The organism is Streptomyces sp. NPDC111606, assembly GCF_055656945.1.
This window is the reverse complement of sequence record NZ_JBVKBY010000001.1, coordinates 1,603,752-1,661,422: the sequence shown is the minus strand read 5'-3', so window position 1 is coordinate 1,661,422 and position 57,671 is coordinate 1,603,752. Positions and strand designations below refer to the sequence as shown.

The window sequence follows — 57,671 nt, the reverse complement described above, 5'->3', positions numbered from 1 at the left end:
GGCTGGGTCGCCCAGCTCGCCGCGCAGCGACTGACCACGCGCGACGAGCCGAGCCAGGCGTATCTGCCCTTCGACGGGGCGGCCGACGGGTATGTGCCGGGCGAGGGCGGCGCGCTGCTCGTCATGGAGTCCGAGGAGTCGGCGCGGTCGCGCGGTGCGCGGATCTACGGCGAGATCGCCGGGTACGCCGCGACGTTCGACCCCGCGCCGGGCACCGAGCGCCCGCCGGCCCTGCGCCGCGCGATCGAACTCGCCCTGGACGACGCGGGGTTGAACGCCGACCAGGTGGACGTGGTCTTCGCCGACGCGGCGGCCGACCCCGAGCTCGACCGCATCGAGACCGAGGCGATCACGGCGGTCTTCGGCCCCCGGGCCGTCCCGGTCACCGCCCCCAAGACGATGACGGGCCGCCTCTACTCGGGCGCGGCTCCCCTGGACCTGGCCACCGCCTTCCTCGCGATCCGCGACGGCATCATCCCCCCGACCGTCCACGTGACCCCGTCCCCCGACCACCCCCTCGACCTGGTGACCGACCGCCCACGCGAGACCGCACTACGCACCGCCCTGATCCTGGCCCGCGGCCATGGGGGCTTCAACTCGGCGGCGGTGGTGCGGGGGGTGGACTGACCGGCCCACACCTGTCGGCTGCCTGGGTCCGGCCTGGCATCTGGCCGACGGCCGACCGGCCACTGACCTCCGCGAACGGACCACCGGTCGAGAGGCTCCGGCTTCCGGGGCCACCGGGCTGTCGCCCACCGGCCTTCGGGGCCACCGCGCTTCCGGGGCCACCAGGCTTCCGGGGCCACCGGGCTGTCGCCCACCGGTCTGCGGACCATCGGGCTTCGGCCACCGACGGCCACCGACGACCAGCCATCGACCTCGGCCACCCGTCTCCGTGCGGGGGTTGCCGATCACTGGCAATCGGGCTCTAACCCCCGGTCGCTGAACGGCAATTACCGCCACCAGCTGCTGCCCCCAGGTCTCCGGGCCAACGGGCTTCGGCCACCACGACCACACCATCGACCTCGGCCACCCGTCTCCGTGCGGGGGTTGCCGATCACTGGCAACCGGGCCTCAACCCCCGGCCGCTGAACGGCAATCACCGCCACCAGGCTGCCGCCCCCAGGTCTCCGGACCACCGGCATCGGCCACCACGACCACGCCATCGACCGCGATCACCGGCCTCCGGGCAGGGGCTGCCGATCAAGGCCACCAGGCCTCGGCCCCCGGCCTTCGAACGGCGACCCCAACCACCCGGTCACCGCCCACCCACCAGCAGCCACCGGACCACCAGGCCACCCACCCGGGCCACCAAGCACGGACCACCAACACGTACCCGAAAGGAACCCCACGTGGAACCGCAGCAGTTCACCCTCGACGACCTCAAGCGCATCCTCATCGAGGGCGCCGGCGCCGAGGAGAGTGTCGATCTTGACGGCGACATCCTCGACGCGGACTTCGAGCACCTCGGCTACGAGTCGCTGGCGCTGCTCGAGACCGGCGGACGGATCGAGCGGGAGTACGGGATCGTCCTGGACGACGACGTCCTGTCGGAGAGCAACACGCCGCGCGCCCTGATCGATGCGGTCAACACCCAGTTGGGCGACGGAACCCAGGCCGCCGCCTGACGTCTCGTCGTACCCGACATTTCGCGATCTCGCCGCCGCCGGCGCATCCAGCATGTCAGCCGGCGGCGGCGCCCCCCCACAGTCCTCGTAGTGCGCCACCCAAGGGAGTTGGAAAAGCATGCCGCAGCACCAGACGCAGCGCGTCGCGCTGATCACCGGAGCCACCAGTGGCATAGGCCTGGCCGCCGCCCGGCAGCTGGGCGCCGCCGGGCACCGCGTGTTCATCGGGGCGCGTGACGCCGACAACGTGGCCGCGACGGTCAAGCAGCTCCAGGAGGAGGGCTTGGAGGCGGACGGCGCCGCCGTGGACGTCCGTTCGGCGGATGCCGTCCAGGCCTTCGTGCAGGCGGCCGTCGACCGCTTCGGAGCCGTCGACGTCCTCGTCAACAACGCCGGCCGCAGCGGTGGCGGAGTGACCGCCGACATCGCGGACGAGTTGTGGGACGACGTCATCGACACCAACCTCAACAGCGTCTTCCGGATGACCCGCGAGGTGCTCAACACCGGCGGCATGCGCGGCCGCAGCTGGGGCCGGGTCATCAACATCGCGTCCACCGCCGGCAAGCAGGGCGTCGTCCTCGGCGCCCCCTACTCCGCCTCCAAGCACGGAGTCGTCGGCTTCACCAAGGCCCTCGGCAACGAACTCGCCCCGACCGGCATCACCGTCAACGCCGTGTGCCCGGGCTACGTCGAGACCCCCATGGCCCAGCGCGTCCGCCAGGGCTACGCCGCCGCCTACGACACCTCCGAGGACGCGATCCTCGAGAAGTTCCAGGCCAAGATCCCGCTCGGCCGCTACTCCACGCCGGAGGAGGTCGCCGGGATGGTCGGCTACCTCGCCTCCGACACCGCCGCCTCCGTCACCGCTCAGGCGATCAACGTCTGCGGCGGCCTGGGCAACTTCTGATCCCGCCGGCTCCTGACGCCGACACCGACGCCCGCCTGCCGGACCAACACAGGAAGATGAGGACGAGGACGTGACCACGACGGAAGAGACAACCCGCGAGGTGGCGCACGAGATCACCGTCTCGGCCCCCGCCGACGCCGTCTACCGGCTGATCGCGGAGGTGGAGAACTGGCCCCGGATCTTCCCGCCCACCATCTACGTGGACCACCTGGAGAAGGGCGAGCGCGAGGAGCGCATCCGCATCTGGGCCACCGCCAACGGCGCCCCCAAGAGCTGGACCTCGCGCCGCACCCTGGACCCCGAGAACCGCCGGATCACCTTCCGCCAGGAGGTCTCCGCGCCCCCGGTCGCCGCGATGGGCGGCGCCTGGGTGATCGAGGAACTGCCGGGCGGCGACTCACTGGTACGCCTGCTGCACGACTACCGCGCCGTCGACGACGACCCCGAGGGCCTCGCCTGGATCGACGAGGCCGTCGACCGCAACTCCCGCTCGGAGCTGGCCGCGCTGAAGGAGAACGTCGAGCGGGCCCACGCCACCCGCGAGCTGACCTTCTCGTTCGAGGACACGGTGCTCATCGAGGGCGCCGCCAAGGACGTCTACGACTTCATCAACGAGGCCCACCTCTGGGTGGACCGGCTCCCGCACGTGGCCCGCGTCGGCTTCGAGGAGCCCACACCCGGCCTCCAGGTGCTGGAGATGGACACCAGGGCGAAGGACGGCTCGACGCACACCACCAAGTCGTACCGGGTGACCTTCCCGCACCGCGCGATCGCCTACAAGCAGGTCACCCTGCCGGCCCTGATGACGCTGCACACGGGCCTGTGGACGTTCGAGGAGTACCCGCGCGGGGTCGCCGCCACCTCGCAGCACACGGTCGTGCTCAACCCGGACAACATCGAGCGGATCCTCGGCGCCGACGCGACCGTCGAGGACGCCCGCGAGTACGTCCAGGGCGCCCTGAGCACCAACAGCCGCGCCACGCTGGGCCACGCCAGGGACCACGCGGAGAAGAGCCGCTGACCATGGCCGACGACACCTCCCGGGCCACGGCGGACCACACCTCCCGGGCCACGGGCGACGACCCCTCCCCGGCCACCCGGGTCATTGTGGTCGGCGCGGGCCCCGTCGGCCTCTTCCTCGCCGGCGAGCTCCGCCTCGGCGGCGCCGACGTGGTCGTACTGGAACGGCTGCGCACCCCCACCACTGAGTCCCGGGCCTCGACGCTGCACGCCCGCACGGCGGAACTCTTCGACTGCCGTGGGCTCCTGGACGCGCTCGGCGACCCGCCGCGGGAGCCGCGCGGCCACTTCGGCGGCGTACCGATGGACCTGACCATGCCCGGCCCGTACTCGGGCCAGTGGAAGGTGCCCCAGACCAGGACCGAGGAACTGCTCCAGGACTGGGCCGGCGCCCTCGGCGCCGACGTCCGGCGGGGCTGGGAGGTGCGCGAACTCGTCCAGGAGGACGGGTACGTGGAGGTCATGGCCGACACCCCGGACGGCGTACGCCTGCTGCGGGCGGCGTACGTCGTCGCCTGTGACGGCGAGGACAGCATCGTGCGGCGGCTGACCGGGGCGGCCTTCCCCGGCACCCCCGCCGGACGCGAACTGCTGCGCGCGGACATCGCCGGGATCGACATCCCGAACCGGCGTTTCGAGCGCCGGGAGCACGGGCTGGCCATCGCGGCCCGGATACCCGGCGGCGTCACGCGGGTGATGGTGCACGCCTTCGGACGGCCCGCCCGGCCGCGGACGGGACCGCCGGAATTCGCGGAGGTCGTGGACGTATGGCGAAGCGTCACCGGCGAGGACCTGAGCGGCGGACGTCCGGTGTGGCTCAACGCCTTCGGCGACGCCAACCAGCAGCTGGAGCGGTATCGGCACGGGCGGGTGCTGTTCGCCGGGGACGCCGCCCACCGTCAGATGCCGAGCGGCGGCCAGGCGCTCAACCTCGGCCTCCAGGACGCGGCCAACCTGGGCTGGAAGCTGGCCGCGGTGGCCTGCGGCCGGGTCCCGGCGGGGCTGCTCGACACCTACCACGACGAGCGGCACGCGGTCGGGAGCCGGGTGCTCGCCAACATCAGGGCCCAGGCGCTGCTGCTGCTCGGCGGGCCGGAGGTGGAAGCGGCGCGCACCCTGCTCGGCGAGCTCATCGCCGCGGGGCCCACGCGGGACCACCTCGCGTCGATGATCACCGGGCTCGACATCCGCTACCCCACGGGCGGCGGCACCCACCCCCTGCTCGGCGCCCGGCTCCCGCTCGGCACGCTGCCGACGCCGGACGGCCCGGTCGGCGTCGCCGAAGCACTGCGCGACGGACGCGGACTGCTGCTGGTCGCCGACTCCGCCCGGGCCGAGCTGCGCTGGCTCGGCAAGGTCTGGTCCGACCGTGTCACTCCGGTGGCGGTACGACCGGGTGCGGCGGAGCCGCTGCACGGGGCCGACGGGCTGCTGGTCCGTCCCGACGGCCATGTCGCCTGGGCGGGGGACGACCCGTGGGCGGCGTCGGCGGCGATCCGCCACTGGTTCGGACGGCCCGATCCCGGGCTGTGACCGGAAGACGCGACACCGGACACCACAGTATTGGCAATTCGGATGAAATCATCTCAATTCAGGTTCAGAGAGGGAAGCGCTGTGGACACGGATGTGACGGACGTGATCGTCGTCGGCGCCGGGCCGACCGGCCTCATGCTGGCCGGGGAGCTACGCCTGGGCGGCGCCCGGGTCGTCGTCGTGGAGAAGCTGGCACGGCCGACCGGGCAGTCCCGGGGGCTGGGGTTCACGGCCCGCGCGATGGAGGTGTTCGACCAGCGCGGGCTGCTGCCGCGGTTCGGCGCGCTGGAGAAGAGCCCGATGGGCCACTTCGGCGGGGTGCAGTTCGACTACACCGTCCTGGAGGACGCCCACTTCGGCGCGCGGGGCGTCCCGCAGTCGCAGACGGAGGCCGTCCTGGAGGAATGGGCGGCCGAACTGGGCGCGGACATACGGCGCGGCTGGGAACTGGCCAAGCTGGCCGAGGACGGCGACGGCGTCGAGATCGTGGCGGTCACGCCCGAGGGCGAACAGCGGGTGCGCGGGGCGTACCTGGTGGGCTGCGACGGCGGGCAGAGCGTCGTGCGCAAGGCGGCCGGGTTCGACTTCCCCGGGCTCGCGGCCACCCGCCGGATGTACCTGGCCGACGTCACCGGTTGCGAGATCCGGCCCCGCTTCCTGGGGGAGCGGCTGGACAACGGCATGGTGATGGCCGCGCCGCTGGCGCCGGGCGTCGACCGGATCATCGTGTGCGAGGACGGCACGCCGGCCGGGGACCGCCCGGAGGAGGTGGAGTTCGACGAGGTCGCGGCCGCCTGGGAGCGCATCACCGGCGAGTCGCTGGCCGGTGGCGGCGCCGACTGGGTCAGCTCCTTCACGGACGCCACCCGCCAGGTCTCCGCCTACCGCAGGGGCCGGGTGCTGCTCGCCGGGGACGCCGCGCACGTCCATCTCCCGGCCGGGGGACAGGGGCTCAGCACGGGCGTGCAGGACGCGGTCAACCTCGGCTGGAAGCTGGCCGCCGTGATCCGCGGGGAGCTGCCGGACGCCTTCCTCGACAGCTACCACGACGAACGGCACCCCGTCGGCGCCCGGCTGCTGATGAACACCCGTGCGCAGGGCATGATCTTCCTCGGCGGCGCCGAGGCCGACCCGGTGCGCAAGGTGTTCGGCGAGCTGATGGAGCTGGAGGACGTCCGCCGCCGACTGGCCGGCGTCGTCAGCCACCTCGACATCACCTACGACCTCGGCCCCGGCACTCACCCCCTCGTCGGCCGCCGCCTGCCCCCGCGCCCGCTCCACCTGGCAGACGGCACCCGGACCACCACGACCGCCCTGCTGCACCCGGCCCGCGGCGTCCTGCTCGACCTGACCGACGACGCCACCGTCCGCGAGGCCGCGGCCACCTGGGCCGACCGGATCACCGTCGTCACGGCCACCCCCGAGCACTTCGGCGTCTTCGCCGGCGCGACGGCCCTGCTGGTCCGCCCCGACGGCCATGTGGCCTGGGCGGCCGTAGGCGAGAGCACCGAAGCCTCCACGCGGCGCCGGCCGGCCACCGTCGGCGCCCCCGCCTCCGGCCCCGTGACCGCCGACGGCCGTGTCTCCGGTCCGGTGGCCGCGGACACTCCTGCCTCGGGCGTCGTGGCCGCGGACGTTCTTGCTTCCAGTCCCGTGGCCGCTCCCGCTTCCGGTCCTTCGCCCGCCGGCGGTCGCATCCCCGGCCCCACGGTTGCCGACAGCCCCGTCGCCGGCGCCTCTCGCGGCGCCGACGCCGAGGCCACGACACCCGAGGCCGACTGGCCGTTCGCCGACGACCCGACCGGCATCGAGGCCCTCGTCATCGCCCTGCACCACTGGTTCGGCACCCCGGAGGTGGCGTAGCACGATGGTCACGTCCCTGTCGGTCGGCCCGCGCGTGCGGCGGATCACGCTCGACGCCGCCGGGCACACCCTGTCGGCCCTGCTGAGCGCACCGCAGAGCACGCCGCCGCGTGCCACCGTGGTCGCGCTGCACGGGGCCGGGATGAGCGCGGGGTACTTCGACGGCGGGGCCCAACCGGACGCCTCCCTGTGCGCGTTGGGAGCGCATCTGGGGTACGCGGTCCTCGCCGTCGACCGGCCCGGCTACGGCGACTCCGCCGCCGGGCTCCCCGAAGGCCTGGACCTCGCCGGGCAGGCCCGCGTCCTGCGGGCCGCGCTCGACCACTTCGACGCCGAGTACGACATCGGCATCGGTACGTTCCTGCTGGCGCACTCCTTCGGCGGCAAACTCGCCCTCACCCTGGCCGCCGAAGCCCCGCCCGCCGAGCTGCTGGGCCTGGACATCTCCGGCTGCGGGCACCGCTACGCCCCGCGCTCCGCGGAACTGCTCACCGGCCCGGACCGGGCCCGCTGGAAGCACAACTGGGGCCGGCTCGGCCTCTATCCGCCCGCCACCTTCAAGCGCAGCGCCGCCTTCGTGAAACCCATCCCGGAACTGGAGCTGCGGGCCGCCTCCGACTGGCCGGACGTCTTCGACGCGCTCGCCCCGCGCGTACGCGTCCCCGTACGTCTGACCTTCGCCGAGCACGAACTGTGGTGGCGGCACGACGCCGACGCCCTCGACGACCTGCGGACGAGGCTGAGCGCCGCGCCGCGCGTGGTCGTCGACCGGCAGCCGGACGCCGGGCACAACATCAGCCTGGGCCGCACGGCCCGCGCCTACCACCTGCGCGCGCTGGCCTTCTTCGAGGAGTGCCTGTACTTCGAGGAAGGCCTGCCGGAGCGGGACGGTCCATGACCCCGGCCAGGACACCGCGCAAGACACCACGCGGGAAGCCGCGCAAGCACCGACGACCGCCCCGCCGACTGCTCGCCACCAGCCTGCGCTCCCTGACCGTACGCAACTTCCGTCTCTTCGCCGGCGGTCAGGTCGCGTCCGCCACCGGCACCTGGATGATGGTCGTCGCCCAGGACTGGCTCGTCCTCGAACTGACCGGCGACTCCGGCACGGCACTTGCCACGGTCACCGCGCTCCAGTTCACGCCGATGCTGCTGCTGACGCTCTACGGCGGCCGTATCGCCGACCGGTACGACAAGCGGGCCCTGCTGACCGGGGCCAACGTCGTCTCCGGCGTGCTGGCGCTGCTGCTCGGCCTGCTGGTCACCGGCGGCGCGGCCGAGCTGTGGCACGTCTACGTCTTCGCACTCGCCCTCGGCGTCGCGAACGCCGTGGAGGTCCCGGCCCGGCTGTCGTTCATCGCCGAACTCGTCGGACCCGACCTGGTACCCAACGCCTCCGCGCTCAGCGGCGCTTACTTCAACATCGCGCGGGTGCTGGGCCCGTCACTGGCCGGGCTGCTGATCGAGGCCGCCGGCACCGGCACCGTGATGCTCCTCAACGCGGCGAGCTATGCGGCGACCGTGGCCGGGCTGCGCGCCATGCGGCCCGGCGAACTGCACCGGCCGCACCGCCCGGCGGCGGGCCCGGCCCGGGTCACCGAAGGGCTGGCCCATCTGCGGTCCCGGCCCGACCTGGTGGCGACGCTGGCCCTGCTCGCGGCGGTGTCGCTGTTCGGCCTGAACCTCCAGCTGACCCTGCCGCTCATGGCCCGTACCGTCTTCCACACCGACGCCGCCGCCTTCGGCCTGCTCACCGCGGCGCTCGCCGCCGGATCGCTGCTGGCCGCCTTCACCGGCACCCTGCGCCGGGACCGCCCCCGGGCCCGCCTGGTCATCGGCTGGGCCTGCGCCTTCGGCGCCCTCGTGGCGGCCACCGGGTGGGCGCCGAACCTGGCGACGGCGCTGGTCCTGCTGGTACCGACCGGCTTCGCCTCCCTGTACTTCGCGCAAGCCGCCAACCACCGCGTCCAGTTGGGCAGCGACCCCGCCTACCGGGGCCGGGTCATGGCCCTCTACACCCTGATCCTGCAAGGCAGCGCCCCGCTCGGCGCGCTGTTCGTCGGCGCCGTCACCTCGCAGCTCGGCACCCGTTCCGCGCTGTGGGCGGGCGGCCTGCTCTCCCTGACGGCCGCCCTCGTCGCTGCGGTGGCCGACCGCAGCGACGCACGGGCCGCGGCCACCACCCCGGCCGACCGGCCCCGGGAACACCCGCACCCCACGGACCTCACAACCGACCCCGAAACCGGACCAGCAACCGCCGACGAGCCCACATCCGAACCCACGCCCGGCACCGGGAGCCGCCCATGAACCTCCCCCACATACCGAACACCCCACGCGGCACCCGGGAGTTGGGCCCGTCGGACCTGCACGTCTGGCTGCTGCCGCCCCCCGCCTCGCCCCGCGACGTACCGGACGGCGAACTCGACGAGCACGAGCGGCGCCGCGCCGCCGCCTACCGCAGGCAGAGCGACCGGCAGTTGTACGTCGCCGCCCACGTGGGCCTGCGCCGGGTGCTGTCGCTCTACACGGGCGTCGCACCCCGGAGCCTGCCCCTCGGCCGGGAGTGGTGCGAGGAGTGCGGGGAACGGCACGGCCGGCCGGTCCTGGTCGATCTGCCGGGCGCCCCCGAATTCTCGCTCTCGCACAGCCACGGCCTGGCGCTGGTCGCGGTGGCCCGCACCCGGGTCGGCGTCGACGTGCAGGCCCTGCCGTCGCCGGAGACCGTCGACGCCTGTCTGCCCCTGCTGCACCCGGCCGAGCGGCAGGAGATCACCCGGCTCCCCGCCGACCGGCGCCAGACGGCCTTCGCGCGGCTTTGGTCCCGCAAGGAGGCGTATCTGAAGGGCCTCGGCACCGGGCTCGCCCGCGCCGCCGACCTCGACTACCTCGGCGAGGCCGCCGAGTCCTGGCGCCCGACCGGCTGGACGGTGCGCAACATGCCCCTGTGCGACGGCCATGTCGGCGCCGCGGCGCTGGCCGGCGACAAGGACTGGCGGGCCGCCCTGCACCCGGTGCCCGCCGAGTGGCTCCACACCCGGGACGCCGACCTGCGGATCTCCGCCGTCCAGCCGGCCCTGCGCACAGTGCTGCGCGCCCACGACCCGTCCGCCGTCCGGACGCACGCCCTCATCGACACCAGGAACAGGAAGGAAAGGGCCCAGGCATCATGACCGTAACCGTCACCGACCCCCGAGCTCCCGAAGCTCCCGTGCTCGACACCGCCCCGGACGCCACCGAGGCGGACCGGCTCACGGAGCTGCGGACCATCAAGGAACGCGCCCGCAACGGCCCTGACCCCAAGGCCACCGAACGCCAGCACGCCAAGGGCAAGCTGACCGCCCGCGAACGCATCGAACTCCTCCTCGACCCCGGCTCGTTCACCGAGGTCGAGGCCCTGCGCCGGCACCGCGCCCAGGGCTTCGGCCTGGAGGCGAAGCGGCCGTACACCGACGGCGTCGTCACCGGCTGGGGCACGGTGGAGGGCCGCACGGTCTTCGTCTACGCCCATGACTTCCGCATCTTCGGCGGCGCCCTGGGCGAGGCCCACGCCCAGAAGATCCACAAGCTGATGGACATGGCCATCGCGGCGGGCGCGCCCCTGGTCTCCCTCAACGACGGCGCGGGCGCCCGCATCCAGGAGGGCGTCTCCGCGCTCGCCGGCTACGGCGGCATCTTCCAGCGCAACACCAAGGCGTCCGGCGTCATCCCGCAGATCAGCGTGATGCTCGGCCCGTGCGCGGGCGGCGCGGCCTACTCGCCCGCCCTCACCGACTTCGTCTTCGCCGTACGCGACATCTCCCAGATGTTCATCACCGGCCCGGACGTGGTCAAGGCGGTGACCGGCGAGGAGATCACCCAGAACGGCCTGGGCGGCGCCGACGTGCACGGGGGCATCTCCGGAGTGGCCCACTTCGTCTACGACGACGAGCGCACCTGCCTCGAAGAGGTCCGCTACCTCCTGTCGCTGCTCCCCTCCAACAACCGCGAACTGCCCCCCGCCCACCCCACCGACGACCCCGCGGACCGCCCCGGCGACACACTGCTCGACCTGGTCCCCGAGGACGGCAACCGCTCCTACGACATCCGCAAGGTGATCGAGGAACTCGTCGACGACGGCGACTACTTGGAAGTCCACGCCGCCTTCGCCGCCAACATCGTCTGCGCGTTGGCCCGTCTCGACGGCCACGTCGTGGGCATCGTCGCCAACCAGCCCGCCTCCATGGCCGGCGTGCTCGACATCCGGGCGAGCGAGAAGGGCGCGCGGTTCGTGCAGTTCTGCGACGCGTTCAACATCCCGCTGATCACCCTGGTGGACGTGCCCGGCTTCCTGCCCGGGGTCGACCAGGAGCACGAGGGCATCATCCGCCGCGGGGCGAAGCTCCTGTACGCGTACTGCAACGCCACCGTGCCCCGCGTCTCGGTCGTCCTGCGCAAGGCCTACGGCGGCGCCTACATCGTCATGGACTCCCGCTCCATCGGCGCCGACGTCGCCCTGGCCTGGCCCACCAACGAGATCGCCGTGATGGGCGCGGAGGGCGCGGCGAACGTCGTGTTCCGCCGGGAGATCGCGGCCGCCGACGACCCCGAGGCGATGCGCCGCCAGAAGATCGCGGAGTACAAGGACGAACTCGTCCACCCCTACTACGCGGCCGAGCGCGGCCTCGTCGACGACGTGATCGACCCCCGCGAGACCCGGCTGATCCTCAGCCGTGCCGTGGCGATGCTCGCCACCAAGTCCGCGGCCCTGCCCACCCGCAAGCACGGCAACCCGCCCCAGTAGGAGCCCACATGACCACGACCCGGACCCCGAGCACGCGCCCGTCGCCCTCCGACCTGCTCGCCGCCACGTCCTTCAAGGTCCTGCGCGGCGAGCCGAGTCCCGAGGAACTCGCGGCGTTCACAGCCGTCCTGACCCTGCGTCTGGCCACCCCTGACGCCCCCGCCCCGCAACGCCCCACCACGGCCCACTGGACCCGCCCGGAACGCCTGCGCACCTACGCATGCCCGCGGGCCTGGCACGGCTGAGGCACCAACTGGCCTTCCGTCGCTGTCCGTTGTCGCACGACAGCACGCCGTAGCCGGTATGGTTGCCCCCGTGACGCACCCGATGGGTGCGTCCTCCCTTCATTCCGGGCCCCACCTCGTCGGGGCCCGGCCCGACGAGAGCGGCTCCGGGACCGTGGCTGGCCGCCTCACGTCGAAGGGAGGACGCCCCCGGATGGGCGGTCACGAGGAGCAGAAACTGACTTTCGTCATGCGGCTGATCCGGCTTCTGCCGGAGCGAGCGGCGAGGCACGCGAGGAGGTGGGTGCTCTGGTGGTGCAGCAAGTAGCCGGATATCCCCACAACCACTGGGGACATCCGACAGGCTCTTGCCGAGCCGGGCCTCGCTCGAAGTTCCCGCTTCGGGCGGGGCCCACTTTCATTGGTGGTGCAGCAGGTAGCCGGATATCCCCACAAGGCCTGGGGACATCCGACGGGCTATTGCTGAACTCGGGCCACCGTCCGTCCATACGGCCGGGCGAGGGCCCTTCTGCACCCAAGTACAGCACAACGGCCCCCCACCCGGCAGCACGATCACCCACTGTTCACGCGACCGCGCGCCGAGCCACGGCCCCTGTCGCGAGGGCGATGAGCAGTGCCGCGGCCGCCGCCGTGACCGGCACGCCGTAGGCCGCCGCGGGGGAGAGGTGCTCCGCCAGCCAGCCGCCGGTCGCGCTGCCGCACGCGATGCCGCCGAGCAGCGCGGTCACCGCGAGGGTCATGCCCTCGTTGAGGCGGCCGTCCGGGGTGCGCCGCTGGACCAGAGCCATGTTGGTGATCATGGTTGGAGCCGTGGCCATGCCGGCGAACAGCAGCGCGACGCACAGCAGCGGGAGCGAGCCGGTGAGGGACGCGGCGAGCAGGGGCAGCGTCAGCAGCGCGGTCATCGCCGCTATGCACCACACGTAGCGGTACTCGGCGGGACCGGAGAGCCGCAGCCGCCCGTACAGCAGACCCGCCGCACAGGAACCCGCCGCCTGGAGCGCGAGCACCGCACCCGCCGCCGTCCGGTGGCCCTGGGCGTCCGCGAACGCGATCGTGACGACCTCCGTCGACCCGAACACCGCACCCATGGCGAGGCAGACGGCCAGCAGCGAGGGCATCCCGGGCGCGCGGAACAGCGAGGTGCCGGCCGCCCCGGCGGTGGGGGCCCAGGGCGGCGGTTCCGTCGACCGCTGGGCCGCGAACGCCAGCACGCCCGTCACCAGGAGCACCACCCCGACGAGCGTCCCCGCCTCCGGGAAGAACCTCCCGCACAGGAAGGCCGCGAGCACCGGGCCCAGCATGAAGCACAGCTCGTCCGCGGCCTGCTCGAAGGAGTTCGCGGTGTGCAGGGCCTCGGGATCGCCCTTGAGCAGGTGCGCCCAGCGGGCGCGGGACATGCCGCCGGTGTTGGGGGTCGTCGCGGTGGCGGCGTACGCGGCGAAGAGGGTCCAGGCAGGGGCGTCGTAGCGCACGCACAGCAAGAGCGCGAGGCTGCCCAGCGCCGCGCAGAGCGTGGCGGGTACGGCGACCCGGGCCTGGCCGTACCGGTCGACGAGCCGCGCCGTCCAGGGGGCGACCAGCGCCGTCGCCGCGAGGCCGGTCGCGGTGACGGCGCCGGCGAGGGCGTACGAGCCCCGGGCACCGGCGATCATCACGACCGCGCTCACGCTGAACATGCCCATGGGGAGGCGGGCGGCCAGATTGGCGAGGGTGAAGGCGCGGGTGCCGGGGTGGGCGAAGAGCCGGCGGTACGGGCGAGAGGGGTGACCGGCGGAGGGGGCCGGGGCGTTCGTGGCGGGCGATTGCGGCATGGCTCCACCGTCGCCCGCAGTGGATCAAGGGGTCCAACACCTGTTCGGGACAGATTCACGCACCTGTGTTGTGAGACGCGCGCGGGCTGTAGGTTCCCCGCATGCCCGCTGCCGCCTCCGCCCACCTCGATCCCCGCCTCCTGCGCGCCTTCCTCGCCGTGGCGGACGAGCTGCACTTCACGCGCGCCGCGGCCCGTCTGTACGTCGCCCAGCAGGCGCTGAGCCGGGACGTACGGCGGCTGGAGCGGGAGTTGGGCGCCGAACTGTTCGTGCGGACGACCCGGCACGTCACGCTGACGTCCGACGGCGAGCGGCTGGTGCCGCACGCCCGCCGTGCCCTCCAGGCCCAGGACGATCTGCTCGCCGCCTTCGGTCAGGCGCGGCCCCTGCTGGTGGACCTGAACTCTCCGGGCCTGGCCACCGGCCGCCGGGTCCTGCACCGGGCCCGGGAACTCGCGCCCGAGCACGAGCTGATGGCCCGCTACGAGAGCGGTCTGACGGGGGCGGCCGCGGAGCTGGTCGCGGGGCGGCTGGACGCGTCCTTCGGACGGTTCGCGGGACTGGACCCGGCGCTGCGGGCCGGCCTCGACCATCAGCCGGTCCGCTACGAGCCGATGGCGATCGTGCTGCCCGAGGACCATCCGCTGGCCGACCTCGAGCGGGTGCCGCTGGCCGCGCTGGCCGGCGAGACCGTGTACGCCGGTGCCGGCAACCCCCGTACCCCGGAGTGGACCGACCTCGCGCACCGGCTCTTCGACGGGCGGGGCATCGAGGTCGCCCCGCCCGCGCCGCTCGCCGTCGGCGACGAGGAGTTCCAGCGGATCATGGCCAAGCTGCGCCACCCCGTCCTCGCCGTGGTCGACTTCCCGGCGATGCCCGGGACCGTGCTGCGCCCCCTGACCGACCCCGTGCCCCTGTCGCCGGTGTCGCTGGTGTGGCGAAAGGGCCTGGCGCACCCCGCGTTCGACGCCCTGCGACACGCCGCGGCGCGGCTCGCGGCCGAGGAGGGGTGGTTGGAGCCGCCCGCCGGTGGATGGGTCTCGGACGTGGACTCGGCATCTTGGGCGTATACAACCAACGGCCCGACGTGAGCGTCTAAGGGGCTGGCGTGAGCGTCCGACGGCCCGAACGTGAGCGTCATCACTTGTACGCCAATGTCCCTTATTCGCCAATGTGCTGGGTCACATAACACTTTCCTCCGTGGAGAGTTTGTGAAGAGCGCTGGTAATTTGTAGGCGCGCTGGACTGTGAGGTCGGCATATACCGAATGCGAGGGGGAGGCAGTGGCGCTGAGGGGGCAGGGGGAGGAGCCTCAGGAGCGGGACGCCACCATGCAGCTGAAAGTGTCCGGTTTGTTTCCGGTGGACCAGACCGTTCAGTTGCGGGTGCCGTCACAACGCATATCCGATGGCGAAAGTGAATCTGCGATATCCGAAATATCCGCTTCCGCGGAGGCGGACTCATCGCAGCGAATACCCGGCGATGACACGCCCGACCAGCAGCATCGCCGCGGCAACCGGAACCGCCGCAAAGCCCCCAGCCCGCCCCTGGGCCCCCGCCTCGTAGCAGCGCTCCATCTGGCGCCCGTGCTGGCCCTCCTCGCCCCTTTGGCCGCTCGCCTCGCCCCCCTGGTCGCCCGCCTCGCGCCCTATGCCCGCCGGATGCGGCCGGAGTACCCCCGGCCGGGACGCGCCGGCTGGCGCCGGTGGCTGCCCTCCTGGCGGCAGTGGCTCGGCGGCGCACTCGCCGGCGTGGGCCTCAGCAGCCTCCTCCTCGCCGTCGCCTACGCGGCCACCGACATCCCGGACAACCTCAACTCGTACGCCACCCAGCAGGACAACGTGTACTTCTGGGCCGACGGGACGCCCATGGCCCGTACCGGCTGGGTGCAGCGGCAGGCGATGCCGCTGAAGGACATCCCGGACGACGTCCGCTGGGCGGTCCTCGCCGCGGAGAACGCGTCCTTCTACAGCGACCCCGGCATCTCCGTCCAGGGCATCACCCGCGCCCTGTTCCGCACGCTGGGCCAGGGTGACACCCAGGGCGGCTCGACCATCACCCAGCAGTACGTCAAGAACGTCTACCTGAACCAGGACCAGACCCTGCGCCGCAAGTTCACCGAGGCGATGATGGCCCTCAAGCTCGACAACCGGATGAGCAAGGACGAGATCCTCGAGAGCTACCTCAACACCAGCTGGTTCGGCCGGGGCACCTACGGCATCCAGCGCGCCGCCCAGGCCTACTACGGCAAGGACGTCAGCGAGCTCAACGCCTCCGAGGCCGCGTTCCTGGCCGCCCTGCTGAAGGGCGCCGGCCTGTACGACCCGACCCTCAGCGGCGCCAACCGCGCCCGGGCCGTGGAGCGCTGGTCCTGGACCCTCGACCGGATGGTCCAGATAGGCAAGCTCTCGCAGGCCGAGCGGGACACCTACAAGAAGTTCCCCGAGCCGCTGAAGCGCAACCCGCTGTACGACACCGGTGAGCAGAGCGACTACCTCGTCGAACTCGCCTCCCAGTACGCCAAGAAGGCCGCCGAGATCTCCGACAAGGACTTCGACCTCGGCGGCTACCAGATCTACACGACCTTCGACAAGCGACGGGTGGACCAGCTCACCGAGGCTGTCACCGAGGCGCGCAAGAAGGCTCTGAAGGACGACCCGAAGGCCGCGAAGAGCGTCCACTACGGCGCGGCGTCGGTCGCCTCGGACGGCCGGATCCTCGCCATGAACGGCGGGCCCGACCACCGCAAGCAGGGCTACAACGAGTCCAACGCCACCACCGTCCCGGCCGGTTCGGCCTTCGCGCCGTTCGTGTACGCGGCCGGTCTGGAGCACGGCGTCCGCAAGACCCGCGACGGGGAGACGACCTCCGTCACCGGGGACTCCGTCTACGACGGCGACGACGACGTGCCGGTGACCACGCCGGAGGGGCCGTACTGGGACCGCAGCGGCCGCAAGGTGGCCGCCAGCAACGACGGCAACAAGTCGTACGGGCAGATCTCCCTGCACCGGGCGATGGCGCTGTCGGTGAACACGCCCTTCATGCAACTCGGCATGGACACCGGCCTGGACAAGGTGCGCGCCACCGCCGAGGCCGCGGGTCTGCTGAGCTCCAGCATCGGGGCCCAGGTGCCGGCGCTGGCCACGGGCAGCTCCACACCCAGTGCCATCCGCATGGCCAGCGGCTACTCCACGTTCGCCGCCGCCGGCAAGCACACCGAGCCGTACTCGGTGCGGCGGATGACCCACAACGGCGACAAGATCTCCCTGAACCTGCCGGACCCGCGCCGGGCGTTCGGCGCCGACGTGGCCGAGGAGGTCACCTCCGCGCTCACGGACGCCTTCCGGACCGCCCACCCGGACGCGGCGCCCGCCACCGCGCAGGTGGCCGGGAAGGCCGGGACGACGCCGAAGGACACCGCCTCCTGGTACGTCGGCACGCACAAGGCCGTCTCCACGGCGGTCGTCGTCTACCGCATCGACCTCGCCAAGAGCCTCGAACCGCTGCCGCTGAAGGGCCTCGCCGGCACCGCCGACGACAGCGTTCCCTACGGCATCTGGTCCGGTGCCATGAGACCCCTCGGCTGACCACCGACCCGGTACCGCAGTCCAACCGTCAGGAGAATGAGCCGCACATGAAGTCACCGTCTGGGCGTCGCCGCAAGGCCCGGGCATCGCGCCGCACCGCCGCCGCCGCCCGCCGCCCGGGGTTCCTGGCCCTGGCGGCGCTCCTCGTCGTCGCCTCGCTGACGGCGGGCTACCTGGTGCTGAACCGCACGGGGCACACCGAGCCCACCGCGTCCTCCGGGGAACAGCGCAAGGGGGGCGGGTCGGCCGCCAAGGAGCCGCAGTGGGACGGCAGGACCAAGGTCCTGGGGGACGGTTCCACTTCCTACACCGGTCCGCAAAAGGGCCAGTTGAAGCCGGAGCGGCTCAAGCCCGGACAGAAGCCTCCGCAGTTCGTCGTCTTCTCCTGGGACGGCGCGCTGGAGGGCGACGACCGGCTCTTCTCGCACTACCGCGAGGTGGCGAAGAAGTACGACGCCCACATGACGTTCTTCCTCACGGGGATCTACCTGCTGCCGAAGGACAAGAAGGCGCTGTACGACCCGCCCCAGCACGACCGGGGAGCCGCGGCGATCAGCTACCCCACGGACGAGCACATCCTCACCACGGTGGAGCAGCTCGGCAAGGCGTGGCAGGACGGCAACGAGATCGGTACCCACTTCAACGGCCACTTCTGCGGCGAGAAGGGCGGCGGCGACTGGAGCGTCGAGGAGTGGAAGAGCGAGATCGACCAGTTCAACTCGTTCGTGTCGAAGTGGAAGACCAACACCGGAGCCACGGATCTCCCCCCGCTGCCGTTCGACGTCTCCAAGGCGATCACCGGCGGGCGCGCCCCGTGCCTGGAGGGCCAGAAGAACCTGCTGGAGGCCGCCAAGGACTACGGCTACCGCTACGACGCCAGCTCCGCGGGCGACTTCCAGATATGGCCGACCAAGAAGAACGGCATCTGGGACTTCCCGCTGCAGATGCTCCCCTACGAGGGGGGCAAGTACCAGGGCCTCTCCATGGACTTCAACTTCCTCTACAACCAGTCCGACGGCGAGACCGAGGGCGACCCGGCCCGGTACCCCCAGTGGGAGGAGGAGACCGTCGGCACGTACCTGGCGGGCTTCAACCGCGTGTACTACGGCAGCCGGGCGCCCCTGTTCATCGGCAACCACTTCGAGGACTGGAACGGCGGCATCTACATGCGGGCCGTCGACCGGATCATCGAGGAGGTGTGCACCAAGAAGGACGTCAAGTGCGTGTCCTTCAAGGAGCTCGCCGACTGGATGGACGTGCAGAAGCCGGCGACGCTGGAGCGGCTGCGCACCCTCGATCCGGCGCAGTCCCCGGACTGGTCGACCGTGGTGCAGTGACGTTCGCATAACGTCCTTGAATCACGCACGCATCCCCCTTCACAACAGCCACACATGTCATGCGAAGATGCGCTGCCCCCGGCATCCGTCCGCCGGGACAAGAGGGGAACCATCAGTGAAGACAAGGAAATTGAGCCGTACGCGGCGACGCGCCACCATACTCGGCGCGGCGGCCGCCTCGGTCGTCGCCGGAGCGGCGATGCTGCCCAACTGGAGCGCGGGCGCCGCGGTCGTCGACGACCCCACGGTGGACGCCAGGACCAAGGCCACCTTCCAGCGGCTGGCGGACGCGGTCTTCACCGACCGCACGGACGCGCTGGTCGACGGTGGGCAGGGGAACCGGGAGAAGCCGCTGACCGACGGCTTCTCCGGGGACGTCCGGATGTCTGCGGGTACGGCCCGCAGCGAGGACGCCGCACTGTCCGCGCTGGACCAGCGCAAGGACAAGCTCGCCAAGCTGGGCGAGAAGTACAGCAAGGGCAGCACCACCGTCACTCTGGACGCCACCAGCGTGAAGGGCCGCAAGGCGAAGGTCGCGGTCACCGAGACCACCACCCTCACTTACGAGAAGGTCCGCGGCGGCGAGCCGGGGACCACCGGCTTCCAGGCCCACCACGAGCTGACCTTCAGCGCCGACCGGCGGGGCGACTGGCAGCTGACCGGGATCCGCGCGACCGACGAGGGCGACCTCGCCGTGAACTCGACGGCCAGGCCGGCCGTCGAGCCCATGACCGCGAAGGTCGCCAGCACCACACCGTCGGCGCCGAAGGCATCGACCTCGTACCCCGGCCCGGCCAGCCCGAAGAACTTCACCGCGTCCGGCCTGGACTACCCGGCCATGGCCACCTACGCCAAGCAGTACTGGTCCAACTACAACCCGGCCTACCCGAACTTCAACGGCCAGGGCGCGGGCGGCGACTGCACCAACTTCGTCAGCCAGTCCCTGAAGGCGGGCGGCTGGAAGCACGTCCCGGGCTACGTGTACGACTACACGAGGTGGTTCGGCAACGCCGACATCCAGTCGCACTCGTTCATCGGCGTCAACGAGTGGTCCTGGTTCGCCCAGAACTCGAAGCGCACGACCAGCCTGGCGAACGTCTACCAGATGGACGTCGGCGATGTCCTCCAGCTCGACTTCGACAAGGACGGCTCGAAGGACCACACCATGATCGTCACGTCCCGCAGCCGCGGCGTGCCGTATCTGACGTACCACTCCACCAACACCTACAGCAGGTCGGTGGCGAGCATCATCGCGTCGTACCCGAACGCTCTGTACTACGCGTACCGCACCTGATCCGTGCCACCCCCCTGGCCGCCGGTGTCGTCCACCGGCGGCCAGGGACCGGGTCACCCGATGGCGATGCGGGTCTTCCAGTAACTCGCCGAGCCGATGATCTCTGTGCCCGACCCCGGCACGACGGTGGCCTTGCCGCCCGCGTAGAAGCGCACGGATCCGTCGGACCGCACGCCCCATATGTCCGGGACGGCGTCACCGTTGGCATCGGGGGTGCCCATCAGCAGCGGGAAGTTGCTGACCGCCCACCCCGAGGCGCCGTACTCACTGTCATCGCCCCCGGCCGAACTTCCGGCATTGCCCAGTGACGTCAGGCTCACCCCGCCACCGGATGCGGCGATGCCCTTGCGCAGCAGGAGCCTGCCCGACGAGTCGGACCGGTAGACGAGGTCGGTGACCCCGTCGCCGCTGATGTCCAGCGCGCTGACGATGTCCCGGCTGGTCCAGCCCGAGGCCCACAGCCGGGTCGCCTGGTCGATGGTCGCTCCGTGGTATCCGGTGAAGACCCACAGCTCGTCGCCGATGGTGGCGAAGAAGTCGGTCCGGCCGTCCCCGGTGGCGTCGCCCGCCGACACGAACTGGGTCAGGTCGGCGGGGCTGGGGGCACCCTCCGGGAGGAGGATCTCGCGGCGCTTGTCGATGTTGACGGCGCCGTATCCGTCACCGGGGTACACCCACAGCTTGCCCCCGACGCGGACGACCAGGTCCTGGAGGCCGTCGCCGCCGTAGATATCGCCGTTGTGGGTGATCAGGGCGCCCTTGAAGTGGCCGTTGGGCGCGGCTGCATAGGGCGGCAGCTCGTCGCCGTTGGGGTCCTTGTCGGGGTTGGCCCGGTAGGCGCCGGGCATCGAGTAGTCCAGGTCGCCACTGCCCTTGGCGAGGTCGGTGGCGGTGGCCTGCGACGGATACATGCCCAGATTGCCGGCCTCGGTGACGACCATCATGTCGGGCAGCTTGTCGCCCGTGAAGTCGCCGGGCGAGTCGGCCTGGTCCCGGGGGGTGACGTAGAAGAAGTACTTCGTGGCATCCGAGGGGTTGCCCGCGCTGTCCACGGCCCTGACGTAGAGCACGTTGGGCCCGGCCGTCGGCGGTTTGGCGTTGGAGATGATCGCGCTGACGCTGGTGGCCGTGCCGGCGGTGCGGCGCACTGCGCAACTTCTACGACGGCTGGAAGCACGTCGACGAAATCAACACCGTTGACACATGCCCTGTATGCGGCAACGTGGGCTTCCAGTCGATCATGACTTATATCGGTGCACGCGGGGCCGGGAAAGTGAAATGGGGCTGCAACAGGTGCTTCCTGGCCGGCACGGACGTCCTCATGGCCGACGGCACCACCAAGGATATCGAGGACGTCGAACTCGGCGACAAGGTCCTGGCCACTGACCCGGAAACCGGTGAGTCGGGCCCCAGAAAGGTCACCCGCCTCATCGTCACGGAGGACGACAAGCACTTCAACGAGCTGTCCATCGCAACACCGGACGGCATCGAGAAGCTGACGGCCACACACGAGCACCCGTTCTGGTCTCCATCAGAGCGAGCGTGGGTCGAGGCGGGCGACCTCAAGCCGGGCCTGACCCTGCTCACCGACGAGGGCGAGACCGTCATCGTCACCGCCAACCACTCCTTCACCAAGCATGCCCGGACGTACAACCTGACGGTTGATGACCTGCATACGTACTATGTGCTGGCGGGCGAGACGCCGGTCCTGGTGCACAATTCCGGTGGGTGGTGTGGTCCAGGCTTTAGGACGGCGTCAGATGCGGGTATCAGTCCAAATGATGCCAAGCGTATTCAGAATGCCGCCGACAAGGCGGGGCAGCCAGTCATTGTGGTGGGAAGCCGTGCGAACGGAACACCCAATGCCGCATCGGACTGGGATTACATTCTTTCTGGTCCGTCCAGAACCCGACACGGCATCAATAACTCCCTGCCGAGAGGAACGGGGGACGGCGAGGGTAGTGGGCGTGGTCGAGATTTCTGGCAGAACTACAATCCGAACCGTCCAGACTATGCAGAGCTGGACATGAGTCGGCCGTACGTTGTATTCGAGCCCCGGAGTCGGTGATCAGGTGAGAGTGTCGGAGCGAATCATCAATGAGGTTGCTCAAGGACTCCGCAGCCTGGAGGAGTCTGTGACCTGGTTCTCCTCACTGGAGCAGGTCGAGCAGAGAGCGGTACTGCAAGAGGTGGTTCGCTACTCCATGCAGGCCCATGCAACGGCGGAGGACGGACGTGACGGACTATTGCGGTCGGGGGTGAAAGCTACGATGACTCCCGCTGTCTTGATTGTTCGAGAGCCAATTCTCGAACAAATGGGGAAGATTATAAATCTTCCGCCGAGCGAGTACTTGAAGTCCTTCCGTGTTCTGCTTTCTATGTTCGCTGTCGCTGACGCGCGGCGAAGGGAAACGGAGTGTCGAGGTACTTGTAGTCATGCCTGGCACAATTTGTCATAGATGCGAGCATCCCCGGTGTCGCTCGAAGGCGTAGCCGAGAATTCTTGAGGCCGCGAAGGCGCATATTGGGAGCCCTCACCAAGCAGGTGCTTGGTGAGGGCTCCCAGGCGTTTGACGGCAACGCTGACGGCAACGTCAGCGGACGGCTGTTGTGGCGGGTGGTTCGTCGGGGTCGCTGTTGCCCGTGTTGAGTGCGTCGCCGAGGGTGTCGATGGCGCCGCGTTGGAGGCGGAGCCGGACGTGGGCGTGGACGGTGGCGGTGACGCCGATGTGGGCGTGGCCGAGGAGTTCCTTGATCACGACGAGTTCGACGCCCTGTTCCAGGAGCAGGGTCGCGGTCGAGTGCCTGAGGTCGTGGAAGCGGATGCGGCGGAGGCCGGCCTTGCGGAGAAGCATGGTGAAGGTGCGGGTGAGGTTGGTCGGGTCGATCGGCCTGCCCTGCGGCGTGGTGAACACGTGCCCGTTGTGCTGCCACGCCGTGCCTGCGGCCTCGCGCTCGCGCTGCTGCCTGCTCTCGGTGGTGCTTCAGTGACTGGAGGCAGCGGGCGGGGAGGGCGATGCGGCGCTCGGAGGCTCGGGTCTTGGTGGGCAACGCAGTGAGTCCGCCTGTGCTCGTGCGCTGCAAGGTGCGGCGGACGGCAGCCGTGCCCCGGTCGACGTCGAGGTCTTCCCAGCGGAGGCCGAGGAGTTCGCCTTTGCGGAGTCCGGTGTGGAGCGCGAGTTCGAACAGGGCATGGAGCCGGTGTCCGCGCGCGGCTGTGAGGAACTGGCGGGCTTCGTCGGCGGTAAGGGGTTCGAAGCGTCGAGGCCGGGGTGTGCCGGTGCGGACGTTGCGGGCCACGTTGCGCGGGATCTCCTCCTCGCGTACGGCGTGTTCGAGTGCGGACTTGAGTACGGAGTGGATGTAGGCCAGCGTCAGCGGAGAGAGCCGCTTGGAGCAGCACGTTCCGACGGCGCAGCAACGGGGCTCATCACGCCCCGCATCGATGCCGCGCGCGCAGCACTGGCAGGTGGTACGGAGTTGGTTGAGCCAGGTGCGAACGTCCTTGGCAGAGAGCTTGGCGAGCTTCTTCTTGCCCAGGCCGGGGACGAGGTACCGGTTGACGCAGGCGGTGTATCGGGTGTGCGTGTTCTCGCGGAGATGGTGGACGGCAACGGCATCGAGCCAGTACGTCAGGTACGCGCCGACGCTGCCCTGCGCGGAGGGCACGGGGAGGCCGCGGTTGCTGGTGGCGATCTTCTCGGTGAGCTTGGCCAGGGCTTCCTTGCGGGTGGTGCCGTAGACGCGGACGCGTTTGCGGGTGTTGCCGGGGGCGAGGAGGTATCCGGCGGCCTCCCAGCGGCCGTCCTTGCGCTGGTAGACGGTCCCGTCACCGTTGGCGCGCACGCGGCGGGAGGCGGGGGTGTCGCGGGGTGTGGTCATCAGGCGGCGGCTTCCTGGCCGAGGCGGGTGCGGATGAAGTCGGTGAGGGCGTGTGCGGAGTAGGTCGTAGACGGCCGAGCGGCCGAGCTGGAGGCGTGCCATGACCTGCGGAACCGTCAGCAGTTCCTCCGGCATGCTCGGCCCCTGGTGCGTGGCGGGTGCCTGCATGGTCATCAGCAACCCCCTTCCGCGATGAACTGTCGTGCGAGTTCTCTGCGGTGCCAGACGGCGGCGCCGAGGAGCGCGGCGCCGGGGCTGTAGCCGGTGCCCAGGTAGGCCCAGTGGCCGACGACGAGCGTTGTGCTCGGCTCGGGCAGGCCGGCGTGGGCGCGGGCCTGTTCGGTGCGCCAGGTGCGACGGGCGGCGCGCAGCGCGCCGAGGGTGGTGGAGTATCGGCGGGACTTGGTGGAGAAGTGGCCCGGAAGCCGAGCATGTGCGCCCATTTCCAGAGCTTCAGGTGGGCGAACTCCGGAAGTCTGCCCAGCTCCCAGCAGGTGCGGATCATCTGCCGCACGTGGCGCGCGATGACGAGGCGGGGCAGGGGCCGGGCCTGTCCGGTGCCGTCGCACGCGGTGCAGGGGAGCGGGGTTCCATGGGGCAGGAGAGTGGCGCCGCGGCCCTGGCAGGGACGGCAGAACAGGGCGCGGTCGAGGGTGCCGGAGGCGTCGGCGGACTTGGTGGCGTACTTGGCCACGTAGGCGGCCACGGCCTGGTCGGTGAATTCGGCGTCAGTGCCGAAGGCTGTGATCTCGCGTACCCCGAGTTGTTCGCCCCAGGCGAGTTCGCGTTCCCCGATCGCGTCCGACTCGATCATGACGCGGACCCGGGCGACGGCGGCGCGTACGGCGTCGGTAAGCATGGCGACGGTGGCGTACGGCGGCGGTGGCTGACTGGTGCCGTCCGGGCCGTCGAGGCGGATCACGGCGTGAAAGTGGACCAGGCCGCGCTGCTGGTACTCGGCGACCTTGGCGAACGAGACACGCAGGACCCCATGGGCGGCCTTCTGGGTCATGCCGAGCCGGGCGGCGATCTCACGGCGCAGGTAGGTGGTGAAACGGGCCCACAAAGCTCCGGCGTGGGCGTTGAACAGGACCGCGCCCGCGTAGTCGTACGTCGCCGGATTCAACGGCGTGCCCAGCAGGGCGTCCGTGGGTTCGTGGAGCTTGCGGCAGCGGCAGGGCCGGATGCCGCCGCCTGGGGCGGTGATGCGGTTGTGGACGGGGCCGAAGGACGGCGGGGTGAGGGTGACGAAGACCCGGGTGGGTGCGGACGGTATCGGGGACGGTCATGCCGCCTGAGAGGCCGGCGCGGATGAGGTGGTAGGTGTCGGCGGCGTAGAGGCGGGAGCAGGCCGGGCAGGATTCATGGAGCAGCCACCAAAAGGAGCACAAGCGCGGCAAGGCGCTGTTCCGCGAACGGATCAGACGGGCCGGGCTGCCCGAGTCGGTGGCCGCGCCAGCCGAACCGGAGAACTTCCTGGCCGTCCTGGAGAAGGGTTTACGTTCTCACGGCTTGCCGGTCTTGGACGACATGCTGAACGAGTCCATTCTGGTGGACCTCGCCTACGTTGACGGCAACGCTCTGGCCAAGGCGCGGAAGAACGCCGATTCCGCGCCAGTCCTCCCCGATCTGCTGTGCGATGTACTCGCCCTGGAGGTCGGGCTGCGAAGCCTCATGTGACCAGCCCCGACACGGAAGCCGAGCACGTGGAAGCCACCAACCTCCTGTACCGCGATCCGGCACTCTACGACGTGGTCCAGTCCGACAGCACGAGCGCCGGAATGTGCCAGACCCTGGTCGAGCTGCACAGGCCCGACGCCCGGACCCTGGTCGATTTCGGATGTGGTACCGGCCGCGACCTGGAGATCCTCGCCCAGCGCTTCGAGTGCATCGGCGTGGATCTTCAGCCCGGCCTGGTCGACTACGCCCACCAGGCCCGGCCCGGGCTGGACGTCCGCACCGGCGACATGCGCACTGCACGACTCGGCAGCCGTATGGACGTGGTGACCTGCATGGGCAACAGCCTCGCCTACGTGCACGACAACGCGGCGATCAGCCAGGTCTTCGCCACCTTCGCCGCCCACGCCTGGCCAGGAGCGCTGCTCGTGCTGTGTTCCCCCGTCGCCCCGATCACCCGGACCGAGCCGACTACCGCCACGGTCGACACCCCGACGGGACCCGCGACCGTCACCATCCGACACGAGTGGGACCTGCGGACCCAGATCAACACCATGCACCGGCACTGGGCGCTCCCCTCGGGCGACGAGGTGCGAGATGAGATCCGCAGGCGTGTCCTGTTCCCCCGCGAGCTGGAACGCTACGCGGAGGGCGCCGGCTTCGAGGTCCTGGACATGCTCGACGGCACAGCAACAGGGCTTACTGGCCCCACCGCATACACGGTGGCCCGACAATCTCCGCAGTGATCGGCAGAGAGCGAGAAATGGCACCGGCACCGCCGCCCGACTCCTGACGACAGTAGTGACGGCAACACCCACGGATTCCCCCGCACAATCACGGACACCAGTGGAACGCAAGTCAGGGGCGGCGGTCGCCCCACCTGCCGGTCACGGATACGGCCAGCAGGCTCCTCAGGCGCCACATCCCAGCCCCGCACCCCCAGCCGAACCCCACTGGCAGCCCCGCAGCAGCCCTGACGTCCACGTGGGCCGCTCGCTCTCCCCTTACACAGGGATTACACAGGGCACGGCTACCAGAACCTCTCATCCCCCCACCCCCCACCGTGAGAGCAAAGTTCCTTTCCGGTCACCCGCTGCCACAGCCCGGAAACGCGCCCTCCCTACCTTCGGGATCAGCCACTCGTAGTGCGACCGAGTCCCTGAGTACCGTGGAGGCGTCATGACAGCCCCGAACACAGCCCCCGCCGCGAGCAGGGGAGGCCGCTGGATCGATCACTGGGATCCCGAGGACGAGGCCTTCTGGGAGGAGACCGGGGAGAAGGTCGCCCGGCGGAACCTGTTCTTCTCCGTCCTCTCCGAGCACATCGGGTTCTCGATCTGGACCCTGTGGTCGGTGATGGTGCTGTTCATGGGGCCGGAGTACGGGCTCACCCCCGCCGACAAGTTCACGATCGTCTCGATGGCCACGCTGGTCGGCGCCATCGTCCGCGTCCCGTACACCTTCGCCGTCGCCGTCTTCGGTGGCCGGATGTGGACGGTCGTCTCGGCGACGCTGCTGCTGGTGCCCACGGTCGCCGCGTTCGCCGTGATGGAGCCGGGGACGTCGTTCACGACCTTCCTGCTGTGCGCGATGCTGGCCGGCGTCGGCGGCGGGAACTTCGCCTCCAGCATGACCAACATCAACGCCTTCTTCCCGCTCCGTAAGAAGGGGTGGGCGCTCGGCCTGAACGCCGGCGGCGGCAACATCGGCGTGCCCGTCGTGCAGCTCGTCGGTCTCGCGGTGATCGGCGCCAGCGGCGGGCCGCGCCTGCTGCTGGGGATCTACATCCCGTTCATCGTGATCGCCGCCGCCCTCGCGTGGCTGAAGATGGACAGCATCTCGTCCGTGAAGAACGACACCGGCGCCGCCAAGGACGCCGCGAAGGACGCCCACACCTGGATCATGTCCTTCCTCTACGTCGGCACCTTCGGTTCGTTCATCGGCTACAGCTTCGCCTTCGGGCTGGTCCTGCAGACCCAGTTCGGCCGCACGCCGCTCCAGGCCGCCTACGTCACCTTCATCGGCCCGCTGCTCGGCTCCCTGATCCGGCCCGTCGGCGGCTCGCTCGCCGACCGGTTCGGAGGTGCCAAGATCACGCTGTGGAACTACGTCGCCATGGCCGCCGCGACCGCGGTCATCATCGTGGCCTCGATGCAGAAGTCGCTGCCGCTGTTCACCACCGCCTTCATCGCCCTGTTCGTGCTCAGCGGCCTCGGCAACGGCTCGACGTTCAAGATGATCCCCGGCATCTTCCACGCGAAGGCCCTCGCCAAGGGGCTGGAGGGTGACGAGGCCGCCGCCTACGGCCGCCGGCTCTCCGGCGCCTCCATGGGCCTCATCGGCGCGGTCGGCGCGCTCGGCGGCCTCGGCATCAACCTCGCCTTCCGCCAGTCCTTCCTCACCGTGGGCTCCGGCACCGGCGCCTTCGTCGCCTTCCTCGCCTTCTACGGCCTCTGCTTCGCGGTCACCTGGGCCGTATACCTTCGCCGTCCGGCGGCCGCGCAGGCCGACTCGGCACCGGCCACCGAGGCAAAGCCGCAGCTCAGCTACGCCGAGGTGTGACGTAACACCACCGACATCAAGTCGAACCGAGCCTGTCACGCACCGTTGACAGGCTCGCTCGGCATACAGGTGTAACCACCCAGGGCGCGATCGGGAGCCAGGAGAGCGGGAGCCAGGAGATCTGGATCCAAGAGATCTGGATCCAAGAGACCTGGCGCCAGGAGATTCAGGAGCCGCTCCGGCCGACCCCGGTGGGAGACCCTGGTGCAGGCACCACAACTCGAGTGCGGGACGAGAGTTATGTACGACGAACAGCAGCAACCCGAACACGGGCCCCTCGCGGGGTTCACCGTGGGCGTCACCGCCGCGCGCCGCGCCGACGAGCTCGGGGCGTTGCTTCAGCGGCGCGGCGCCGTCGTGCTGCACGCCCCTGCCCTGCGCATCGTGCCGCTGGCGGACGACAGCGAACTGCTCGCCGCCACCAAGGAGATCATCCAGCGGACGCCCGACGTCGTGATCGCCACCACCGCGATCGGCTTCCGGGGCTGGATCGAGGCCGCCGACGGCTGGGGGCTCGGCGAGGACCTGCTGGAACGGCTGCGCGGCGTCGAGCTGCTCGCGCGCGGGCCCAAGGTCAAGGGCGCGGTACGGGCCGCCGGGCTGACGGAGGAGTGGTCGCCGTCCAGCGAGTCCATGGCAGAGGTGCTGGACCGGCTGCTGGAGGAGGGCGTCGAGGGGCGCCGGGTCGCCATCCAGCTGCACGGTGAGCCGCTGCCCGGATTCGTGGAGGCGTTGCGGGCTGGGGGAGCGGAGGTGCTCGGGGTGCCGGTTTACCGGTGGCTGCCGCCGGAGGACATCGGGCCGGTCGACCGGCTGCTGGACGCGGCCGTCTCCCGGGGCCTGGACGCCCTCACCTTCACCAGCGCCCCGGCCGCGGCGTCCCTGCTGTCGCGGGCCGAGGAACGCGGGCTGCTTCCCGAACTGCTCGCCGCCCTCAACCACGACGTCCTGCCGGCCTGCGTCGGCCCCGTCACCGCACTGCCCCTGCAGGCGCTCGGCGTCGACACGGTCCAGCCCGAGCGCTTCCGGCTCGGACCGCTGGTCCAGCTGCTGTGCCAGGAGCTGCCCGGGCGGGCCCGGTCGCTGCCGATCGCCGGGCACCGGGTGGAGATCCGGGGCCACGCGGTCCTGGTCGACGGGGCGCTGCGCCCCGTACCGCCCGCGGGCATGTCCCTGCTGCGGGCCCTGTCCCGACGGCCGGGCTGGGTGGTGCCCCGCGCGGAGCTGCTGCGCGCCCTGCCGGGCGCCGGTCGCGACGAGCACGCCGTGGAGACGGCGATGGCCCGGCTCCGTACGGCCCTGGGGGCGCCGAAGCTGATCCAGACCGTGGTGAAGCGGGGGTACCGGCTGGCGCTGGACCCGGCGGCGGACGAGAAGTACGCGGACCGGTAGGTCCGTTCCTCAGGCTCCCCCGGAGGGGACACCTCCGGACGGGCTGAGCGGCGCTGACCTGCGTTGGAAACGCCCGTGTTCCACCAGCGCCCGCCCCAGGCACCCGAGCGCCACCGTCGACAGCACCGTCCGTACGACATTCCACGCCAGCCACGGGTACTCGAATTCCTCCCGCAGGGCGGTCGGATCACCGGCCCCCTTCAGGCCGTCGTTCAGCGGGACGTTGAACAGGACGGTGACCACGAAGGCCAGCCCGTACGCGGTCGCCGCCGCCCATACCCACCCCCGGTGCGGCGTCCCGCGGACCTGCCACGCCGATACGCCCGTCAGCACCAGCGCCCCGAAGAAGCTCAGGAAGAACACCGGGTTCTCGAACGCGTCGTTGATGTCGCGCATGACCTCGACGTACACCCGGTCGTCGCTGCGTGCCAGCCCCGGCATCACCCCGCAGGCGAAGATGTAGAAGGCCCCGGCGATCAGGCCCATCGCGACCGTGGCCGCGCCCAGTACGGTCCCCACGACTTTGCTGTTCCGTGTTGTGGTCATGCCCTCCAGTCAACGGACCCGCACGCACCCCGGACATGGCCGGCACGCGCAGCCCCATACGCGGACGTCCAGGCCCGCAGGCGGTACGAGGGGTTCCGGCCCCGCCGCCGGACAGGCACTGTTAGGGGGAACGGTTCTCCCTGCTCCTCCTTGCTTCTCCCTGCTCCTCCCGGCTCTCCTCACGGCATCTCACCGACCCCTCATGACCGGGGTGACCCCTAGGCGGTGACAGGCACATGGCACTGGGTACGGCCACGGGCGCGTTCGAGCTGCGGTTCGACGCCGGGCGGATCTGTCTGGATCTCCTCGCGACCACGCACCCCGAGGAACGGTTCGACTCCGTCGAGGTGTTGTGCGCCTGGATAGTCGGGGCCGGCCTGGCCCCGCCGGGCACGCCCCTGACCCACGCCGACGCCTCCTGGCTCGCGGGCTTTTGCGAACTACGGGGGCGTATCGGCCAGTTGGTGCGCGGCGGACTCACCCCCGAGCGCTGGGCGTCGTACGACAGGCCGTCGTACGACATCGCGCTCGCACGCGTGAACGACATCGCCCGCGTGGCGCCACCGGCCCCCCGTGCCGTCAGGGGGGAAGACGGCACCCTCGTCCGGCAGTTGGATCACCCGCCGGAGTGCGCCGCCCTGCTCGGTGCGATCGCGCGGGACGCCCTGGAACTGCTCACCGATCCGGCCGCGCGGGCCGGGCTGCGGGAGTGCGAGGGCGACAACTGTCCGATCGTTTATGTCGATACGTCCCGGGGGCGCAGGAGGCGCTGGTGCTCCAGTGAGGTCTGCGGGAACCGCGAAAGAGTGGCCCGGCACCGTCGTCGCACGGCACTCACCCGAGCCTGACAGTCCGTTATGCGGCTTCTGTGAAACGGCTGTCGAAGTGATTTCGATTACACGTCGTTTACCTACGGGACCGTAGGGAAGCCCTCCTTCGATCTTGCCGATGTGACGGAAATGTAAAGATCGCACGGTGGGAATGTGCTGCCATGTCCCGCTCGTCACGTCACTCCGAAGAAAACTGTCGCCTCTGTTTGAACACTCAAAGCGCCGCTTGCGTACGGGTGGTCGAGCGACCGACTGGGGGAACCCCCGGACATCGGAGGTGGGCGTGCGCAAGGATTCCGTCGTGGCCAATGAACGTGGATCGAGGGCCCGACATCGCATGTCCCAGCCCTCGGAACCTGATGAGGAGCTGATGCGTGCGCTGTACAGAGAGCACGCCGGACCCCTCCTTGCGTATGTCCTTCGACTGGTCGCCGGTGATCGGCAACGAGCAGAGGACGTTGTGCAGGAGACGCTCATCCGTGCCTGGAAGAACGCCGGACAGCTCAATCGAGCGACCGGATCGGTACGCCCCTGGCTGGTGACGGTCGCCCGGCGCATCGTCATCGACGGCCACCGCAGCCGGCAGGCCCGGCCGCAGGAGGTCGATCCGTCGCCGCTGGAGGTCATCCCCGCGGAGGACGAGATCGACAAGGCGCTGTGGCTGATGACGCTGTCGGACGCACTCGACGACCTGACGCCCGCCCACCGGGAAGTCCTGGTCGAGACGTACTTCAAGGGGCGTACGGTCAATGAGGCGGCCGAGACGCTGGGCATACCCAGCGGCACTGTTCGCTCAAGGGTCTTCTATGCCCTGCGGTCGATGAAGCTGGCACTGGAGGAGCGGGGGGTGACGGCGTGATGAGTGTTTACGGGGGAAACCAGGGATTCGGGATGGGCGGTTCGGGTATGTCTGGACCCATGACGGGACATCCGGTTCCGAGCGAACACGAGACCGTCGGCGCCTATGCCCTCGGGATTCTCGACGACGCCGAAGCAACCGCTTTCGAGGCACATCTCGCGACCTGCGAGTGGTGCGCCCAGCAACTGGACGAACTCGCCGGGATGGAGCCGATGCTGGCCGCGCTCGCGGACCTGCCGGGCTCCGGTTCACCCGCGATCGGCGAGTCCCTTTCGGCGAAGCCCAGCCCGCGCCTGGTGAACAAGCTTGTCGACGAGGTCGCCGAGCGCCGCGCCCAGAAGCGCCGGCGCAGCTTCTACATGGTGGCCGCGGCTGCGGCGCTGATCGTCGGCGGTCCGTTCGTGGCCGTGGCGACGAACGGCAGCGACGGCGGCGGTGACAGCGAGGGCAACCGGACCGTGCAGGCGGCCAACCCCGCCAAGGACCTGTTCACGGGTCTCGAGAGCAAGGTCTCGGGGACCGACCCGACGACCGGCGCCAGCGCGACCGTCGGCATGTCGGAGAAGGCGTGGGGCACCGAGACGGCCCTCGAGCTCAAGGGCGTCAAGGGTCCGCTCAAGTGTTCCCTGATCTTCGTCAGCAAGAGCGGCGAGCGTGAGACGGCCGCCTCCTGGTCCGTCCCGAAGTGGGGCTACGGCATCCCGGATGCCAAGACCGAGCAGGCCAGGAACCCGCTCTACGTCAGCGGCGGCGTGTCCATGGCCCCCGACGATGTCGATCACGTGGAGGTCATGGACTTCGACGGAAAGAAGATCGTCGAGGTAGACGTGTAGTCGCCGTAGCAATTCCGGGTCCCCTTCGCGTACGGTTGACGGCTGCCCAGCACGTCAGAAGGGGGCCCGGTGGCCGCTCAGGCTCCACAGGAAACCGCGCTCGAAGACTCCTTGAGAGATCGGGAGATCGGCGTCGAACAGGTACATCTGGACCGGGTGTACCAGCGCCTCGAGGAGAAGATCCACGAGGCGGAGTTCCTCATGAACGACGCGGCCCAGCGCGGCCAGGTCGGCACGCCCGGTGCGCTCGCCGAGCGGGACGCGCAGGTCTTCCGCGCAGGTGTCCACCTCAATCGGCTCAACAACGAGTTCGAGGACTTCCTCTTCGGACGTATCGACCTGCTGCCCGGCAAGGACGGCAAGAAGGGGCCCGACGGCGCGTACACCGCCGTCGAGCCCGCCGAGGGCGCGGTGCGCGAGGACAACACCGCCGACATCGCCGAGACCCTGCACATCGGCCGCATCGGCGTGCTCGACCAGGACTACGCCCCGCTGGTCATCGACTGGCGGGCCCCGGCCGCGGCACCTTTCTACCGCTCCACCCCGGTCGACCCCGGGCGGGTCGTACGGCGCCGGGTCATCCGCTCCAAGGGGCGCCGGGTGCTCAGCGTCGAGGACGACCTGATGCGCCCCGAGCTGAAGGCGTTCCTCGGCGGCGACGAGCTGCCCGTCATCGGTGACGGCGCCCTCATGGCCGCCCTCGGCCAGGCCCGCAGCCACACCATGCGCGACATCGTGGCGTCCATCCAGGCCGAGCAGGACCTGGTCATCCGGGCCCCCGCCGCCTCCGTGACGTACGTCGAGGGCGGCCCCGGCACCGGCAAGACCGCCGTCGCCCTGCACCGCGCCGCCTACCTGCTCTACCAGGACCGGCGCCGGTACGCGGGCGGCATCCTGATCGTCTCGCCGACCCCGCTGCTGGTGGCGTACACCGAGGGCGTGCTCCCGTCGCTGGGCGAGGAGGGCCAGGTCGCGATCCGCGCGATCGGCTCCCTCGTCGACGGTGCCGAGGCCGCGCTGTACGACTCCCCGGCCACGGCCCGCGCCAAGGGCTCGTACCGCATGCTCAAGGTGCTGCGGAAGGCGGCGCGGGGCGCGCTGGAGCTGGGGCCGGGCAGTGGGGCCGACGCTCGTCGGCCCGCCGTCGGCGACACCGCGGCGAACCGGACGGGACAGCTCGCCTTCGGCGACGACGACGCCTCCGCACAGACCCCCGCCGGACCTCCCACCCGGCTGCGCGTGGTCGCCTTCGGGCGCCGTCTCGAGCTGGAGGCCGACGCGCTGGAACGTATCCGCCGCACCGCGCTGGGCGGCACCGCACCCGTGAACCTGCTGCGCCCGCGCGCCCGCAAGCTGCTGCTCGACGCCCTGTGGGCACAGTCGGGCGGCGCCACCCGGCACACCGACCCGGAGCTCGCCGCCGAGCTGCGTGCCTCCTTCGACGAGGACGTGATGTCGGAGGACAGCTTCATCGCCTTCGTCGATGCCTGGTGGCCGGAGCTGACCCCGAAGGCGGTCCTGACGGCGATGGCCGACGAGCGGCGCCTCGGCCGCTGGGCTCGCCGGATCCTCAACCCCGGCGAGGTGCGCAAGGTCGCCCGCTCGCTGAAGCGGGACGGGTACTCCGTGCACGACATCGCCATGCTCGACGAGCTCCAGTCGATCCTCGGCACCCCGGCCCGCCCGAGGAAGAAGCGCGAGCTGGACCCGCTCGACCAGCTCACCGGCCTGGAGGAGCTGATGCCGGTGCGCGAGGAGTCGCAGCGCGAGCGCGCCGAGCGGCTGGCGGCCGAGCGCACCGAGTACGCCCACGTCATCGTCGACGAGTCACAGGACGTCACGCCGATGCAGTGGCGCATGCTCGGCCGCCGCGGTCGGCACGCCACCTGGACGGTCGTCGGCGACCCGGCCCAGTCCTCCTGGTCCGACGTCGACGAGGCGGCCGAGGCCCGCGACGATGCCCTCGGCACCCGCCCCCGCCGCCGCTTCCAGCTCACGGTGAACTACCGCAACCCGGCCGAGATCGCCCAGCTGGCGTCGAAGGTGCTCGCCCTCGCCATGCCGGGCTCGACGGCCCCGTCGGCGGTGCGTTCGACCGGCGTCGAGCCGCGCTTCACCGTCGTCCGTGACTCCCTCGCGCAGACGGTGCGCGAGGAGGCCGCCCGACTGCTGGACCGGGTCGACGGCACGGTCGGCGTCGTCGTCGCCATGCAGCGGCGCGAGGAGGCGGCCAAGTGGCTCGCCGGGCTCGGCGACCGGGTCGTGGCGCTCGGCAGCCTGGAGGCGAAGGGGCTGGAGTACGACGCGACGGTCGTCGTCTCCCCGGCGGAGATCGCCGACGAGTCCCCGGCCGGCCTGCGGGTGCTGTACGTCGCACTGACCCGGGCCACCCAGCAGCTGACGGTGGTGTCGGGCGAGCGCGACGAGCCGGACGCCGGCGGGGTACCGGACCTGCTCAGAGATTGATCCGGATGAACCACCGGTACGAACCACCGGTACGGGAATGGCCTTACGGGATCGGTTTGTTAGCCTGGGTGTGGCACCGGCTCGATCCAAGCCCCCGGGCCCAACCTTCGTCGCTACGAGCGACCACTTGCCGCGAGGCGAGCATGGCGGGTCGGTGTCATGAACGTTGGAGAGACCCACGTCACGAATGTGACGTGGGTCTCTTTTCATGAGAAGGCGTGGCGAACAATACGTTCGCAATTCAAGCCCGGCTAACTCCTACTCGGCGGTAGGTGCGACGATCGGACGGCATCCAGCGTCACAGGTGAAAGCAGAGGAAGTCGGCCATGGCAACGGCGCCCAGCGTCTCCTACTCGATGACGGTCCGGCTGGAGGTGCCCGCGAGCGGAACCGCGGTCTCCCAGCTCACCGGGGCCGTCGAGTCCCACGGAGGCTCGGTCACCGGCCTCGACGTCACCGCCTCCGGGCACGAGAAGCTCCGGATCGACGTCACCATCGCCGCCACCTCCACCGCGCACGCCGACGAGATCGTCGAGCAGCTGCGCGGCATCGAGGGCGTCACCCTGGGCAAGGTCTCCGACCGTACGTTCCTGATGCACCTCGGCGGCAAGATCGAGATGCAGTCCAAGCACCCCATCCGCAACCGTGACGACCTGTCCATGGTCTACACGCCGGGTGTGGCCCGGGTCTGCATGGCGATCGCCGAGAACCCCGAGGACGCGCGGCGCCTGACGATCAAGCGCAACTCCGTTGCGGTTGTGACGGACGGCTCGGCGGTGCTGGGCCTGGGCAACATCGGCCCGAAGGCCGCGCTGCCCGTCATGGAGGGCAAGGCGGCCCTCTTCAAGCGGTTCGCCGGCATCGACGCCTGGCCGCTGTGCCTCGACACCCAGGACACCGACGCGATCGTCGAGATCGTCAAGGCGATCGCCCCCGGGTTCGCCGGCATCAACCTGGAGGACATCTCCGCGCCCCGCTGCTTCGAGATCGAGGCACGGCTGCGTGAGGCCCTCGACATCCCCGTCTTCCACGACGACCAGCACGGCACGGCGATCGTCGTCCTGGCCGCCCTCACCAACGCACTTCGGGTCGCGGGCAAGGCGATTGAGAACATTCGCGTCGTCATGTCCGGCGCCGGCGCGGCCGGTACGGCCATCCTGAAGCTGCTGCTCGCGGCGGGCGTGAAGAACGCCGTCGTCGCCGACATCCACGGTGTCGTGCACGCCGGGCGCGAGGACCTGCGTCAGGCCCCCGCGGACTCCCCGCTGCGCTGGATCGCCGACAACACCAACCCCGAGGGCCTGACGGGCACGCTGAAGGAGGCCGTGCGCGGCGCGGACGTCTTCATCGGCGTCTCGGCCCCGAACGTGCTCGACGGCGACGACGTGGCCGCCATGGCCGACGACGCCATCGTGTTCGCGCTCGCGAACCCGGACCCCGAGGTGGACCCGGCAATCGCCCGCCAGACGGCCGCAGTTGTGGCCACGGGCCGCTCCGACTTCCCGAACCAGATCAACAACGTGCTGGTCTTCCCGGGTGTCTTCCGCGGTCTGCTGGACGCCCAGTCCCGCACGGTCAACACGGACATGATGCTCGCGGCCGCGAAGGCGCTGGCGGACGTGGTGACCGAGGACGAGCTGAACCCGAACTACATCATCCCGAGCGTGTTCAACGACAAGGTCGCGGGTGCGGTCGCGGGAGCGGTGCGGGAGGCGGCGAAGTCCGCCACCGCGACGGGTTCGGCCGAGTAATCGTCGAGTAATCACCGGGTGTCGCTGCCTCACAGCCCCGAAATTTGTGTGTGGGCTGTGAGGATCGCCACGGCAAGCCCTTGTAACGGCGCGTCGTGGAACCTGGGGCCTATTGCTGCCGTTTATCGTGACGCGAAAAGCTCAGGCCCTCTCTTCGTGTGACTCCCAAGGGTGTTCTCACGACTCCTCCGGGTGCCGGATTGGCTTTCCCGCCGCAGGTAGGGGCAGGATGCGTCTCTGGGCGCGAGGGTCCGAGGACGGACCCGGGTCCGGGGACTGTCCGAGGACCCTGGCAGCATCGGCTTCGCTGTGCCCAATATGCGGCTCCGCCGCGTGGCACGCCTCAACAGCAAGAAGAACACGGGAGTAACAACATGAACCGCAGTGAGCTGGTGGCCGCGCTGGCCGACCGCGCCGAGGTGACCCGCAAGGACGCCGACGCCGTGCTGGCCGCGTTCGCCGAGACCGTCGGCGAGGTTGTCGCCAAGGGCGACGAGAAGGTCACCATCCCTGGCTTCCTGACCTTCGAGCGCACCCACCGTGCCGCTCGCACCGCGCGCAACCCGCAGACCGGTGACCCGATCCAGATCCCGGCCGGCTACAGCGTGAAGGTCTCCGCGGGCTCGAAGCTCAAGGAAGCCGCGAAGGGCAAGTGACCTTGCCGTCTGTACGCCACGGGACGGCGTGCGGCTTGTAGAAACGCCGATGGGGCGGCACCCGGTTCCGGGTGCCGCCCCATCGTGGTTCGCGCCTACAGACAGCCCCCAGGGCCGCCGAGAGCCGTGAGGTGTCGTCAGCCGAGGGCCTTGCCCGGCGATTCCACCCTCGCGCCGAGCTCGGCCAACTTCGTCATGCTGTGCCTGCCCGGGGTGCGCCCCCGGACTCTCGGCCGGGGGCGGCACTGCGTGGGCCGTAGCGGATGTGAGCGGCCGGGGCCCTCACCCGGGTGCGGCGCTGGGCCTCCCCGAGCCGTGAGGTGTCGTCAGCCGAGGGCCTTGCCCGGCAGTTCCACCTTCGCGCCGAGCTCGACCAACTTCTCCATGAAGTTCTCGTAGCCGCGGTTGATGAGGTCGATGCCGTGGACCCGGGACGTGCCCTGGGCCGCCAGGGCCGCGATGAGGTAGGAGAAGCCGCCGCGCAGGTCGGGGATGACCAGGTCGGCGCCCTGGAGCTTGGTGGGGCCGGAGACGACCGCGGAGTGCAGGAAGTTGCGCTGGCCGAAGCGGCACGCGGAGCTGCCGAGGCACTCGCGGTAGAGCTGGATGTGGGCGCCCATCTGGTTCAGCGCGGAGGTGAAGCCGAGCCGGGACTCGTAGACCGTCTCGTGGATGATGGACAGGCCGGTCGCCTGCGTCAGAGCTACCACCAGCGGCTGCTGCCAGTCCGTCTGGAAGCCGGGGTGCACGTCCGTCTCGAGGGCGATGGACTTCAACTGGCCGCCGGGGTGCCAGAACCGGATGCCCTCGTCGTCGATCTCGAAGGCACCGCCCACCTTCCGGTAGGTGTTGAGGAACGTCATCATCGAGCGCTGCAGCGCGCCACGGACGTAGATGTTGCCTTCGGTCGCGAGCGCCGCGGACGCCCAGGAGGCCGCCTCCAGGCGGTCCGGGAGGGCGCGGTGGGTGTAGCCGCCGAGCGTGTCCACACCGGTGATGCGGATCGTGCGGTCGGTGTCCATCGCGATGATGGCGCCCATCTTCTGCAGAACGCAGATGAGGTCCTCGATCTCGGGCTCCACGGCCGCGTTGGACAGCTCCGTGACGCCCTCCGCGAGCACCGCCGTCAGCAGCACCTGCTCCGTCGCACCCACGGACGGGTACGGCAGCCGGATCTTCGTGCCGCGCAGCCGCTGCGGAGCCTCCAGATACTGCCCGTCCGCCCGCTTCTCGATGGTCGCGCCGAACTGCCGCAGCACCTCGAAGTGGAAGTCGATGGGCCGGCCGCCGATGTCGCAGCCGCCGAGGCCGGGGATGAACGCGTGCCCGATGCGGTGCAGCAGAGGGCCGCAGAGGAGGATCGGGATGCGGCTCGAACCCGCGTGGGCATCGATGTCAGCGACGTTCGCGCTCTCCACGTGGGAGGGGTCCATCACCAACTCGCCGGGTTCCTCACCCGGACGGACCGTGACCCCGTGCAGTTGGAGCAGACCGCGTACGACCCGGACGTCACGGATGTCGGGTACGTTGCGCAGTCGGCTTGGTGCGCTGCCCAGCAGGGCGGCGACCATGGCCTTCGGTACGAGGTTCTTCGCACCGCGGACACGGATCTCGCCCTCCAGCGGGGTTCCGCCGTGGACAAGCAGGACATCGTCGTTGACGGTCATGTATCTCGCGTTCCGATGAGTTGGGCAGGGGCCAGGAGGGAAAGGGTAATCGCCGCAGACCCCCCTTCTGTAAGCCCAAGTACGACTCAGGAACGTCATAGCTCTGTCACAACACGAACCGTTCCGCCACGGGTACGAGCGGTCACCGTCCCGGTCGTGCGCCGGGGGACGCTCCTTTCCGCCCTGAGCTGCATTCACCGACGAACCGGCATTGCCTCCCCACGCGAAGGGAAGATGCGGGATCATGTCTGGCATGACCGAGGTGTCCTCGCTCACAGGGCGGCTGCTCGTGGCCACGCCCGCCCTGGCGGACCCGAACTTCGACCGTGCGGTGGTGCTCCTTCTCGACCACGACGAGGAGGGCTCCCTCGGCGTCGTGCTCAACCGACCGACGCCCGTGGACGTGGGCGACATCCTGGAGGGCTGGGCGGACCTCGCCGGCGAACCCGGTGTCGTCTTCCAGGGCGGCCCGGTGTCCCTGGACTCCGCGCTCGGCGTCGCCGTCATCCCCGGCGACGCGAACGGCGAGAGCGCCCCGCTGGGCTGGCGCCGGGTGCACGGCGCCATCGGGCTCGTGGACCTGGAGGCGCCGCCGGAGCTGCTCGCCTCGGCCGTGGGCAGTCTGAGGATCTTCGCCGGGTACGCCGGCTGGGGGCCTGGCCAGCTGGAGGACGAGCTGGTGGAGGGCGCCTGGTACGTCGTCGAGTCCGAGCCCGGGGACGTCTCCTCGCCGGCGCCGGAAAGACTCTGGCGCGAGGTCCTGCGCAGACAGCGCAACGAGCTCGCGATGGTGGCCACGTATCCCGACGACCCTTCGCTCAACTGATGCCTGTGAGCTTCAGTACCCTTGGCGATATGAGCACTCTCGAGCCCGAGCGCGGGACTGGTACGGGAACCCTCGTAGAGCCGACGCCGCAGACGTCCCACGGCGACGGCGACCACGAGCGCTTCGCCCACTATGTCCAGAAGGACAAGATCATGGCGAGCGCCCTCGACGGGACCCCCGTCGTGGCGCTCTGCGGCAAGGTCTGGGTGCCCGGCCGCGACCCGAAGAAGTACCCGGTGTGTCCCATGTGCAAGGAGATCTACGAGTCCATGGGCGCCGGCGGCGACAAGGGCAAGGACGGCGACAAGAAGTAGCGGTCCCTTCCGTTCGGCAGACGTAAGGCCCTCAGGGTGCGTTTTGCGCGCCCTGAGGGCCTTTGTGCTGTCCGCGCGTTGCATGGAGTGCGTTCGCCGGTCACAGAGTGGTTGAGACCTCTTGTGATCGTGTTCATGAAGTCCCTAGCCTCCGAGTGTTGTGCACAGCGAAACCGTCATTGCGCATGTTGCAACACTCCATCGGAGGAGCACTCCATGAACGCCAGGAAGCCGTCCGTCCGTTTCCTTGCGGCCACCGCTCTCGCGGCCGCCACTCTGATCGTCTCCGCCTGCGCCCCGCAGACGTCCACCAACTCCTCCTCCGACAAGGACGAGAAGACCGGCACCCTGCGGGTCTGGCTCTTCCAGGAAGTCGGCAACAAGCCCAAGGAGAAGGTCGTCGACTCCGTCGTCACCGCCTTCGAGAAGGCCCACGAGGGCACGAAGGTCGACGTCGAGTACATCCCGATCGAGACCCGCGCCCAGCGCGTCAAGGCCGCCTTCAACGACCCGAAGTCCGCGCCCGACGTCATGGAGTACGGCAACACCGACACCGCCGGCTATGTGAAGGACGGCGGACTCCTCGACGTCACCGAGGAGTTCGGCGACTGGACCGAGGCGAAGGACACCGACCCCACGGCCAAGCAGTCCGTCACCGTGGACGGCAAGATCTACGGCGCGCCCTTCTACGTCGGTGTCCGCGCCCTGTACTACCGCACGGACATCTTCGAGGAGCTCGGCCTCGAAGCGCCGAAGACCATGGACGAGTTGGCCGAGACGGCCCGCAAGATCCGCGCCGCGAAGCCCGAGCTGTACGGGCTCGTGGTGGGCGGGGCGTACACCTACGGCGCTATGCCGTTCGTGTGGGCCAACGGCGGCGAACTCGCCACCGGCAAGGGCGGCTCGTACGCCTCCGCCATCGACAGCGCGGCCGCCCAGAAGGGCATCAAGGCGTACACGTCCCTGTTCGGCGACGACAACTGTCCCGCCGCCAAGTGCGCCGGCATGGGCGGCAACGACACGATCACCGCGTTCGCGGCGGGCAAGGCGGGCATGGCGATCGGCGGCGACTTCAGCCACACGGCCGTGGAGGCCGGGAAGGCGAAGGGCAAGTACGCGGTCGTGCCGCTGCCTGGCGTCAAGGCCGGTTCCATCGCGCCGGCGTTCGCGGGCGGCAACAACATCGGCGTCCTGAAGAGCACCTCGCACCGCACGCTGGCCGTCGACCTCATGGAGCAGCTGGCCTCGAAGAAGACGCAGACCTCGATGTTCGAGGCGATGGGCTTCCTGCCCACCTTCTCGGACGTACGGCAGCAGGTCGCCGCCGAGGAGCCGTACGTCAAGCCCTTCGCGCAGACCCTGTCCGCCGGCACCAAGTTCGTCCCCGCGTCGCCCGCGTGGGCGCAGATCGACTCCTCGCTGGTGCTGCCGACCATGCTCCAGGAGGTCATCAGCGGCAAGAAGGACGTGGCGGCTGCTGCGGAGGAGGCGGCCACGAAGATGGACGCCGCGTTCGGCTCCGCCGGGTGACGCGGGTGCCCAGTGGGTCGGGGGTTGTGGAGCGTCGGCGGGCGCGGGTGGATCGTGGCTGGTCGCGCCCGCGTGGCGGTAGCCGCAAATTCAACGGGGCCCCGCGCCCCCAGGGGCGTCCGCGTGGGCGGAGTCAGACGACACCCTGGCTCTATCTCGCCCCCGCCCTCGTCGTTCTCGGCGGACTGCTCGTCTATCCCATCTATCAGCTCGGGCTGATCTCGTTCTTCGAGTACACGCAGGCGCAGGTCAGCGGCGGGGAGCCCACCACCTTCCAGGGGTTCGGCAACTACGCGGAGTTGTTCTCGGACTCCCAGTTCTGGCAGGTGCTGCTGGCCACGGTCGTGTTCGCGGCGGCGTGTGTCGTGTCGACCCTCGCCGTCGGGTGTGCGCTCGCCGTGCTGCTCACGCGCGTGCGTGCCGTGCCGCGGCTCGCGTTGATGCTGGCGGCGCTGGGGGCGTGGGCGACGCCTGCGATCACGGGGTCGACGGTGTGGCTGCTCCTGTTCGACGCGGACTTCGGGCCGATGAACCGCATCCTGGGGCTCGGCGACCACTCGTGGACGTACGGGCGTTTCAGCGCCTTCTTCCTCGTCCTGCTCGAAGTGGTCTGGTGCTCCTTCCCGTTCGTGATGGTGACGGTGTACGCCGGTATCCGCTCCGTACCTGCCGAGGTGCTGGAGGCCGCCGCGCTGGACGGTGCCTCGCAGTGGCGGATCTGGCGGTCGGTGCTGGTGCCGATGCTGCGGCCGATCCTCGTGGTGGTGACCATCCAGTCGGTCATCTGGGACTTCAAGGTCTTCACCCAGATCTACGTCATGACGAACGGCGGCGGCATCGCGGGCCAGAACCTCGTGCTGAACGTGTACGCCTACCAGAAGGCCTTCGCGTCCTCGCAGTACAGCCTCGGTTCGGCGATCGGCATCGTGATGCTGCTGATCCTGCTGGCGGTGACGCTGGTGTATCTGCGGCTGCTGCGCAGGCAGGGGGAGGAACTGTGAGGTCCGTGAAGTCCGTGGGTTCCGTGCCCTTCGTACGGCGGCCCTGGCGGCTGCTCGCGGAGGTGTCCGCGCTGCTGGTCGCCGTCGTGGTGGCCTTCCCGCTGTACTGGATGGTGCTCAGCGCCTTCAAACCGGCCGGGGAGATCGAGTCCAGCGAGCCGCGGCCCTGGACGCTGGCCCCTTCCCTGGATTCCTTCCGGCGGGTGTTCGAGCAGAACGAATTCGGCCGCTACTTCCTCAACAGCCTTGTCGTGGCGTGCACGGTCGTGATCGTCTCGGCACTGATCGCGTTTCTGGCGGCGACCGCGGTGACACGATTCCGGTTCCGCTTCCGGACCACCCTGCTGATCATGTTTCTGGTGGCCCAGATGGTGCCGGTGGAGGCCCTGACGATCCCCTTGTTCTTCCTCATGCGGGACTTCGGCCAGCTGAACACACTCGGCTCGCTGATCCTGCCGCACATCGCCTTCTCGCTGCCGTTCGCGATCTGGATGCTGCGGGGGTTTGTGAAGGCGGTTCCCGAGGCGCTGGAGGAGGCCGCGTACATCGACGGGGCGAGCCGGTCGCGATTCCTGTGGCAGATCCTTTTCCCGCTGGTCTTCCCGGGGCTCGTGGCCACGAGCGTGTTTTCGTTCATCTCGGCCTGGAACGACTTCCTGTTCGCCAAGTCCTTCATCATCAGCGACACTTCGCAGTCGACCCTCCCGATGGCCCTGCTCGTCTTCTACAAGCCGGACGAGCCGGACTGGGGCGGCGTCATGGCGGCGTCGACGGTGATGACGATTCCGGTGCTGATCTTCTTCGTGCTCGTGCAGCGACGGCTGGTGTCGGGGCTGGGCGGAGCGGTAAAGGACTGACGTGACTGAACTGATTCCAGCGCCGGGCCATGTGACGCGCCAAGGCGCGCGCTTCTTCGAACTGGGCCCGGCGACAAGAGTGGCCGCGGGAGAAGGCACCGAACGGACAGAACGCTGGCTGCGCGCCACGCTGGGCGCGGCCACCGGCCTGCCGCTGGCACCCGGGCAGCCGGACGAGGGCGACGTCATCCGCCTGTCCATCGACCCGGTGGTCACCAAGGACCTGGGCGAAGAGGGCTACCGCCTCGCCGTCACGCCCGAAGCTGTCCAGCTCGCGGGCGGCGGCCCCGCCGGTCTCTTCTGGGGCGCCCAGACGATTCGGCAACTGCTCGGCCCTGACGCCCACCGCCGGGCCCCGCTGCCCGGCCGGCAGTGGCAGCTGCCGGAGATCCATGTGCAGGACGCCCCCCGATTCCGCTGGCGCGGCCTCATGCTCGACGTCTCCCGGCACTTCATGCCCAAGGACGGCGTCCTGCGTTACCTCGACCTGATGGCCGCCCACAAACTCAACGTCTTCCACTTCCATCTGACGGACGACCAGGGCTGGCGCGTCGAGATCAGGAAGTACCCCCGGCTCACCGAGGTCGGCTCCTGGCGGGCGCGTACCAAATTCGGCCACCGGGCCTCCCCGTTGTGGGACGACAAGCCGCACGGTGGTCACTACACCCAGGACGACATCCGCGAGATCGTCGCGTACGCCGCCGAGCGGCATATCACCGTCGTCCCCGAAATCGACGTACCCGGCCACTCTCAGGCCGCGATCGCCGCGTACCCGGAACTCGGCAACACCGACGTCATCGACACCTCCGCACTCACCGTCTGGGACACCTGGGGGATCAATCCGAACGTACTCGCCCCCACTGACAACACCCTGCGCTTCTACGAGGGGGTGTTCGAGGAACTCCTGGAGCTGTTCCCCTCGGAGTTCATTCATGTCGGGGGTGACGAATGCCTCAAGGACCAGTGGCGGCAGTCGCCGACCGCGCAGGAGCGCATCAGGGAACTCGGGCTGAAGGACGAGGACGAGCTCCAGGCGTGGTTCATCGGCCACTTCGACAAGTGGCTGGCCGCGCGCGGGCGCAGGCTGATCGGCTGGGACGAGATCCTGGAGGGCGGGCTCGCGGAGGGCGCGGCCGTGTCGTCCTGGCGCGGCTACGCGGGCGGCATCGCGGCGGCCCGCGCTGGCCACGACGTCGTCATGTGCCCCGAGCAGCAGGTGTATCTGGATCACCGTCAGCACGGCGGCGACGACGAGCCGGTGCCGATCGGGTACGTGCGCACCCTGGAGGACGTCTATCGGTTCGAGCCCGTTCCCGCGGAGTTGACGCCGGACGAGGCCCGGCACGTGCTCGGCACGCAGGCCAACGTGTGGACCGAGGTGATGGAGGACCACGCGCGCGTGGACTATCAGACCTTCCCGCGCCTGGCCGCCTTCGCCGAGGTCGCCTGGAGCAGCCTCCCGGCCCCGGCGGAACGGGACTTCGCCGACTTCGAGCGGCGGATGGCCGCCCACTACGGGAGACTTGACGCCCTGGGAGTCGCGTACCGTCCGCCGTCCGGACCGCGGCCCTGGCAGCGGCGCCCCGGGGTCCTCGGCCGCCCGATCGACGGCCCGCCCCCGAACAGGTAATTGAAAAAAACCGGCAAGGTGTCACCGAAGAGTGTCAATCGGTACTCACCGGTGATGCCGTACGAAAACGGACCATCTCCCCGATGAGGTGGGCGAATGCCTCCTAGCGGACCCGTGTCCTCGGGTCCTGCGAAGATGTGCCAGAGTTGCCACGTCCGCCCTGTCAGCACGTACCGTACGGCAGCACAGGTGGGACCAGGTGGGGCAGCGGGAAGGGGCAGCCGGTTTGACCACGCACGCACCGCAGGCGGCGCAGTCCGTCACGCTGCCCACGACGCTGGACGAGGCCGTGGCGGCACTGGCCGCCATGCCCGCCGCCGTGCCCGTCGCGGGCGGCACCGACCTCATGGCCGCCGTCAATTCCGGGCAGCTCAGGCCCGCCGCGCTGGTCGGCCTCGGCAAGATCAGCGAGATCCGCGGCTGGCAGTACCAGGACGGCCACGCCCTGCTGGGAGCAGGCCTCACGCACGCGCGTATGGGCCGCCCCGACTTCGCCGCGCTGATCCCCGCGCTCGCCGCCGCCGCACGCGCCGCGGGCCCGCCGCAGATCCGCAATGCGGGCACCCTGGGCGGCAACATCGCCTCGGCGTCCCCGACCGGTGACGCCCTGCCGGTCCTCGCCGCCCTCGAGGCGACCTTGATCGTCGCGGGCCCGGGCGGAGCGCGCCGGGAGATCCCGGTGTCGCACCTGCTGGCCGGCATGGAGATGCTGCGCGCCGGCGAACTCATCGGCTACGTCCGCGTGCCCCTGCTGCACGCCCCGCAGGTCTTCCTCAAGGCCACCGGCCGCACCGGCCCGGGGCGCGCCATGGCGTCCGTCGCCGTCGTCCTCGACCCCGCCCGGCGCGGCATCAGGTGCGCAGTGGGCGCCATAGCGCCGATGCCGCTCAGGCCGCTGGACGCCGAGCACTGGGTCGCCCAGCTGATCGACTGGGACAACAACCGCGCGATCGTCCCCGAGGCGCTGAACGCCTTCGGGGAGTACGTCTCCGCGGCCTGCATCCCGGACCCGACGCCGGCCGAGGACGGCTCCGTACCGCAGCATCCGCCCGCCGTACTGCACCTGCGGCGCACCGTCGCCGCGCTGGCCCGACGAGCACTGGGGAGGGCGCTGTCGTGACCGACGACCAGCACGGAGAGGGCACGCCCCAGGGCGCGGGCCGCTGGGACCCGCTGCCCCAGGGCGACTACGACGACGGCGCCACCGCCTTCGTCAAACTCCCCGAAGGGGGCATCGACGCCCTCCTGGCCTCCGCCGACAGCCCGCTCGCCGCGCGCGGCCACGGCTATGTGCCTCCGCAGATAGCGGCCGCGCCGGGATCGGGCACGGACCCGGCCGCCGCGGGCGGCTGGCCGGTCGCGGGTGCGCCCGACGGCAACGCCCAGTGGCCCGACCCCAACGCCGTGCCGCAGGACGGGGGCACCGGCCAGTTCCAGTACAACCCCGGGGCCACCCAGCAGTGGAACTTCTCGGAGACCGCCGCAGGTCAGGACGCCGCTGCCGCGCCCCGGCACGACGTCACCGGGCAGTGGTCGATCCCCGTCGCCGACGGTGACCTTCCGGACGAATCGGGCGAGTTCACCACGTCGTCGCTCGTCGAGCAGTGGGGCGGAACGCCTCCGGCCACGCTGCCGGGCGGCGCGCCCGCGCCGTGGGCGACGCAGCCGACCGGGCAGCCGTGGGCACCGCATGCGGACACCGCGGCGACGACCGGGGAAGCGGTGGAAGCCGGGCACCCGCCGGGCGCCGGGCACGTGCCCGGACGATCGGGGCACCCCGGGGCGTACTCCGGGGACCAGCACGCCGGTGGCGCACCCGACTTCGCCGCCGAGCCGGCCGCCCAGGACTCCGCCGAAAGCGCTTCAGAGACCCCACAGGCCGCTTCCGGGCCCGCCGAGCCCGCCACGGACACCCGGGGCGCCGAAGAGGCCGCAGACGGCTCGGCAGCGGCTTCCGCCGCGTCCGGGCCGGCCGAGGAGGCCCCCTCCGACGCCGAGGCCGCGCAGGAGCCCGAGCGGACCGCCGCCTCCGACGACGCGTCGGCGCCCTCCGGCGAGGAACACCCCCTCGCCTCCTACGTGCTGCGCGTCAACGGCGTCGACCGGCCCGTCTCGGACGCCTGGATCGGCGAGTCGCTGCTCTACGTGCTGCGTGAGCGGCTCGGCCTCGCGGGCGCCAAGGACGGCTGCTCGCAGGGCGAGTGCGGGGCGTGCAACGTGCAGGTCGACGGACGGCTCGTGGCGTCCTGCCTGGTGCCGGCCGTCACCGCCGCCGGCAGCGAGGTCCGCACCGTCGAGGGCCTGGCCGCCGACGGGCAGCCCTCCGACGTGCAGCGCGCGCTCGCGCGGTGCGGCGCGGTGCAGTGCGGCTTCTGCGTGCCCGGCATGGCGATGACCTTGCACGACCTCCTGGAGGGCAACCCGGCCCCGACCGAGCTGGAGACCCGCCAGGCGCTGTGCGGCAACCTGTGCCGCTGCTCCGGTTACCGGGGCGTGGTGGAGGCCGTCAAGGAGGTCGTCGCCGAACGCGAGGCGCACTCGGCGGCCGACGGCGGCGAACAGGACGGCGACGAGCCGCGTATCCCTCACCAGGCGGGCCCGGGAGCCGGCGGCGTCCACCGCTCGGCGTTCGAGGCCCCCGGTGCCATGGGACCGCATGACCAGGCGTACGGCCAGGACGGAGGCCAGGCGTGAGCAACGAAGCCGCCACCGCGACCACAGCCGCGGAGGCAGCCCCCGCCCCCGATCAGATCCCGCACGGCCTCGGCGCGTCCCTGCCGGCCGCCGACTCCCGCGCCAAGACCGAGGGCACGTTCCCGTACGCGGCCGACCTGTGGGCCGAGGGCCTGCTGTGGGCGGCCGTGCTGCGCTCGCCGCACCCGCACGCGCGCATCACGTCCATCGACACCACTCACGCGCGGGAGATGCCCGGCGTCCGGGCCGTCGTCACGCACGAGGACGTGCCGGGCAGCCCGCTGCTGGGCCGTGGCAGGGCCGACCGCCCGGTCTTCGCCTCCGAGGTCGTACGTCACCATGGCGAGCCCATCGCCGCAGTGGCCGCCGACCACCCCGACACCGCGCGCCTGGCCGCCGCGGCCGTCATCGTCGAGTACGAGGTGCTCGACCCGGTGACCGACCCCGAGCAGGCCTTCGAGGCCGAGCCGCTGCACCCCGACGGCAACCTGATCCGGCACATCCCGCTGCGCCACGGCGACCCCGACGCGGCCGGTGACATCGTCGTCGAGGGCCTGTACCGCATCGGCCGCCAGGACCCGGCCCCCATCGGCGCCGAGGCGGGTCTCGCGGTACCGCGCCCCGACGGCGGCGTGGAGCTCTACCTCGCCTCGACCGACCCGCACGCCGACCGCGACCGCGCCGCCGCCTGCTACGGCCTGGAGCCCGAGCGCGTCAAGGTCGTCGTCACCGGCGTCCCCGGTGCCACCGCCGACCGCGAGGACCAGGGCTTCCAGCTCCCGCTCGGCCTGCTCGCGCTCAAGACCGGCTGCCCGGTAAAGCTGACGGCCACGCGCGAGGAGTCCTTCCTCGGGCACACGCACCGGCATCCCACCCTGCTGCGGTACCGCCACCATGCCGACGCCGAGGGCAGGTTGGTGAAGGTCGAGGCGCAGATCCTGCTGGACGCGGGCGCGTACGCCGACATGTCCTCCGAGGCCCTGGCCGCCGCCGTCGCCTTCGCCTGCGGCCCGTACGTCGTCCCGAACGCCTTCATCGAGGGCTGGGCCGTACGCACCAACAACCCGCCCTCCGGCCACGTACGCGGCGAGGGCGCCATGCAGGTGTGCGCCGCCTACGAGGCGCAGATGGACAAGCTGGCCAAGAAGCTCGGCGTCGACCCGGCCGAACTGCGCCTGCGCAACGCGCTGGCGACGGGCGACGTACTCCCGACGGGCCAGACCGTGACGTGCCCGGCCCCCGTCGCGGAACTGCTCCAGGCCGTGCAGGACCACCCCCTGCCGGCGCTCCCCAAGGACACGCCCGAGGACGAGTGGCTGCTGCCCGGCGGCCCCGAGGGCGCGGGCGAACCCGGCGCCGTGCGACGGGGCGTGGGCTACGGCCTGGGCATGGTGCACATGCTCGGCGCCGAGGGCGCGGACGAGGTCTCCACGGCGACCGTGAAGGTCCACGACGGCGTGGCGACGGTGCTGTGCGCGGCCGTCGAGACGGGCCAGGGCTTCGCGACGCTGGCCCGGCAGATCGTCCAGGACACGCTGGGCATCGACGAGGTGCACGTGGCGCCCGTGGACACCGACCAGCCCCCGGCGGGCGCGGGCTGCCGCGGCCGTCACACCTGGGTGTCGGGCGGCGCGGTGGAACGGGCCGCCAAGATGGTCCGTACGCAGCTGCTGCAGCCCCTGGCGCACAAGTTCGGCATGTCCACGGAGCTGCTCCAGATCACGGACGGCAAGATCACGTCGTACGACGGAGTCCTGTCGACCACCGTCACCGAGGCGTTGGACGGCAAGGAACTGTGGGCGACGGCCCAGTGCCGTCCGCACCCGACCGAACCGCTCGACGACGCCGGCCAGGGCGATGCCTTCGTGGGTATGGCCTTCTGCGCGATCCGCGCGGTCGTGGACGTCGACATCGAACTGGGCTCGGTCCGCGTGGTCGAGCTGGCGCTCGCCCAGGACGTCGGCCGGGTGCTCAACCCGGCCCAGCTGGAGGCGCGCATCGAGGCGGGCGTGACGCAGGGCGTGGGCATAGCGCTCACGGAGAACCTGCGCTCCGCGCGCGGCCTGATCCGCCACCCCGACCTCACGGGCTACTCCCTGCCGACGGCTCTGGACGCCCCCGACATCCGGATCGTGAAGCTGGTCGAGGAGCGGGACGTGGTCGCGCCCTTCGGCGCGAAGGCGGTGAGCGCGGTACCGGTGGTGACGTCACCGGCGGCCATCGCGTCGGCCGTACGCGCCGCGACGGGCCGCCCGGTCAACCGCCTCCCGATCCGGCCGCAGGCGGCGGTGGTGACCGGCCAGTGAGCCGGCCGCCCCGTCGGAGTTGAGCGCGGGCGGAGACCACGGCGGGAGACCGCGGCTGTCTCTCGCGGCAACGGAACGCGCGAGAAGGGAACGCGCGAGGGTGGGCCGAGCGTCTAATGATGTGAAGCGCTGTCAGTGGTCGTGCCGATTCGGCGGGCGTTGTCATTCGGCGGGCGTTGTCAGTGGTGGCGCGTAGTGTTCTGGGCAGTGGGGACGGCGGCCGGGGTCGGCGGGCCGGTCGGTCGGCCGTGTCGTGCCCCGGGGTGGTGGGAAAGCGCATGCGGGGGAGCCATGAGCACGACGATCACGACGCACGCCGGTGATACGGCGATCATTCTGAGCGAGGCCGCGCTGGATCCGTACGTCACGCACGCGTCGACGCGGCGCTGGCTGACGGGACCCGGACTGCCGGGCGACAGCGGGGTGTTGAGCTTCGCCGAGCTGTGCCGGGACGGCCTGCGGACGGTGGCGGACTCGACGGGCGATCCGGCGGGCCGGCTGGCGGCGGAGCTGCGGGACCAGCTGGTGATAGGCGGACTGCTGGGCCCCGGCGGCCTGGAGACGGAGTCGGTCCTGCTGGACGGCGCGACGGGCGAGGTCTCGACGACGTACTTCCTGCACGACCGCCCCGACCTGATGGACCGCCGCGCGCTGGCACCGTCGCTGCGGACGCTGGTCCGCTTCGCCGAGGCCACGGACGAACTGGCGGGCCTGCGCGGACAGTTCGCTTCCTACGTCGGCCGCTACGGCACGCAGGCGGTGGCGGACGCGTCCCGGCACCTGCTGGCGGTGTTCGAGGAGGGTGCGGACGGGGAGCCGGCGCCGTTCTGGAGGATGGCCGCCCTGATCCGCCCCCTGGCACTCGTCGCGGGCCGCGCCGGGCACTCGGGCCTCGCCCTGGACCTGCCCCGGCGCCTCCTGGACCAGGAGTTCGGCCAGGGCAAGATGGTGCGCTTCGAGGAGGTCGACTTCCCCGCCACGCTCACGCACGAGCCGACGCGCCGCTTCCTGCGCGAGGTGGGCCTGCCGGAGGACGGCTTCCTGTTCTCCCTCGACACCGATGTGCCACTGCAGACGCTGGCCGAGTACTACGCCGACGACGAGTGGTCGGCGGAACTCCCGCTCGGGGCCGGCCACTTGATTCGCCTCGGTCATCTCGTCGAGGACAACAACCTGGTCATCGACGGCACGACGGGCGCCGTCCTGAACTGGAGCGAGCCCGAGGCAAGGCTGTTCCCCCTGAACACGGACGTGTCCACCCTCGCCTTCACGCTCTGGCTGCTGCACCGCGAGCAGGCGATCGACGAGCAGTCGGGCCACGCGCTGACGACCGACACCTACGACCAACTGGCCATGACCATGCTCCAGGTCCTGTCGACGGTCGACCCGACCGGCATCAGAGCGGCGGGTGGGGACGGCCGGCACTACTGGACCGAGGTGTTCCAGGACGAGTCGAGCGGGGTGCTGGAGTCGGTGGGCGGGGCGTGGTGAGCCCGAACGGGGAGGCACGCTCGGACAACATCACCGTCCGCCCGGCCGAACCGGGGGAGTGGGAGGCCGTCGCGGGACTGCGCTGGCAGTGGATCCTCGAGAACGACGACGCGGCACCGGCAGCCGCGGACCGTGACGGCTTCGTACGCCACTTCGTCGACTGGGCGGGTCGGAACGCGGCGTCGCACCGCTGCATGGTTCTGGTCGACAACGACGTCGGCGGTGACCTCGGGATCATCGGCATGGCGTGGCTGGCGGTGGTCCGGCGCGTGCCGACGCCGCACGCGCCGGACCGGGCGTCCGGTGACCTTCAGTGCGTGTACGTCGTCCCCGAGGCACGCGACGCGGGGCTGGGTGGCCGCCTGATCACCGAGACCCTGGCCAGGGCGAGGGACCTCGGGCTGGAGCGGGTCACCGTCCACTCCTCGCCCCGGGCGATCCGTGCGTACGCACGCCAGGGTTTCGAGAACTCGCCGCGCCTGCTCCAGACCCACGTCGCGCGGACGACGCCGTATCCCTGAGGCGTCGTCAGGAGGACTTGCCGACGGCGCGACGACGCCGTACGGCCAGGACCAGGACACCGCCGAGGGCCGCCGCGGCGGCTGCGGCGCCGGCGATGAGCGGGGTGCCGTCGGAGCCGGTGCTCGCCAGGTTGCCGTTCACGGATCCGGTGGAGCCGCCCGTCGAGGTGCCGGCCGATGTGCTGCCCGAGCCGCCCGTGCTGCCGTTGCCGCCCGTGGACTGGCCCTCGGGGTCGTTGCCGGCCGTGGTGGAGCCGCCGTCCGTGGAACCGCCGCCGGTGGAGGAGCCGCCGGACGTGGTCGGGCCGGGCTCGTAGTCGGTCGGGATAGCGATGCGGATCTTGGCCTTGTCGTTGGCGGGGTTCTTGTCGAAGGCCGGGTGGATGTCGTAGACGGAGGTCGCTTTCACCTCGCCGGTGGTGGTGCGGGCGTCTTTGTCGATCTTCAGCGTGAAGGTGAAGGAGAGGGACTCGCCGACCTCGATGGTGTGGTCGGCGGGCCAGCAGACGTACGTGGACTTGCCGGGTGTCCCGGCGGGCCCGGACGGGCCGTCGATCCCGAACGGGGCGCAGTCCTTGGGCACTTCGGTGGCGACCGTGTCCTTCGGGATCCGCACCATGAGTGCCGGCTGGTCGTCGCTCTCCTGGTTCTGGATCCAGCCGGGGCCGTCGTTGCGGAGCTGCACCGTGATGGACTGCTCGCCGCCCGCGAGGGCCTCCGTGTCCTCACCGACGGCGACGAGGTCGGCGGTGCTGTCCGCGGTCAGGGTCAGGCGCCGGTTGCTGTCGTCGAACCCTTCGCCCGGGGCCTCACCGGTGGCCGAGGTGCCGTACTCGACGGCCTCCATCAGGGCGTTGGGCAGCGCCTTGAACCGTACGGGTGTCTCGACGGAGGCACCGGGTTCGATGACGGTGTCGAGCTCGCAGAGCGCCTGGCGGACCTTGTCCCCGACGGTCGAGTAGGTGCAGCCCTCGACGTCGCCCGGGAAGTCGAGCCCCCGCGTCAGCCGGACCCGGAAGGTGACGCCGTCCGCGGCCGCGGTGCCCTTGTTGGTGATGACGACCTTCTCGTCGTACACGTCGCCGGGCTTGGGAGACGTACTCGGCAGGGTCGAGATCACCAGGGAGGGGTCACCCTCCTCCGCGTACGCCGCGGGAGCGACGACTGCGGGAAGCGCCGCGACGGCGGCGGCAGCGGCCACGAGGGCCGCCGAGTGACGGATGTGTGAGGGGCGGATGCGCTGGCGCACGGATGGGTCTCCTCGTGGGGCGGGAAGTACGGCGACCGGAGGTTTTGCCCTCCAGTCATGTACTGGACACCTTGAGGGCGCCTGGGGTTGTGCTGTTCGTCCGAGGAACTGCCACTGGACCGCGAGGAATTGTCTCTATTGGGGAGGCTGGGCAGACTTTCTCCGGTCTCATGTACTCGGGTGCAGCTGAGTACATGAGCCCTGTTCGCGCGACGGGCGAGCCGCGACGCTTGGCCCATGAGCCAAGGACCACAGAGACCCGCCCCCGCGCTGCTGCCGACCCTCGTGACGGCCGGCATATCGCTCGCGGTGTGGGCCGCCTGGCTGGGCTGGGACCAGCACCGCGACATACAGCCGGACGGCACGACGACCGGCCCGTACGAGACGTGGCAGGTGATCGGCCTGGCACTGACCCTGCTGATGCCGGTCTACTGGGCGGCCTCCCGCCACCACCGCACGGCCGCCGTGGTCGGCCCCACGATCGGCCTGACCGTCGCCGCCTTCCACGACTGGTCGGACGACGCCTCCGGCCTCTACGTGGTCGGAGTGGTGATGGTCATGCTGGGGAGCCTCGCCGCGACCGCCACGGTCTCCGCAGTGATCGGAGCCATGTCCCGGGACGGACGGCAAGCCGCGCACTGAGGCCGACGAGGACGACGGCGAGGGTGTGGAGGCCGTGGCGGGATTCGAACCCACGTAACTCGCTTTGCAGGCGAGCCCCTGAACCACTCGGGCACACGGCCGTTGCACCGGCTTCGGGCGGTCCGCCCTGGTCGGTGAATCGACCGTAGGCGGGCGTGTCCGGGCCGATCAAGGGAATGGGTGGCCCTGCAACGGGACTGCCACACCGCGTTCATGAACGCCGTCGGTCCTACGACCAAGGTCCCGGCCCGTGGCCGTCTTCCGACAGGGGTCAATGTCGGTTGTGGCCCTTACGCTGGCGGACATGACTGCCCTCGAGCCGCGCGACGCCGGTGTCGCGAAGAGATCCGATGTCCCCTTGGTCCCCGAGTCCGAGGAGACCGTGCTGAGCCGGGACTATCGGGCCCTGAGCATCGGGATCGTCTCCGTCGTGCTGCTCATCGCCTTCGAGGCGACCGCCGTCGGGACGGCCATGCCGGTGGCGGCGCGGGAGCTGCACGGGGTGTCGTTGTACGCCTTCGCGTTCTCCGGGTACTTCACCACCAGCCTGTTCGGGATGGTGCTCGCGGGGCAGTGGTCGGACCGGCGCGGGCCGCTCGGCGCGCTCACCGCCGGAATCGCCTCCTTCGGGGCCGGGCTGCTGCTGGCCGGGACCGCGGGAGCGATGTGGCTGTTCATTCTCGGGCGGGCCGTGCAGGGTCTCGGCGGCGGGCTGGTGATCGTCGCTTTGTACGTCGTCGTCGGGCGGGCCTACCCCGAGCGGTTGCGGCCGGCGATCATGGCGGCGTTCGCGGCGAGCTGGGTCGTGCCGTCGATCGTGGGACCGCTGGCCGCCGGAGCGGTGACCGAGCAGCTGGGCTGGCGCTGGGTGTTCGTCGGGATTCCGGTGCTCGTCGTGTTTCCGCTCGCACTGGCGCTGCCGCAGATACGGCGGCGGGCGGGAGGACCGGTCGACACCTCCGCCCGCGGCACCTCGTTCGACCGGCGCCGGATTCGGCTCGCCCTCGGCATCTCACTCGGCGCGGGGCTGCTTCAGTACGCCGCCCAGGACCTGCGGTGGCTCTCCCTCGTCCCCGGCGTCGCGGGCGCCGCGCTCCTCGTGCCGGCCGTGCTCGGCCTGCTCCCGCGCGGCACTTACCGTGCGGCGCGCGGGCTGCCGTCCGTGGTGCTGCTGCGCGGGGTCGCGGCGGGGTCGTTCATCGCGGCCGAGTCCTTCGTGCCGTTGATGCTGGTCACCCAGCGGGGGCTGTCGCCGACCCTCGCCGGGTTCTCGCTCGCCGCAGGTGGCGGGACGTGGGCGCTGGGTTCGTGGATGCAGTCGCGGCCGCGGGTGGAGCCGTACCGGGAACGGCTGATGACGCTGGGGATGGTGCTGGTGGCTGCCTCCATCGCCGCCGCGCCGAGCGTCCTGATCGACTCCGTGCCCGCCTGGACCGTCGCCGTGGCGTGGGGGTTCGGCTGCTTCGGGATGGGGCTGGTGATCTCCTCCACCAGCGTGCTGCTGCTCCATCTCTCCGCCCCCGAGGAGGCCGGCACGAACTCCGCCGCCCTCCAGATCTCCGACGGCCTGTCCAATGTCGTGCTCCTGGCGGCCGGCGGCGCCGCCTTCGCCGCCCTGGGCGGCGGCACGGTGAGCCACGCGGCCACCGGGGCCTCCGGCGCCGGGTCGCATCCGGCGGCGTTCGCGGCGGTGTTCCTGCCGATGGCGGGGGTGGCGTTGGTGGGGGCCTGGGTCACTACGCGGGTGCGGGAGCGGTGAGTTGGGGCGGCGGGGGCGGGGTTCGCCCCCGCCGCCCCAACCCGTCCCGCCCTCCAGGGGCTCCACCCCCTCGGCCCCCGGTTCCGCCTCGGGGGGCTGCTGCCCCCAGGCCCCCGCTGTCGGCCCTGAAGGGGCCTCGTCCTCAAACGCCGGACGGGCTGGATGGCGAAGGCCGGCATCGAGAGGCGGCCCTCCGAGGGGCTGAGGGCTGCTCGCGTCGGCGGTGCACCGGCCCCGTGCCCGCATGTTCGGTACGTCGGCCTACGACGACCTCCACGAGCAGGCCGCCGCACTCCTGCACGCCATCGCCACCAACCACCCCCTCGTCGACGGCAACAAGCGCACCGCCCGGCTCGCCACCGCGACCTTCCTCGCCCTCAACGGCGTCGACCTCACCGGCGTCGACCAGGACGTGGCGTACGCGCTGGTCATCGACGTGGCCTCCGGGGAGGAGGGGGACGGCGGCGTGATTGCGGGGCGGCTGCGGCGGCTGTGACGTCGGTCCCACCCACGTGTGACCCGGCCCCGCTCGCCCCTGGGCACGGTCGGGCCGCCGGTAGGGTGGCCCGGTTGTCATACGTAGCCGAGCCGCCCGACCCCTTTACGGAGACCGTGACTACCACCGCCGCCTCCTCCTCGCACCACCTGTCACCCGCCTTCCCCGGCCGCGCCCCCTGGGGCACCGCCAGCAAGCTGCGTGCCTGGCAGCAGGGGGCGATGGACAAGTACATCCAGGAGCAGCCGCGTGACTTCCTCGCGGTCGCCACACCCGGCGCCGGAAAGACGACGTTCGCGCTGACGCTGGCCTCCTGGCTGCTGCATCACCATGTCGTGCAGCAGGTCACCGTGGTCGCGCCGACCGAGCATCTGAAGAAGCAGTGGGCGGAGGCGGCCGCGCGCATAGGCATCAAGCTCGATCCCGAGTACAGCGCCGGGCCGCTCGGCAAGGACTACCACGGCGTCGCCGTGACCTACGCGGGTGTCGGCGTGCGGCCCATGCTCCACCGCAACCGGGTCGAGCAGCGCAAGACCCTCGTCATCCTCGACGAGATCCACCACGCCGGCGACTCCAAGTCCTGGGGCGAGGCCTGCCTGGAGGCCTTCGAGCCCGCCACGCGACGACTCGCCCTCACCGGCACGCCGTTCCGGTCCGACACCAACCCCATCCCCTTCGTGACGTACGAGGAGGGGAACGACGGAATCCGGCGGTCGGCCGCCGACTACACGTACGGCTACGGCAACGCGCTGGCCGACCACGTCGTCCGGCCGGTCATCTTCCTGAGCTACAGCGGCAACATGCGCTGGCGCACCAAGGCGGGCGACGAGATCGCCGCGCGGCTCGGCGAACCCATGACCAAGGACGCCATCAGCCAGGCCTGGCGTACGGCGCTGGATCCGCGCGGCGAGTGGATGCCGAGCGTGCTGCGCGCCGCCGACCAGCGGCTGACCGAGGTCAGGAAGGCCATCCCGGACGCCGGTGCGCTCGTCATCGCCTCCGACCAGGACTCGGCGCGCGCGTACGCCAAGCTGATCCGTGAGATCACCGGCAACAAGGCGACCCTCGTCCTGTCCGACGACGCCGGGGCGTCCAAGCGGATCGACGACTTCAGCGGCAACAACGACCGGTGGATGGTCGCCGTACGCATGGTGTCCGAGGGCGTCGACGTGCCGCGCCTCGCCGTCGGCGTGTATGCCACCACCATCTCGACCCCGCTCTTCTTC

Annotated in this window: 43 protein-coding genes, 1 tRNA gene and 6 pseudogenes (2 of these 50 cut by a window edge); 42 read left to right on the top strand and 8 right to left on the bottom strand. The window is 70.8% G+C overall.

Translation table 11 applies throughout. The annotated features are described in order from the left end of the window. The 11 genes and pseudogenes from ACZ7M7_RS07535 to ACZ7M7_RS07485 all read left to right on the top strand — a co-directional run. Positions 1-627: the 3' portion of a ketosynthase chain-length factor gene (locus ACZ7M7_RS07535; RefSeq protein ID WP_453822288.1), read on the top strand. It extends 585 nt beyond the left edge of the window; the window shows 627 of its 1,212 coding nt (coding positions 586-1,212); the start codon falls outside the window, past its left edge; its stop codon occupies positions 625-627. A gap of 725 nt (positions 628-1,352) precedes the next feature. Then, positions 1,353-1,628 (top strand): acyl carrier protein, encoded by a 276-nt coding sequence (locus ACZ7M7_RS07530; protein WP_383608609.1) that lies wholly within the window; start codon positions 1,353-1,355, stop codon positions 1,626-1,628. Between the two features lie 118 nt (positions 1,629-1,746). Then, complete coding sequence (gene fabG, locus ACZ7M7_RS07525) at positions 1,747-2,535, top strand: 3-oxoacyl-ACP reductase FabG (RefSeq protein WP_383608612.1); 789 nt, start codon at positions 1,747-1,749, stop codon at positions 2,533-2,535. Between the two features lie 70 nt (positions 2,536-2,605). Beyond that, a complete protein-coding gene (locus ACZ7M7_RS07520; protein WP_472113700.1) occupies positions 2,606-3,556 on the top strand; it encodes an aromatase/cyclase in 951 nt (316 codons plus the stop codon). A gap of 2 nt (positions 3,557-3,558) precedes the next feature. After that, on the top strand, positions 3,559-5,088 hold the full coding sequence (locus ACZ7M7_RS07515; protein ID WP_472113698.1) for an FAD-dependent monooxygenase: 1,530 nt from the start codon (positions 3,559-3,561) through the stop codon (positions 5,086-5,088). Positions 5,089-5,130: 42 nt separating this feature from the next. Beyond that, positions 5,131-6,600, top strand: a pseudogene (locus ACZ7M7_RS07510) (FAD-dependent monooxygenase); the annotation flags it as partial. Positions 6,601-6,955: 355 nt separating this feature from the next. Continuing rightward, positions 6,956-7,849, top strand: a complete 894-nt coding sequence (locus tag ACZ7M7_RS07505) for an alpha/beta hydrolase (RefSeq protein WP_383608620.1) — start codon at positions 6,956-6,958, stop codon at positions 7,847-7,849. Continuing rightward, positions 7,846-9,258 carry an MFS transporter gene (locus ACZ7M7_RS07500; RefSeq protein WP_472113696.1) on the top strand — a complete coding sequence of 471 codons (1,413 nt, stop codon included), beginning with the start codon at positions 7,846-7,848 and terminating at the stop codon, positions 9,256-9,258. Before ACZ7M7_RS07505 ends, ACZ7M7_RS07500 begins: the two co-directional genes overlap by 4 nt. Further along, positions 9,255-10,121, top strand: a complete 867-nt coding sequence (locus tag ACZ7M7_RS07495) for a 4'-phosphopantetheinyl transferase family protein (protein ID WP_472113693.1) — start codon at positions 9,255-9,257, stop codon at positions 10,119-10,121. The genes ACZ7M7_RS07500 and ACZ7M7_RS07495 overlap by 4 nt, the downstream gene beginning before the upstream one ends. Next, entirely contained in the window at positions 10,118-11,731 is a 1,614-nt protein-coding gene (locus ACZ7M7_RS07490; RefSeq protein WP_472113691.1) for an acyl-CoA carboxylase subunit beta, read from the top strand. Before ACZ7M7_RS07495 ends, ACZ7M7_RS07490 begins: the two co-directional genes overlap by 4 nt. Positions 11,732-11,739: 8 nt before the next feature. Further along, positions 11,740-11,976 (top strand): acyl-CoA carboxylase subunit epsilon, encoded by a 237-nt coding sequence (locus tag ACZ7M7_RS07485; RefSeq protein WP_467484221.1) that lies wholly within the window; start codon positions 11,740-11,742, stop codon positions 11,974-11,976. Positions 11,977-12,539: 563 nt separating this feature from the next. Here the strand turns inward: ACZ7M7_RS07485 and ACZ7M7_RS07480 are convergent. Next, positions 12,540-13,790: an MFS transporter gene (locus ACZ7M7_RS07480; RefSeq protein WP_472113688.1), complete on the bottom strand. Its 1,251-nt coding sequence runs from the start codon at positions 13,788-13,790 to the stop codon at positions 12,540-12,542. A gap of 101 nt (positions 13,791-13,891) precedes the next feature. Between ACZ7M7_RS07480 and ACZ7M7_RS07475 the strand changes: the two genes are divergently transcribed. From ACZ7M7_RS07475 to ACZ7M7_RS07460, 4 genes are all read left to right on the top strand, one after another. Then, entirely contained in the window at positions 13,892-14,881 is a 990-nt protein-coding gene (locus ACZ7M7_RS07475) for a LysR family transcriptional regulator (protein WP_472113685.1), read from the top strand. Between the two features lie 240 nt (positions 14,882-15,121). Continuing rightward, positions 15,122-17,377 carry a transglycosylase domain-containing protein gene (locus ACZ7M7_RS07470; protein WP_472113683.1) on the top strand — a complete coding sequence of 752 codons (2,256 nt, stop codon included), beginning with the start codon at positions 15,122-15,124 and terminating at the stop codon, positions 17,375-17,377. A gap of 47 nt (positions 17,378-17,424) precedes the next feature. Further along, entirely contained in the window at positions 17,425-18,714 is a 1,290-nt protein-coding gene (locus tag ACZ7M7_RS07465; RefSeq protein WP_472113680.1) for a polysaccharide deacetylase family protein, read from the top strand. 115 nt (positions 18,715-18,829) lie between these two features. Then, positions 18,830-20,008 carry an amidase domain-containing protein gene (locus ACZ7M7_RS07460; RefSeq protein WP_472113677.1) on the top strand — a complete coding sequence of 393 codons (1,179 nt, stop codon included), beginning with the start codon at positions 18,830-18,832 and terminating at the stop codon, positions 20,006-20,008. 53 nt (positions 20,009-20,061) lie between these two features. Here ACZ7M7_RS07460 and ACZ7M7_RS07455 read toward each other — a convergent pair. Then, positions 20,062-21,150, bottom strand: a pseudogene (locus ACZ7M7_RS07455) (DNRLRE domain-containing protein); the annotation flags it as partial. 143 nt (positions 21,151-21,293) lie between these two features. On the opposite strand from ACZ7M7_RS07455, the pseudogene ACZ7M7_RS07450 reads away from it, so the two are divergent. Both ACZ7M7_RS07450 and ACZ7M7_RS07445 read left to right on the top strand, forming a co-directional pair. Continuing rightward, positions 21,294-22,076: pseudogene (locus ACZ7M7_RS07450) on the top strand (polymorphic toxin-type HINT domain-containing protein); the annotation flags it as partial. A gap of 4 nt (positions 22,077-22,080) precedes the next feature. Beyond that, a complete protein-coding gene (locus tag ACZ7M7_RS07445; protein WP_472113674.1) occupies positions 22,081-22,467 on the top strand; it encodes a DUF5958 family protein in 387 nt (128 codons plus the stop codon). A gap of 135 nt (positions 22,468-22,602) precedes the next feature. Here the strand turns inward: ACZ7M7_RS07445 and ACZ7M7_RS07440 are convergent. Then, positions 22,603-23,890, bottom strand: a pseudogene (locus ACZ7M7_RS07440) (tyrosine-type recombinase/integrase). Positions 23,891-24,063: 173 nt separating this feature from the next. Continuing rightward, positions 24,064-25,248, bottom strand: a pseudogene (locus ACZ7M7_RS07435) (replication initiator); the annotation flags it as partial. A gap of 154 nt (positions 25,249-25,402) precedes the next feature. Here ACZ7M7_RS07435 and ACZ7M7_RS07430 point away from each other — a divergent pair. The 4 genes from ACZ7M7_RS07430 (at position 25,403) to ACZ7M7_RS07415 (ending at position 29,521) form a co-directional block, all read left to right on the top strand. Then, positions 25,403-25,570 (top strand): hypothetical protein, encoded by a 168-nt coding sequence (locus ACZ7M7_RS07430; protein WP_472113671.1) that lies wholly within the window; start codon positions 25,403-25,405, stop codon positions 25,568-25,570. Beyond that, positions 25,567-26,313 carry a class I SAM-dependent methyltransferase gene (locus ACZ7M7_RS07425; protein ID WP_472113668.1) on the top strand — a complete coding sequence of 249 codons (747 nt, stop codon included), beginning with the start codon at positions 25,567-25,569 and terminating at the stop codon, positions 26,311-26,313. The genes ACZ7M7_RS07430 and ACZ7M7_RS07425 overlap by 4 nt, the downstream gene beginning before the upstream one ends. Before the next feature lie 433 nt (positions 26,314-26,746). Continuing rightward, positions 26,747-28,129: a nitrate/nitrite transporter gene (locus tag ACZ7M7_RS07420; RefSeq protein WP_472113665.1), complete on the top strand. Its 1,383-nt coding sequence runs from the start codon at positions 26,747-26,749 to the stop codon at positions 28,127-28,129. Between the two features lie 240 nt (positions 28,130-28,369). Continuing rightward, positions 28,370-29,521, top strand: coding sequence for a uroporphyrinogen-III synthase (locus tag ACZ7M7_RS07415; protein ID WP_472113662.1), 1,152 nt, complete (start codon positions 28,370-28,372; stop codon positions 29,519-29,521). Positions 29,522-29,530: 9 nt separating this feature from the next. On the opposite strand, the gene ACZ7M7_RS07410 is transcribed toward ACZ7M7_RS07415, so the two are convergent. Next, positions 29,531-30,067, bottom strand: coding sequence for an anthrone oxygenase family protein (locus ACZ7M7_RS07410; RefSeq protein WP_472113659.1), 537 nt, complete (start codon positions 30,065-30,067; stop codon positions 29,531-29,533). 236 nt (positions 30,068-30,303) lie between these two features. Between ACZ7M7_RS07410 and ACZ7M7_RS07405 the strand changes: the two genes are divergently transcribed. The 6 genes from ACZ7M7_RS07405 (at position 30,304) to ACZ7M7_RS07380 (ending at position 37,462) form a co-directional block, all read left to right on the top strand. After that, positions 30,304-30,915, top strand: a complete 612-nt coding sequence (locus ACZ7M7_RS07405; protein ID WP_472113655.1) for a CGNR zinc finger domain-containing protein — start codon at positions 30,304-30,306, stop codon at positions 30,913-30,915. A gap of 319 nt (positions 30,916-31,234) precedes the next feature. Continuing rightward, a complete protein-coding gene (locus ACZ7M7_RS07400) occupies positions 31,235-31,756 on the top strand; it encodes a sigma-70 family RNA polymerase sigma factor (RefSeq protein ID WP_010039908.1) in 522 nt (173 codons plus the stop codon). After that, positions 31,756-32,589, top strand: coding sequence for an anti-sigma factor family protein (locus tag ACZ7M7_RS07395; RefSeq protein ID WP_383608660.1), 834 nt, complete (start codon positions 31,756-31,758; stop codon positions 32,587-32,589). The genes ACZ7M7_RS07400 and ACZ7M7_RS07395 overlap by 1 nt, the downstream gene beginning before the upstream one ends. Positions 32,590-32,658: 69 nt before the next feature. Beyond that, positions 32,659-35,055 (top strand): HelD family protein, encoded by a 2,397-nt coding sequence (locus tag ACZ7M7_RS07390; protein ID WP_472113652.1) that lies wholly within the window; start codon positions 32,659-32,661, stop codon positions 35,053-35,055. Positions 35,056-35,381: 326 nt separating this feature from the next. Further along, complete coding sequence (locus ACZ7M7_RS07385; RefSeq protein WP_472113649.1) at positions 35,382-36,806, top strand: NAD-dependent malic enzyme; 1,425 nt, start codon at positions 35,382-35,384, stop codon at positions 36,804-36,806. A 374-nt stretch (positions 36,807-37,180) separates the two neighbouring features. After that, positions 37,181-37,462: an HU family DNA-binding protein gene (locus ACZ7M7_RS07380; protein WP_007498188.1), complete on the top strand. Its 282-nt coding sequence runs from the start codon at positions 37,181-37,183 to the stop codon at positions 37,460-37,462. 326 nt (positions 37,463-37,788) lie between these two features. Here the strand turns inward: ACZ7M7_RS07380 and murA are convergent, their stop codons facing one another. Continuing rightward, on the bottom strand, positions 37,789-39,129 hold the full coding sequence (murA, locus tag ACZ7M7_RS07375) for a UDP-N-acetylglucosamine 1-carboxyvinyltransferase (RefSeq protein WP_383608669.1): 1,341 nt from the start codon (positions 39,127-39,129) through the stop codon (positions 37,789-37,791). Between the two features lie 253 nt (positions 39,130-39,382). On the opposite strand from murA, the gene ACZ7M7_RS07370 reads away from it, so the two are divergent. From ACZ7M7_RS07370 to ACZ7M7_RS07320, 11 genes are all read left to right on the top strand, one after another. Continuing rightward, positions 39,383-39,955, top strand: a complete 573-nt coding sequence (locus ACZ7M7_RS07370; RefSeq protein WP_383632758.1) for a YqgE/AlgH family protein — start codon at positions 39,383-39,385, stop codon at positions 39,953-39,955. A 29-nt stretch (positions 39,956-39,984) separates the two neighbouring features. Beyond that, complete coding sequence (locus ACZ7M7_RS07365; protein WP_328427332.1) at positions 39,985-40,269, top strand: DUF3039 domain-containing protein; 285 nt, start codon at positions 39,985-39,987, stop codon at positions 40,267-40,269. A 216-nt stretch (positions 40,270-40,485) separates the two neighbouring features. Then, complete coding sequence (locus ACZ7M7_RS07360) at positions 40,486-41,799, top strand: extracellular solute-binding protein (protein ID WP_383608675.1); 1,314 nt, start codon at positions 40,486-40,488, stop codon at positions 41,797-41,799. Between the two features lie 47 nt (positions 41,800-41,846). Continuing rightward, complete coding sequence (locus tag ACZ7M7_RS07355; RefSeq protein ID WP_383609310.1) at positions 41,847-42,800, top strand: carbohydrate ABC transporter permease; 954 nt, start codon at positions 41,847-41,849, stop codon at positions 42,798-42,800. A 5-nt stretch (positions 42,801-42,805) separates the two neighbouring features. Continuing rightward, positions 42,806-43,657 carry a carbohydrate ABC transporter permease gene (locus ACZ7M7_RS07350; RefSeq protein WP_383632764.1) on the top strand — a complete coding sequence of 284 codons (852 nt, stop codon included), beginning with the start codon at positions 42,806-42,808 and terminating at the stop codon, positions 43,655-43,657. Position 43,658: 1 nt separating this feature from the next. Continuing rightward, positions 43,659-45,287 (top strand): beta-N-acetylhexosaminidase, encoded by a 1,629-nt coding sequence (locus ACZ7M7_RS07345; protein WP_472113643.1) that lies wholly within the window; start codon positions 43,659-43,661, stop codon positions 45,285-45,287. Between the two features lie 226 nt (positions 45,288-45,513). After that, positions 45,514-46,407 carry an FAD binding domain-containing protein gene (locus ACZ7M7_RS07340; protein ID WP_383608681.1) on the top strand — a complete coding sequence of 298 codons (894 nt, stop codon included), beginning with the start codon at positions 45,514-45,516 and terminating at the stop codon, positions 46,405-46,407. Then, positions 46,404-47,981: a (2Fe-2S)-binding protein gene (locus ACZ7M7_RS07335; RefSeq protein ID WP_472113640.1), complete on the top strand. Its 1,578-nt coding sequence runs from the start codon at positions 46,404-46,406 to the stop codon at positions 47,979-47,981. The genes ACZ7M7_RS07340 and ACZ7M7_RS07335 overlap by 4 nt, the downstream gene beginning before the upstream one ends. After that, positions 47,978-50,287 carry a xanthine dehydrogenase family protein molybdopterin-binding subunit gene (locus ACZ7M7_RS07330; RefSeq protein ID WP_472113637.1) on the top strand — a complete coding sequence of 770 codons (2,310 nt, stop codon included), beginning with the start codon at positions 47,978-47,980 and terminating at the stop codon, positions 50,285-50,287. The genes ACZ7M7_RS07335 and ACZ7M7_RS07330 overlap by 4 nt, the downstream gene beginning before the upstream one ends. 291 nt (positions 50,288-50,578) lie before the next feature. Continuing rightward, on the top strand, positions 50,579-51,778 hold the full coding sequence (locus ACZ7M7_RS07325) for an SUKH-4 family immunity protein (RefSeq protein ID WP_472113634.1): 1,200 nt from the start codon (positions 50,579-50,581) through the stop codon (positions 51,776-51,778). Next, the gene (locus ACZ7M7_RS07320) at positions 51,772-52,299 is read left to right on the top strand and encodes a GNAT family N-acetyltransferase (protein ID WP_472113631.1); all 528 of its coding nucleotides are present in this window, start codon (positions 51,772-51,774) and stop codon (positions 52,297-52,299) included. The genes ACZ7M7_RS07325 and ACZ7M7_RS07320 overlap by 7 nt, the downstream gene beginning before the upstream one ends. 7 nt (positions 52,300-52,306) lie before the next feature. Here the strand turns inward: ACZ7M7_RS07320 and ACZ7M7_RS07315 are convergent, their stop codons facing one another. Next, on the bottom strand, positions 52,307-53,548 hold the full coding sequence (locus tag ACZ7M7_RS07315; RefSeq protein WP_472113628.1) for an LPXTG cell wall anchor domain-containing protein: 1,242 nt from the start codon (positions 53,546-53,548) through the stop codon (positions 52,307-52,309). Positions 53,549-53,785: 237 nt separating this feature from the next. Here ACZ7M7_RS07315 and ACZ7M7_RS07310 point away from each other — a divergent pair, with 237 nt between their 5' ends. Beyond that, complete coding sequence (locus tag ACZ7M7_RS07310; RefSeq protein WP_472113625.1) at positions 53,786-54,190, top strand: hypothetical protein; 405 nt, start codon at positions 53,786-53,788, stop codon at positions 54,188-54,190. A 26-nt stretch (positions 54,191-54,216) separates the two neighbouring features. Here ACZ7M7_RS07310 and ACZ7M7_RS07305 read toward each other — a convergent pair. Further along, positions 54,217-54,291 (bottom strand) — tRNA-Cys (locus tag ACZ7M7_RS07305). A gap of 203 nt (positions 54,292-54,494) precedes the next feature. Here ACZ7M7_RS07305 and ACZ7M7_RS07300 point away from each other — a divergent pair. The 3 genes and pseudogenes from ACZ7M7_RS07300 to ACZ7M7_RS07290 form a co-directional block, all read left to right on the top strand. After that, the gene (locus ACZ7M7_RS07300) at positions 54,495-55,949 is read left to right on the top strand and encodes an MFS transporter (RefSeq protein WP_472113622.1); all 1,455 of its coding nucleotides are present in this window, start codon (positions 54,495-54,497) and stop codon (positions 55,947-55,949) included. Positions 55,950-56,154: 205 nt separating this feature from the next. Beyond that, positions 56,155-56,445: pseudogene (locus ACZ7M7_RS07295) on the top strand (type II toxin-antitoxin system death-on-curing family toxin); the annotation flags it as partial. Between the two features lie 116 nt (positions 56,446-56,561). Further along, positions 56,562-57,671, top strand: the 5' portion of a protein-coding gene (locus ACZ7M7_RS07290; RefSeq protein WP_383608705.1) for a DEAD/DEAH box helicase. It continues 684 nt past the right edge of the window; only the first 1,110 of its 1,794 coding nucleotides appear in the window; the start codon lies at positions 56,562-56,564; its stop codon lies off the right edge, out of view.

What these genes read in the sequence shown, in the direction of transcription:
- ACZ7M7_RS07365 (WP_328427332.1), top strand. Translation starts at nt 39,985, where the DNA reads ATGAGCACTCTCGAGCCCGAGCGCGGGACTGGTACGGGAACCCTCGTA.
- ACZ7M7_RS07300 (WP_472113622.1), top strand. Translation starts at nt 54,495, where the DNA reads ATGACTGCCCTCGAGCCGCGCGACGCCGGTGTCGCGAAGAGATCCGAT.
- ACZ7M7_RS07490 (WP_472113691.1), top strand. Translation starts at nt 10,118, where the DNA reads ATGACCGTAACCGTCACCGACCCCCGAGCTCCCGAAGCTCCCGTGCTC.
- ACZ7M7_RS07505 (WP_383608620.1), top strand. Translation starts at nt 6,956, where the DNA reads ATGGTCACGTCCCTGTCGGTCGGCCCGCGCGTGCGGCGGATCACGCTC.
- ACZ7M7_RS07395 (WP_383608660.1), top strand. Translation starts at nt 31,756, where the DNA reads ATGAGTGTTTACGGGGGAAACCAGGGATTCGGGATGGGCGGTTCGGGT.
- murA (WP_383608669.1), bottom strand. Translation starts at nt 39,129, where the DNA reads ATGACCGTCAACGACGATGTCCTGCTTGTCCACGGCGGAACCCCGCTG.
- ACZ7M7_RS07380 (WP_007498188.1), top strand. Translation starts at nt 37,181, where the DNA reads ATGAACCGCAGTGAGCTGGTGGCCGCGCTGGCCGACCGCGCCGAGGTG.
- fabG (WP_383608612.1), top strand. Translation starts at nt 1,747, where the DNA reads ATGCCGCAGCACCAGACGCAGCGCGTCGCGCTGATCACCGGAGCCACC.
- ACZ7M7_RS07360 (WP_383608675.1), top strand. Translation starts at nt 40,486, where the DNA reads ATGAACGCCAGGAAGCCGTCCGTCCGTTTCCTTGCGGCCACCGCTCTC.
- ACZ7M7_RS07415 (WP_472113662.1), top strand. Translation starts at nt 28,370, where the DNA reads ATGTACGACGAACAGCAGCAACCCGAACACGGGCCCCTCGCGGGGTTC.
- ACZ7M7_RS07485 (WP_467484221.1), top strand. Translation starts at nt 11,740, where the DNA reads ATGACCACGACCCGGACCCCGAGCACGCGCCCGTCGCCCTCCGACCTG.
- ACZ7M7_RS07465 (WP_472113680.1), top strand. Translation starts at nt 17,425, where the DNA reads ATGAAGTCACCGTCTGGGCGTCGCCGCAAGGCCCGGGCATCGCGCCGC.
- ACZ7M7_RS07410 (WP_472113659.1), bottom strand. Translation starts at nt 30,067, where the DNA reads ATGACCACAACACGGAACAGCAAAGTCGTGGGGACCGTACTGGGCGCG.
- ACZ7M7_RS07495 (WP_472113693.1), top strand. Translation starts at nt 9,255, where the DNA reads ATGAACCTCCCCCACATACCGAACACCCCACGCGGCACCCGGGAGTTG.
- ACZ7M7_RS07470 (WP_472113683.1), top strand. Translation starts at nt 15,122, where the DNA reads ATGCAGCTGAAAGTGTCCGGTTTGTTTCCGGTGGACCAGACCGTTCAG.
- ACZ7M7_RS07400 (WP_010039908.1), top strand. Translation starts at nt 31,235, where the DNA reads ATGTCCCAGCCCTCGGAACCTGATGAGGAGCTGATGCGTGCGCTGTAC.
- ACZ7M7_RS07370 (WP_383632758.1), top strand. Translation starts at nt 39,383, where the DNA reads ATGACCGAGGTGTCCTCGCTCACAGGGCGGCTGCTCGTGGCCACGCCC.
- ACZ7M7_RS07310 (WP_472113625.1), top strand. Translation starts at nt 53,786, where the DNA reads ATGAGCCAAGGACCACAGAGACCCGCCCCCGCGCTGCTGCCGACCCTC.
- ACZ7M7_RS07480 (WP_472113688.1), bottom strand. Translation starts at nt 13,790, where the DNA reads ATGCCGCAATCGCCCGCCACGAACGCCCCGGCCCCCTCCGCCGGTCAC.
- ACZ7M7_RS07420 (WP_472113665.1), top strand. Translation starts at nt 26,747, where the DNA reads ATGACAGCCCCGAACACAGCCCCCGCCGCGAGCAGGGGAGGCCGCTGG.
- ACZ7M7_RS07405 (WP_472113655.1), top strand. Translation starts at nt 30,304, where the DNA reads ATGGCACTGGGTACGGCCACGGGCGCGTTCGAGCTGCGGTTCGACGCC.
- ACZ7M7_RS07385 (WP_472113649.1), top strand. Translation starts at nt 35,382, where the DNA reads ATGGCAACGGCGCCCAGCGTCTCCTACTCGATGACGGTCCGGCTGGAG.
- ACZ7M7_RS07475 (WP_472113685.1), top strand. Translation starts at nt 13,892, where the DNA reads ATGCCCGCTGCCGCCTCCGCCCACCTCGATCCCCGCCTCCTGCGCGCC.
- ACZ7M7_RS07515 (WP_472113698.1), top strand. Translation starts at nt 3,559, where the DNA reads ATGGCCGACGACACCTCCCGGGCCACGGCGGACCACACCTCCCGGGCC.
- ACZ7M7_RS07500 (WP_472113696.1), top strand. Translation starts at nt 7,846, where the DNA reads ATGACCCCGGCCAGGACACCGCGCAAGACACCACGCGGGAAGCCGCGC.
- ACZ7M7_RS07325 (WP_472113634.1), top strand. Translation starts at nt 50,579, where the DNA reads ATGAGCACGACGATCACGACGCACGCCGGTGATACGGCGATCATTCTG.